The sequence below is a fragment of the Acetoanaerobium pronyense genome (assembly GCF_017874355.1).
In the GTDB taxonomy this organism is placed as follows: Bacteria; Bacillota; Clostridia; order Peptostreptococcales; family Filifactoraceae; genus Acetoanaerobium; species Acetoanaerobium pronyense.
The window spans coordinates 1-54,182 of the sequence record NZ_JAGGLI010000018.1 but is presented as its reverse complement, the minus strand read 5'-3'; the positions used below and the strand labels follow the sequence as shown (position 1 = coordinate 54,182).

At 35.6% G+C, this 54,182-nt stretch carries 53 protein-coding genes, 1 tRNA gene and 1 other annotated feature; of the genes, 48 read left to right on the top strand and 6 right to left on the bottom strand.

Features of this window, described 5'->3' with window-relative positions; all coding sequences use genetic code 11:
- Positions 1-111 precede the first annotated feature (111 nt).
- On the bottom strand, positions 112-1,374 hold the full coding sequence (locus J2Z35_RS08735) for a Glu/Leu/Phe/Val family dehydrogenase (RefSeq protein WP_209661016.1): 1,263 nt from the start codon (positions 1,372-1,374) through the stop codon (positions 112-114).
- A gap of 494 nt (positions 1,375-1,868) precedes the next feature.
- On the opposite strand from J2Z35_RS08735, the gene J2Z35_RS08730 reads away from it, so the two are divergent.
- The 11 genes from J2Z35_RS08730 (at position 1,869) to J2Z35_RS08680 (ending at position 11,123) form a co-directional block, all read left to right on the top strand.
- Positions 1,869-2,039 carry a DUF362 domain-containing protein gene (locus J2Z35_RS08730; protein ID WP_209661015.1) on the top strand — a complete coding sequence of 57 codons (171 nt, stop codon included), beginning with the start codon at positions 1,869-1,871 and terminating at the stop codon, positions 2,037-2,039.
- Positions 2,040-2,196: 157 nt separating this feature from the next.
- Entirely contained in the window at positions 2,197-3,270 is a 1,074-nt protein-coding gene (gene pyrB / locus J2Z35_RS08725; protein WP_209661014.1) for an aspartate carbamoyltransferase, read from the top strand.
- A 61-nt stretch (positions 3,271-3,331) separates the two neighbouring features.
- Positions 3,332-4,543, top strand: a complete 1,212-nt coding sequence (locus tag J2Z35_RS08720; RefSeq protein ID WP_209661013.1) for a dihydroorotase — start codon at positions 3,332-3,334, stop codon at positions 4,541-4,543.
- Positions 4,524-5,369, top strand: a complete 846-nt coding sequence (pyrF, locus tag J2Z35_RS08715) for an orotidine-5'-phosphate decarboxylase (RefSeq protein WP_245330820.1) — start codon at positions 4,524-4,526, stop codon at positions 5,367-5,369. The genes J2Z35_RS08720 and pyrF overlap by 20 nt, the downstream gene beginning before the upstream one ends.
- Complete coding sequence (locus J2Z35_RS08710) at positions 5,357-6,067, top strand: dihydroorotate dehydrogenase electron transfer subunit (RefSeq protein WP_209661012.1); 711 nt, start codon at positions 5,357-5,359, stop codon at positions 6,065-6,067. Before pyrF ends, J2Z35_RS08710 begins: the two co-directional genes overlap by 13 nt.
- On the top strand, positions 6,048-6,986 hold the full coding sequence (locus tag J2Z35_RS08705) for a dihydroorotate dehydrogenase (protein WP_408627186.1): 939 nt from the start codon (positions 6,048-6,050) through the stop codon (positions 6,984-6,986). The genes J2Z35_RS08710 and J2Z35_RS08705 overlap by 20 nt, the downstream gene beginning before the upstream one ends.
- A 1-nt stretch (position 6,987) precedes the next feature.
- Entirely contained in the window at positions 6,988-7,539 is a 552-nt protein-coding gene (gene pyrE, locus J2Z35_RS08700) for an orotate phosphoribosyltransferase (RefSeq protein ID WP_209661010.1), read from the top strand.
- A 337-nt stretch (positions 7,540-7,876) separates the two neighbouring features.
- Positions 7,877-8,395, top strand: coding sequence for a hypothetical protein (locus J2Z35_RS08695; RefSeq protein WP_209661009.1), 519 nt, complete (start codon positions 7,877-7,879; stop codon positions 8,393-8,395).
- Between the two features lie 213 nt (positions 8,396-8,608).
- Entirely contained in the window at positions 8,609-9,487 is an 879-nt protein-coding gene (locus J2Z35_RS08690) for a hypothetical protein (protein ID WP_209661008.1), read from the top strand.
- Between the two features lie 152 nt (positions 9,488-9,639).
- Positions 9,640-10,791 (top strand): M20 family metallopeptidase, encoded by a 1,152-nt coding sequence (locus J2Z35_RS08685; protein ID WP_209661007.1) that lies wholly within the window; start codon positions 9,640-9,642, stop codon positions 10,789-10,791.
- 122 nt (positions 10,792-10,913) lie between these two features.
- Positions 10,914-11,123 (top strand): heavy-metal-associated domain-containing protein, encoded by a 210-nt coding sequence (locus J2Z35_RS08680; RefSeq protein WP_209661006.1) that lies wholly within the window; start codon positions 10,914-10,916, stop codon positions 11,121-11,123.
- Positions 11,124-11,190: 67 nt separating this feature from the next.
- Here J2Z35_RS08680 and J2Z35_RS08675 read toward each other — a convergent pair whose 3' ends face one another.
- Positions 11,191-12,966 carry a 5'-nucleotidase C-terminal domain-containing protein gene (locus J2Z35_RS08675; RefSeq protein WP_209661005.1) on the bottom strand — a complete coding sequence of 592 codons (1,776 nt, stop codon included), beginning with the start codon at positions 12,964-12,966 and terminating at the stop codon, positions 11,191-11,193.
- 101 nt (positions 12,967-13,067) lie between these two features.
- Positions 13,068-14,114: a nicotinate-nucleotide--dimethylbenzimidazole phosphoribosyltransferase gene (gene cobT, locus J2Z35_RS08670; RefSeq protein WP_209661004.1), complete on the bottom strand. Its 1,047-nt coding sequence runs from the start codon at positions 14,112-14,114 to the stop codon at positions 13,068-13,070.
- Positions 14,115-14,302: 188 nt separating this feature from the next.
- Between cobT and J2Z35_RS08665 the strand changes: the two genes are divergently transcribed.
- The 4 genes from J2Z35_RS08665 (at position 14,303) to groL (ending at position 18,826) form a co-directional block, all read left to right on the top strand.
- Positions 14,303-15,184 (top strand): DNA-3-methyladenine glycosylase family protein, encoded by an 882-nt coding sequence (locus J2Z35_RS08665; RefSeq protein WP_209661003.1) that lies wholly within the window; start codon positions 14,303-14,305, stop codon positions 15,182-15,184.
- Between the two features lie 3 nt (positions 15,185-15,187).
- Entirely contained in the window at positions 15,188-16,660 is a 1,473-nt protein-coding gene (gene cls, locus J2Z35_RS08660) for a cardiolipin synthase (protein ID WP_209661002.1), read from the top strand.
- 192 nt (positions 16,661-16,852) lie between these two features.
- Positions 16,853-17,137 carry a co-chaperone GroES gene (gene groES / locus J2Z35_RS08655; RefSeq protein WP_209661001.1) on the top strand — a complete coding sequence of 95 codons (285 nt, stop codon included), beginning with the start codon at positions 16,853-16,855 and terminating at the stop codon, positions 17,135-17,137.
- A gap of 66 nt (positions 17,138-17,203) precedes the next feature.
- Complete coding sequence (gene groL / locus J2Z35_RS08650; protein WP_209661000.1) at positions 17,204-18,826, top strand: chaperonin GroEL; 1,623 nt, start codon at positions 17,204-17,206, stop codon at positions 18,824-18,826.
- Positions 18,827-19,065: 239 nt separating this feature from the next.
- Here the strand turns inward: groL and J2Z35_RS08645 are convergent, their stop codons facing one another.
- A complete protein-coding gene (locus tag J2Z35_RS08645; protein WP_209660999.1) occupies positions 19,066-19,512 on the bottom strand; it encodes a Dps family protein in 447 nt (148 codons plus the stop codon).
- 331 nt (positions 19,513-19,843) lie between these two features.
- Here J2Z35_RS08645 and J2Z35_RS08640 point away from each other — a divergent pair, with 331 nt between their 5' ends.
- From J2Z35_RS08640 to disA, 6 genes are all read left to right on the top strand, one after another.
- Positions 19,844-20,212, top strand: coding sequence for a VOC family protein (locus J2Z35_RS08640; RefSeq protein WP_209660998.1), 369 nt, complete (start codon positions 19,844-19,846; stop codon positions 20,210-20,212).
- A 104-nt stretch (positions 20,213-20,316) separates the two neighbouring features.
- Positions 20,317-20,826: a UvrB/UvrC motif-containing protein gene (locus J2Z35_RS08635; protein ID WP_209660997.1), complete on the top strand. Its 510-nt coding sequence runs from the start codon at positions 20,317-20,319 to the stop codon at positions 20,824-20,826.
- Position 20,827: 1 nt separating this feature from the next.
- Positions 20,828-21,847 (top strand): protein arginine kinase, encoded by a 1,020-nt coding sequence (locus J2Z35_RS08630; protein ID WP_209660996.1) that lies wholly within the window; start codon positions 20,828-20,830, stop codon positions 21,845-21,847.
- A gap of 17 nt (positions 21,848-21,864) precedes the next feature.
- Entirely contained in the window at positions 21,865-24,327 is a 2,463-nt protein-coding gene (locus J2Z35_RS08625) for an ATP-dependent Clp protease ATP-binding subunit (RefSeq protein WP_209660995.1), read from the top strand.
- Positions 24,328-24,391: 64 nt separating this feature from the next.
- Positions 24,392-25,756, top strand: coding sequence for a DNA repair protein RadA (radA, locus tag J2Z35_RS08620; protein ID WP_209660994.1), 1,365 nt, complete (start codon positions 24,392-24,394; stop codon positions 25,754-25,756).
- Between the two features lies 1 nt (position 25,757).
- Positions 25,758-26,831 carry a DNA integrity scanning diadenylate cyclase DisA gene (gene disA / locus J2Z35_RS08615; RefSeq protein ID WP_209660993.1) on the top strand — a complete coding sequence of 358 codons (1,074 nt, stop codon included), beginning with the start codon at positions 25,758-25,760 and terminating at the stop codon, positions 26,829-26,831.
- Positions 26,832-26,988: 157 nt separating this feature from the next.
- Here disA and J2Z35_RS08610 read toward each other — a convergent pair whose 3' ends face one another.
- A complete protein-coding gene (locus tag J2Z35_RS08610; RefSeq protein ID WP_209660992.1) occupies positions 26,989-27,375 on the bottom strand; it encodes a nucleoside triphosphate pyrophosphohydrolase family protein in 387 nt (128 codons plus the stop codon).
- A 160-nt stretch (positions 27,376-27,535) separates the two neighbouring features.
- Between J2Z35_RS08610 and J2Z35_RS08605 the strand changes: the two genes are divergently transcribed.
- On the top strand, positions 27,536-28,621 hold the full coding sequence (locus J2Z35_RS08605; RefSeq protein ID WP_209660991.1) for a PIN/TRAM domain-containing protein: 1,086 nt from the start codon (positions 27,536-27,538) through the stop codon (positions 28,619-28,621).
- 79 nt (positions 28,622-28,700) lie between these two features.
- Here J2Z35_RS08605 and J2Z35_RS08600 read toward each other — a convergent pair whose 3' ends face one another.
- Positions 28,701-29,534, bottom strand: a complete 834-nt coding sequence (locus J2Z35_RS08600) for a hypothetical protein (protein ID WP_209660990.1) — start codon at positions 29,532-29,534, stop codon at positions 28,701-28,703.
- A 221-nt stretch (positions 29,535-29,755) separates the two neighbouring features.
- Here J2Z35_RS08600 and ispD point away from each other — a divergent pair, with 221 nt between their 5' ends.
- From ispD to J2Z35_RS08470, 26 genes are all read left to right on the top strand, one after another.
- Entirely contained in the window at positions 29,756-30,460 is a 705-nt protein-coding gene (gene ispD / locus J2Z35_RS08595) for a 2-C-methyl-D-erythritol 4-phosphate cytidylyltransferase (protein WP_209660989.1), read from the top strand.
- A 43-nt stretch (positions 30,461-30,503) separates the two neighbouring features.
- Entirely contained in the window at positions 30,504-30,977 is a 474-nt protein-coding gene (ispF, locus tag J2Z35_RS08590; protein WP_209660988.1) for a 2-C-methyl-D-erythritol 2,4-cyclodiphosphate synthase, read from the top strand.
- A 96-nt stretch (positions 30,978-31,073) separates the two neighbouring features.
- Positions 31,074-32,552 carry a glutamate--tRNA ligase gene (gltX, locus tag J2Z35_RS08585; RefSeq protein WP_209660987.1) on the top strand — a complete coding sequence of 493 codons (1,479 nt, stop codon included), beginning with the start codon at positions 31,074-31,076 and terminating at the stop codon, positions 32,550-32,552.
- 80 nt (positions 32,553-32,632) lie between these two features.
- Complete coding sequence (locus J2Z35_RS08580; protein WP_209660986.1) at positions 32,633-33,652, top strand: nucleoid-associated protein; 1,020 nt, start codon at positions 32,633-32,635, stop codon at positions 33,650-33,652.
- A gap of 192 nt (positions 33,653-33,844) precedes the next feature.
- Entirely contained in the window at positions 33,845-34,753 is a 909-nt protein-coding gene (cysK, locus tag J2Z35_RS08575; RefSeq protein ID WP_209661019.1) for a cysteine synthase A, read from the top strand.
- Between the two features lie 25 nt (positions 34,754-34,778).
- A complete protein-coding gene (epsC, locus tag J2Z35_RS08570) occupies positions 34,779-35,360 on the top strand; it encodes a serine O-acetyltransferase EpsC (RefSeq protein ID WP_245330819.1) in 582 nt (193 codons plus the stop codon).
- A gap of 27 nt (positions 35,361-35,387) precedes the next feature.
- Positions 35,388-36,785 carry a cysteine--tRNA ligase gene (cysS, locus tag J2Z35_RS08565; protein WP_209660984.1) on the top strand — a complete coding sequence of 466 codons (1,398 nt, stop codon included), beginning with the start codon at positions 35,388-35,390 and terminating at the stop codon, positions 36,783-36,785.
- The gene (locus tag J2Z35_RS08560; RefSeq protein WP_330623416.1) at positions 36,767-37,162 is read left to right on the top strand and encodes a Mini-ribonuclease 3; all 396 of its coding nucleotides are present in this window, start codon (positions 36,767-36,769) and stop codon (positions 37,160-37,162) included. Before cysS ends, J2Z35_RS08560 begins: the two co-directional genes overlap by 19 nt.
- A gap of 104 nt (positions 37,163-37,266) precedes the next feature.
- Positions 37,267-37,470 (top strand) — a binding site (T-box leader).
- Between the two features lie 54 nt (positions 37,471-37,524).
- A complete protein-coding gene (gene proS, locus J2Z35_RS08555; protein ID WP_209660983.1) occupies positions 37,525-38,967 on the top strand; it encodes a proline--tRNA ligase in 1,443 nt (480 codons plus the stop codon).
- A gap of 118 nt (positions 38,968-39,085) precedes the next feature.
- Entirely contained in the window at positions 39,086-40,858 is a 1,773-nt protein-coding gene (gene prdR / locus J2Z35_RS08550; RefSeq protein WP_209660982.1) for a sigma-54 dependent transcriptional regulator PrdR, read from the top strand.
- 312 nt (positions 40,859-41,170) lie between these two features.
- Entirely contained in the window at positions 41,171-42,463 is a 1,293-nt protein-coding gene (prdC, locus tag J2Z35_RS08545; RefSeq protein WP_209660981.1) for a proline reductase-associated electron transfer protein PrdC, read from the top strand.
- A gap of 33 nt (positions 42,464-42,496) precedes the next feature.
- Entirely contained in the window at positions 42,497-44,377 is a 1,881-nt protein-coding gene (gene prdA, locus J2Z35_RS08540) for a D-proline reductase (dithiol) proprotein PrdA (protein ID WP_209660980.1), read from the top strand.
- Between the two features lie 36 nt (positions 44,378-44,413).
- Complete coding sequence (locus J2Z35_RS08535) at positions 44,414-44,671, top strand: CBO2463/CBO2479 domain-containing protein (protein WP_209660979.1); 258 nt, start codon at positions 44,414-44,416, stop codon at positions 44,669-44,671.
- Entirely contained in the window at positions 44,671-45,399 is a 729-nt protein-coding gene (gene prdB, locus J2Z35_RS08530; RefSeq protein WP_209660978.1) for a D-proline reductase (dithiol) protein PrdB, read from the top strand. Before J2Z35_RS08535 ends, prdB begins: the two co-directional genes overlap by 1 nt.
- Positions 45,400-45,470: 71 nt before the next feature.
- Entirely contained in the window at positions 45,471-46,235 is a 765-nt protein-coding gene (prdD, locus tag J2Z35_RS08525) for a proline reductase cluster protein PrdD (RefSeq protein ID WP_209660977.1), read from the top strand.
- 15 nt (positions 46,236-46,250) lie between these two features.
- Positions 46,251-46,718 (top strand): glycine/sarcosine/betaine reductase component B subunit, encoded by a 468-nt coding sequence (locus J2Z35_RS08520; protein ID WP_209660976.1) that lies wholly within the window; start codon positions 46,251-46,253, stop codon positions 46,716-46,718.
- Positions 46,718-47,725, top strand: a complete 1,008-nt coding sequence (locus tag J2Z35_RS08515; RefSeq protein ID WP_209660975.1) for a proline racemase — start codon at positions 46,718-46,720, stop codon at positions 47,723-47,725. Before J2Z35_RS08520 ends, J2Z35_RS08515 begins: the two co-directional genes overlap by 1 nt.
- 178 nt (positions 47,726-47,903) lie before the next feature.
- Positions 47,904-48,782, top strand: coding sequence for a sulfite exporter TauE/SafE family protein (locus J2Z35_RS08510; RefSeq protein WP_209660974.1), 879 nt, complete (start codon positions 47,904-47,906; stop codon positions 48,780-48,782).
- Between the two features lie 278 nt (positions 48,783-49,060).
- A complete protein-coding gene (locus J2Z35_RS08505; protein WP_209660973.1) occupies positions 49,061-49,939 on the top strand; it encodes a sulfite exporter TauE/SafE family protein in 879 nt (292 codons plus the stop codon).
- 295 nt (positions 49,940-50,234) lie between these two features.
- The gene (thyA, locus tag J2Z35_RS08500; protein ID WP_209660972.1) at positions 50,235-51,065 is read left to right on the top strand and encodes a thymidylate synthase; all 831 of its coding nucleotides are present in this window, start codon (positions 50,235-50,237) and stop codon (positions 51,063-51,065) included.
- A 15-nt stretch (positions 51,066-51,080) separates the two neighbouring features.
- Positions 51,081-51,569, top strand: a complete 489-nt coding sequence (locus tag J2Z35_RS08495) for a dihydrofolate reductase (protein WP_209660971.1) — start codon at positions 51,081-51,083, stop codon at positions 51,567-51,569.
- Positions 51,570-51,629: 60 nt separating this feature from the next.
- Positions 51,630-52,355 (top strand): 23S rRNA (guanosine(2251)-2'-O)-methyltransferase RlmB, encoded by a 726-nt coding sequence (gene rlmB, locus J2Z35_RS08490; RefSeq protein WP_209660970.1) that lies wholly within the window; start codon positions 51,630-51,632, stop codon positions 52,353-52,355.
- 31 nt (positions 52,356-52,386) lie between these two features.
- On the top strand, positions 52,387-52,917 hold the full coding sequence (locus J2Z35_RS08485; RefSeq protein ID WP_209660969.1) for an NYN domain-containing protein: 531 nt from the start codon (positions 52,387-52,389) through the stop codon (positions 52,915-52,917).
- Positions 52,918-53,017: 100 nt separating this feature from the next.
- A complete protein-coding gene (gene sigH, locus J2Z35_RS08480) occupies positions 53,018-53,668 on the top strand; it encodes an RNA polymerase sporulation sigma factor SigH (RefSeq protein ID WP_209661017.1) in 651 nt (216 codons plus the stop codon).
- A gap of 52 nt (positions 53,669-53,720) precedes the next feature.
- Positions 53,721-53,796, top strand: a tRNA-Thr gene (locus tag J2Z35_RS08475).
- 57 nt (positions 53,797-53,853) lie between these two features.
- Positions 53,854-54,182 (top strand): GTP-binding protein (locus J2Z35_RS08470; RefSeq protein WP_245330818.1); only part of this gene is annotated, 329 nt, incomplete at its 3' end.

The following is a 54,182-nucleotide window of genomic DNA, read 5'->3' as shown; positions in this document are numbered from 1 at the left end:
GGCATTAATTTGCTGCCTTTTTTTTATATTTTTTTAAGAATTAAAAAAAGCGACAAAGTCGCTTTTTAGAAAGGGGCTATTTCCCGACAGCCCCTCTTAATATGCTTTATTTTAGTACCAGCCTCTGTATTTCATAGCAACTGCTATACGCTTGATACTCATCATGTAAGCAGCAGTTCTCATGTCAACACTGTGCTCTCCCATAAGAGTCCAGATATCTTCAAAAGCTTTGTCCATAAGAACATCTTGCTTAGATTGAACTTCTTCGAAAGACCAGTTGTATCTCATAAGGTTTTGTACCCACTCGAAGTAAGAAACTGTAACTCCACCTGCATTAGCAAGTATATCAGGGATTACAAGAACTCCTTTGTTGAATAGGATTTCATCAGCTTCTGGAGTTGTAGGCCCGTTAGCTCCCTCAGAGATTATTTTAGCTTTTATATCATCTGCATTTGCAGAAGTTATTACGTTTTCTAGTGCACAAGGCATAAGGATATCAACTTCTTGAGTAAGAAGTGCATCTCTATGAAGCTCTTCAGCTCCTGCGAATCCTTTGATGCTTCCATTTTCAGCTGCATAAGCTATAGCAGCAGGAATATCAAGTCCATCTTTGTTTACAAGTGTACAGCTTGAGTCAGAAATAGCAACAACTTTTGCTCCCATTTCAGTTATGTACTTAGCTGCGAAAGATCCAACGTTTCCAAATCCTTGAACTGCAACTGTAGCAGTGTTTAGGTTCATGCCCTTTTTGCTTGCAGCAGCTCTAGCCATTATAGCAACACCGTATCCAGTAGCTTCTGTTCTAGCTAAAGATCCGAAGAAGTCAACAGGCTTTCCAGTAAGTACTCCTGGCTGGAATTGTCCAGTAGATTTTTCGATTTCGTCAACCATCCAAGCCATTATCTTTCCGTTAGTGTTTACGTCTGGAGCTGGGATATCTACTTTTTCTCCTATAAATGGAGCTAAAGCCTTAGCGAAACCTCTTGAAATTCTCTCAAGCTCTCCTTCAGAGTAATCTTTAGGATCGATGGCAAGTCCACCTTTTCCTCCGCCGTATGGAACACCTGTTACTGAGCACTTGAAAGTCATCCAAGTAGAAAGTGCTTTAACTTCGTCATAAGTAACTCCTGGGTGGAATCTAAGTCCGCCTTTGAAAGGTCCACAAGCGTTGTTGTGCTGAGAACGGAATCCTGTAAAAGTTTTGATAGTTCCGTTGTCTAATCTTACAGGGAAAGAAACCTCGATTACTCTTGCTGGAGTTTTAAGGATTTCGTAAACTGCAGGATCTGCACCAAGTTTGTCACATGCTGTTTTTACTTGTCTTTGTGCAATCTCAAATGGATTTAAAGACTCTTTAACATTTTTGTTTTCCATATTTGTTGCCCCCTAACTCATGATTTTTATATAACGTTTTCCCACTCTTGATTTTGATTATAACATAATGTCAATTTTATTGTAACTCATTTTAGAAGGAAATTGTCATAAAAAACCCAATATGAATAAAAAAGTGCAGACTGTGCAATTGACTAAATATTGTATCTAAATAAAGAGTAATATAATACTGTATACAAAGGTGAATTCTTATATAGGAAAATAAAAATGCAAGATGTGCAATGATTTCTTGCAAAGCGGGATTGGGAATTTAAAATATACATATGAGATATATAGAATAATAGAGAAAGATACATAGATATAGTATATTTATAAATTCAGACTAAAAAACTAGGGATTATTTTGGGGTTACAATCTGCTCAAAGCGTTCAAATGAGAAGGATTATCGATGATTTTTATATTTACATATTATACATCACATGATATAATCAGCTTAGATTTATACTTTATTGTTGAATATGAAGGAGGAATTGGTTATGGCATACTTAATAAATGAAAATTGCATCAGCTGTGGAGCATGTGAGCCAGAATGTCCAGTTAGCTGTATTACTGCAGGAGACGACAAATACGTTATCGATGCTTCTACATGTATAGACTGCGGAGCTTGTGCTGGAGTTTGTCCAGTAGACGCTTGCCAGCCAGAATAATTACAATACTTAAAGCGAAGCCACTAGGCTTCGTTTTTTTTACGTAAAAAAATTTGATTCACTTTTCTAATTGACAAAGACAAAATCAAGGTGTATGATGTTTGACAAAAGGTAACTCTTTTAATTTAGTCCGAGAGACTAACAAGGAGGAAATAATATGAGACATTTTATTGAGGTAAGTGATTTTTCACGCCAAGAATTAACAAATCTAATCGATGTTGCAAAGGACATTATGGAAAATCCATCTAAGTATGCAGATGCGATGAAAGGAAGACTACTTGCAACACTATTCTACGAACCATCTACAAGGACGAGATTCAGCTTTGAGGCTGCAATGCTCAGGCTAGGTGGTCAAATCATCGGTTTCTCTGAAGCCCAAAATTCATCTGTTTCCAAGGGAGAATCAATTAAAGATACTATAAGAACAATAGCCTGCTATGCAGATATTGCTGTAATGAGGCATTATCTAGAGGGGGCTCCTAAGCTTGCAAGTGCTTACTCTGATATTCCTGTAATCAATGCAGGAGATGGAGGACACCAGCATCCAACTCAAACGACAACCGACCTTTTGACTATAAGCATGGAAAAAGGAAGGCTTGATAATCTAAATATAGTACTTTGCGGAGACTTAAAAAATGGAAGAACAGTCCACTCTCTAGTAAAGGCACTCTCACAGTTTGAAAACAACACATTCTATTTTGTATCTCCTAAGGAACTAAAAATCCCAGACTATGTAAAATCCTATATAAAAGAAAGTTCTTTCTTTGAAGTTAGCTCACTTGAAGACATACTGCCAAGTGCAGATGTACTTTATATGACAAGAATTCAAAAAGAAAGATTCGAAAATCCTAAAGAGTATGACAGGCTCAAGGATTTATTTATACTAAACAAAAATAAAATGATTCTTGCAAAAAAAGACATGATAGTAATGCATCCCCTGCCAAGAGTCAACGAGATATCTGAGGATGTTGATAAGGACAAAAGAGCTGTATACTTTCCTCAGGCTAAGTATGGGATGTACGTAAGGATGGCTCTTATACTAAAACTTATGAAAGAAAAAGAGCAGTCAAAGGATGATTTCGAAGATTCAAGACACCAGCTTTACTCGACATGTGACAATAACAAATGCGTATCCAACCATGAAAAAATGGACAAGGTTGGATTTGGACTCCTAGACCCAGAAAAACATATATATACCTGCGAGTACTGCGACTCGAACTATGCAATGTAAATTAAAAAATGGGATTGGGAAGATTTTCCCTGTCCCTTTGTTTTAAATAAAGGAGAATCCCATGCTTCATATAAAAAATTGCCAAATTATAGACCAAAATGGAATACTAAATGACGAGCTTCTTATAGAAAAGGGAAAGATAAGGATGATAGGTAGTGAAAAAATAAAACACTATATCTATGATTCTATTCAAAAGCTTCAGATACCTGGTCTTGAAAATAACGAAAAACCATTAATAAAAACTATAGATGCAGAAGGTAATATAGTCATGCCATCATTTGTAGACCTTCACTTTCATATGAGAAATCCTGGGCAAAGCCATAAAGAAACACTTCTTAGCGGCAACAAAGCTGCCTTAAAAGGCGGATACACTCATGTACTTGCCATGGCGAACACAAACCCTGTAGTTGACTCTAGAGAGCTTGTAGAGGATATGCTTACTGAAAATAGAAAGCTAAACCTTATAAAACTTTTTCAAGTATCAAGCGTTACAAAAAATCTAGAAGGCAAAGAGCTAGTGGATTTCCTTAAAATTCGTGAGATGACGAGATTCTTTTCAGATGATGGGAAAAATATTGATGATCCAAAGCTTCTTGAATATGCACTCTATTATTCTAGAGACCTTGACTTTGTAATACTAAGTCACGATGAGCCTGAGACTGAAATGGTTCAAAGAAACCTAGATATTGTAAGAAAAACAAAAGGCAATTTTCACTTTTGCCATATCAGCAAAGAGCAGTCAATGAAAGAGATTATAAAGGCTAAGAAAGAAGGGTTAAATATTACTGTAGAAGTTGCCCCTCATCATATATATAAATCAGATATAGACTATAGGGTAAATCCTCCATTTGCAACTGAGTCTGATAGAAAGTTTCTAATAAAGGCTATAAAAGAAGGCTATGTAGATGCTATAGCAACTGACCACGCTCCACATACTATAGAGGATAAAGCAAATGGTGCTCCAGGGATATCTGGAATAGAGACTTCCTTTTCATTATGCCACAAGGTTTTTAAAGAAGAAGAACTTGGTATGGATAAGCTTAGCAAACTAATGTCTTATAACCCTGGAAGATTTTTAGGGCTTTCCCATAGAGAGATAAGAGCTGGAGAAGATGCAGATATAGTTATTATTAAAGAAGGAAGTTTTAACATAGATAGTAAAGATTTTGAATCGAAGGGAAAAAACACTCCTTTTGAAAATGATTCTGTAGAAGCTATAGTTACTAAAACCATAAGAAAAGGAGAACTTTTATATGATAATGGACTTAATTAAAGAAAGGGCTTTAGAAAAAAGCCCTTTTTGTGTAGGTTTAGACCTTATAATGGATCAGATTCCAACTGAAATAACAAAAGGTTTTGAGAAAAAAAGTGATATGCTCTTTGCATATGCTAAAGAAGCTATAGATATCTCAAGAGAATATGCAGCATGTTACAAGGTACAGATAGCTTGTTATGAAGCCGAAGGATTAGATGGAATGAAGGCATACAGCGACATACTTTCATATATAAGGTCCCTTGATGAGATTGTAATTGGAGACGTGAAAAGAGGAGATATAGGCTCTACTGCTGGGCTTTATGCAAAGGGACATTTTACAGGAGATTTTGAATCAGATATAGTGACTCTAAGTCCTTATATGGGAAAAGATGCGATATCTCCATATTTTAAATACTTTGAAAAAGGCAAAGGTGCTTTTGTACTTGGAAAGACATCTAATGAAGGTTCCCTTGATTTTCAAGACCTTAGGATAGGAAATGAAACCCTTTATGAAAGGGTACTAAACAAAATCAAAGAATGGTCAAAAGAACTTGATGTACAGTCTGAGTATTCTCCAATCGGAGCAGTAGTAGGTGTAAACGAAGCAAAGGAGCTAAAGAGGCTTAAAGAAACGACAAAAGGCATATATCTTCTTATACCAGGATATGGAGCCCAAGGTGCATCCATAGAGGATATAAGGGAGCTAATATATGAAAATAAAAATGGAGTTGTAAACGTATCTAGAGGATATACAGCAGGGCTTTCTGATTCTAGTGATTTTAGAAAAGAGCTTAAAGAAAGAGCTCAAAGACTTTCAAAGGAGCTTATAGGATGTATAAAATAGCCTTTAATAAAAAAATCGGGATTGATTTTTATATCATGAGAATAGAAGGAAATTTTGAGGGAAGTCCAGGACAGTTTTATATGCTTAGGTCAGAAGATAGCTTTATGACACTTAGTAGACCTATCAGCATCTATGATATAGGAGATAATTATATAGAGTTTATGTACAAAACTGTAGGCAAAGGAACCCAGTATTTCTCGAAGATGCAAAGAGGTGACAGCATCACCCTTTATGGCCCATATGGAAATGGATTCCCTGTAGACGAGTATATAGACAAAAAAGTTGCTCTCGTTGGGGGAGGTATGGGGATAGCCCCACTTATGTATCTTGCCAAAAAGTTAAATAATCCTGATATCTATCTTGGTATGAGAAAGGAAGCTATGAGTCCTGAGCAGATGAGAGAGATAGGAGAAAGCTACAGCAGATATGGAGCTACATACTTTAATATAGGAAATGATATGACAGAAAAAATAGATTTAAGTAAATATGATGCAGTAATGACATGCGGTCCTGAAATACTTATGAAAAAAGTAAAGAACTTGAATAAAAACACCTATGTGTCCCTTGAAAAGCATATGGGCTGCGCAGTTGGAGCATGTCTTTCCTGCACCTGTGATGTAAATGGAAAGAGAGTAAGGGTATGCAAGGAAGGGCCTGTGTTTAGAGGAAGTGAGGTGGATTTTAAAGATGAAGATTAATGCTTTTGGAATAGATTTTAAAAATCCTGTAATTGCTGCCTCGGGAACCTTTGGCTTTGGAAATGAATATAAAGACTACTATGACCCTTCAATCCTTGGAGGTATAAGCACAAAAGGACTTACCTTAGAAAGCAGAGCTGGAAACAAGGGGATTAGGATAGCAGAAACATCAGGTGGAGTCATGAACTCTATAGGACTAGAAAATCCAGGAGTAGAGTATTTTTTAAATCAAGGAATAGAAGAAATGAATGATATAGAGTCAGTAATCCTTGGTAATCTTGGAGGTTCAAGCCTTGATACATATATTGAAGGAGCTAGACTGATAGAAGAGCATAATAAAAAAGTTGAAAAAGCAGAAAAAAATTCAAAAAAAATAGATATTATCGAGCTAAATATATCATGCCCTAATGTAAAAGAAGGGGGAATTGCCTTTGGTATTACATGCGAAGGTGCAGAAAAGGTGGTTAGAGAGGTTAGAAAAGTAGTAAGCTGTCCTCTTGTTGTGAAGCTTTCACCAAATGCAGAAAATATAAGCAGAATTGCGGCTACCTGTGAATTTGAAGGAGCTGACGGGATATCCCTTATAAACACTGTATCTGCCCTTAAGATTGATATAAGGAAAAGAAAGCCAGTATTTAACAATATATATGCAGGTCTCTCAGGTCCAGCTATAAAGCCTATAGCACTAAAGATGGTAAGGGATGTATCAAAGACTGTAAGCGTTCCAGTGATTGGAATGGGCGGAATAGTAACTTACGAAGATGCAATAGAATTTATAATGGCAGGAGCCCACCTTATTCAGTTTGGTACGGCATCATTTATGAACCCATATGCAGGAAGAGACATAATAGACGGTATAAAGAGGTTTATGGAAGAGGAAAATATTAAAAATTTAGATGAAATAAGGGGGATAATATAAGATGATAGAAATACTAAAAGAAACAGATGCACTATTAGAGGGACATTTTCTTCTTTCTTCAGGAAAGCATTCAAATAGATACGTACAATGTGCCAAGGTACTGAGATATCCAGATAAGGCAGAAAAAATACTAAAGCCAGTTGCAGAGAAGCTAAAAGAAATGGACATAGATGTACTTGTAGGCCCGGCAATGGGAGGCATAATAGTTGCCTATGAGCTAGGGAGGCAGTTAGGCCTTGAAGCTATATTTACAGAGAGAGTGGACAATATAATGGCTCTTAGAAGAGGGTTTGAGATAAAAGAAGGGTCAAAGGTAGTAATCTGTGAGGATGTAGTAACCACTGGAAAATCATCGATGGAGGTAAAAGAACTTCTTGAATCTATGGGTGCAAAGGTACTAGCAATAGCCTCAATAATAGATAGGACATCTTCAAAGCTAGAGCTAGATGTAATAAGCTCATTAAGAGTGGATATAGATACATATGACAAGGAAGACTGCCCACTTTGTGAAAGTGGAATAGAAGTCGTAAAACCTGGTAGCAGAAAATTCTAAAAAGACTAAGGCATGTACTTGCGGGTACGTGCTTTTTTTATTGCCTTATATATCTAAAACAAGTATATAAAATTGAATTCATAGAAAATTCACTATTCTTCTAATGTACCGATAGATAAAAAGTGTTAAACTTGTATATGGGGGGATGAGATTGAGTAGATAGGTGGATTAACTTAGAGGGTAAAGGGGCAGAAGTGCCTTATTTTTTAAACACTAAATTTTTATAACTTATATAATGTTAGCTCTCGAAATTCTGGGATATAAACGTTATATGAAATTGGGCACAGATAATACTTAATTCTTAGGTTGGATTAACACTGTTTAGTGGAGGTTTAAATTGAGTAAATATCTTTTTGATACTGAAACAATTGAAAAGGATTTGGTTATATTACTTAGCATAATTTCTTCGAGTAAATATAATCACCAATTGCTAAATAAGTTTGTAGATAAAGATTTGTTAACGATTCATTTCACGGAGGGCTTTATAATACAAGAAAAATTAATCTCAACATCAATAAATCTAAGGATGATTGATGATAAATTTAAGGAGAAAGATAAGAAAATCAGGTTACCTTATGAGATCGTCGGTAATTTTTTTATTAATAATAGACAATACAAATTGGATTTACGAGAAGCGTGTAATAAAGTAATTCATGGAAAAAAATTTGTTCCTAAAGTAGAACCCAAAAAAGAAATTCAGCGTTTTCAATACTACTTACCAATTATAAATCTGGAAGGTTTTCATGGGAGTAATTATTGGACAGTAGAACTTGAAATTGAGAAGTACGTATGTAATGGATTATCTCTTATCAAACAATATGATGAGGATTGGGACATATCAGCAAGACAAGAATAAGATATAAATTATTTTTTGTAGTTTAGCTAGAAGCATAACTTTAGATAACAGGGTATTCCCACAGTGGTGTAAGAACAAAGTCGAAGAGCAAGTTCAGAACATCACTCTTCTAATTTAGTAAGTGTAACGTCAAGGCAGCCTATACATGAGGTATAGTTCGAAGGTGTCGAGAATGGTAGAAACATTATATGACATAAAAACAAGGAGGTGCAGATGTCACAAGCAATAGTAAGAATTCTTAGCGGTGTTTCGTACAACTATAAATCATTAAATAATTATTTTGAAAGCGAAGAATTAGAGAGATATGGATGTAGATTTATTAAGAGAACTGATAAATTAGTGCAAGGGTGGAATGATAATTTACACTCCGAATGGATTGTGAGAAATTATCTAGCATGTAAAATGATATTAGCTTCAACTTTATTTTGTAATTCCTTAGAATATTCAATAGAGAAAAATGTAATGATAACGGAATCATATTTAATATATTATACTTTGCTTTCTGCTTGCAGAGCTTTAGTTCTTACATCGCCAGAAACTCTATGGAATAATGGGCAAATAGTAACGATGTCTCATAGTAAAATTATAAAAAATACTTCTAATATCCTTAAAAGCATTAGTAGTGAAGAAGGTGAAAGAATTATTAAGTTTATAACACTGGCAAAGGATAATAGAGAACTTTTCTCATATGCATTTCCATCTAATGGTAAAAATAATCAAATTTCAAAAATTGATTTAATAGAATTAGAAGAAATAACACGATGTTTGCTTGAATTAGCTCAATTTAATAGTGAACGATTGGAGAAAAGTTTTTTTAAAGCTGATTTAAAGGAAGAATATAAAATAAAAGAAGAATATTTTTTTAAGGTTGTTGAGTACAAATATGGTGGTCGCAACTTTGTCGATAGGGAAGATTATTATAGATTAGGTTATATTACTAGAAAACAACCATTTCCACTTAACCTTTGGCTAACATTTTCAGAAGGTATGGTAGAAGATTTTTTTAGCTCGTGGTGGATTGAGGAATGTAATGATGAGTCAGATTTATTTAATCCAGATTTTAATATACGAGTCTTATTTGATTTACCTTAGGTGTATGTATATTTGTTTGTCGTATAACGACGTGGTTTCACTCCAACTATAAAACGATAGGGTACTTGGGTCGTGAATACGGAAAAGTTTTGAGAAAGAAATTTGGGTATAATATTTAAAATCGTATAAAAAACATAGAGGGAGAGATTTGTATGAAAGATAAGATTATAGCTAAGTTAAACAAAATCATGCCGGAGCTTCTGGAGATAAATAGAAAGCTTTATGAGAATCCAGAGCTTGGATATGAAGAGTTTGAGTCTTCAAAGCTACTTATAGAGTTCCTTAAAAATCAGGGATTTAATGTAGAGGAAAAATACCTTGGTATAGAGACTGCTTTTAGAGCCGAATACGGCCCTGAAGGGGGAATGAAAATAGGATATCTTTGTGAATATGATGCACTTCCAGAGATAGGTCATGGGTGTGGCCACAACTCGATTGCAGCTATGGGAGTAGGAGCAGCTACTTCCCTCAAAGAATGTGCGGATGATCTTAATCTAAGAATTGTTGTATATGGTACTCCTGCGGAAGAGACAAGTGGTGCCAAAGTTGAGATGGTAGAAAAGGGAGCGTTTGATGATTTATTTTGCGCCATGATGTGCCATCCTACTGCACTTATGGCAAAGAGCGGTACTTCCTCTGCCCTTGAAGCTATACAGTTTGATTTTCATGGACAGACAGCTCATGCAGCAGCAGAGCCACATATGGGAAGAAATGCCCTAGAAGGACTTATCCATCTATTTAATCTTACATTTTCTTTAAGAGCAAGGCTTAAAAAAGATGCAAATATAGCTGGAATAATATCTGAAGGAGGACTTGCGGCAAACATAATACCTGAGCATGCCCAGGGGAAGTTTTATCTTAGGGCAGCAAAAAAAGAGTATCTTGATTTTGTGAAAGAGGAGGTAGTAAAGTGTGCTGAGGCTGCGGCTCTTGCTACAGGTACTACATTTGAAATGAAAAACTACGAAGCCTCATATCAGGATATGAGAACCAATGAAGTACTGTCAGAAAAGTTTTCTGACAATATAGAGTATATAGGACTTGAAAGACCACATTTGACTAGAGATATGACAGGGTCTATAGATATGGGAAATGTAAGTCACAGGGTTCCATCTATTCATCCGTGGATAGGTTTTGGAGATGAGAGTCTCAATCCACACACTAGAGCCTTTGCAGCTGCAACTCTTTCAGAAAAAGGAAAGAATGTAATATATACAGGAAGTGCTGCTATGGCTCTTACTGGATATGATGTTGCCATGGATAGTGAACTTAGAGAAAAAATACTAAAAGAGTTTAAGGGTTAGTAGTTTTAATTTATAACTTAAAAAATATTTTATATTTAGAATACATCGCAATATCTAGATAAATAGAAAATGATATGATATAATATATTCAAAACACCCCCATGGGGTATAGGAGGATTATTATGAAAAAAACTTTATCGGTATCAGGGATGACTTGCCATAAATGTGAAGCTCATGTAAAAATGGCTCTTGAAGATGTTGAAAATGTAGAATCTGTAGAGGTTGATTTAAAGGGTGGAAAGGCAGTAGTATCAATGAAAGAAGAAGTGTCTGACTCTACCTTAAAAAGTGCAGTTGAGGAATTTGGATATCAGGTGACTGAAATCAACTAGTAAATTTTAAACAATTAAAAAGAACTACGGTATATTAGAAAAATATACCGTAGTTCTTTTTTTCATATTAGTTTGAAGGAACTTTTAGTACTTGCCCTGCTTTAATTTCACTCATAGTTGAAACTATTTCAGGGTTTAAAACAATTATATACTGCCAAGGTTGTTCAAGCTGATTTGCAATTTCAAATATTGTAGAATCTTCAGCTACCACATAATTTACAGTTGACGGAGCAACATATGGTCTTGAAGGAAGAGTTGGAGCAGGTGTAACAACCGGCTCTTCAACTTCTGGTTGTGTAGCTTCTACATCATTGAAAGTGATTCTAGGAGTCATAGTTCCCTGTACTTGTCCAAGAGACTGGATATAGTTTATAAGAACTTCATCCATTGCAGCAAATTCATTTACAACTGGTTGATCTTTAAACATAACATAACCATCTCCACCAGCAGCCATAAAGTCATTTGTTACAACTAGGTATTCTCTGTCCATATCTATAGGAGAAGAGCCTACCATAACGTCAGTTACTCTTGAGCCTGCAGGAAGATTAGGTGCGATATTGTAAGTCAATCCTGACACGTGAGAGAATGCTCCAAGCTGATCAGGATATCCAGCGGATCCTACTTCAAGAGCTGCAACTATATCAGAACCTTTTATGTTTTTAGTTACAAGGTAGTTTCCAAATGGGAATGAAGTAACTATATGGTTTTTAGTGATTTCTCCAGCCGGGATTGAAGCTCTGATTCCACCACCGTTAGTTATTGCTATTTCAGCTCCTGAAGCTGATTTCATAGAATCTGTAAGAAGCTGTCCCAGATTACTTTCTCCAGTTCTTACATTTTCTCTTGCCCCATCAAGTTCTACAGCTGAGCTTCCTATTACCTGATTTAATACTTCTTGAACATCTGCTTCTATATCTGTAAGAAGAGCTAGAACTTCTCCATCTTGCTCTATATCTAAAGCGTCAGCAGCTTTAATCAGCATTGCAGTTTTTTCAGTAACGGCTCCGTCTTGAAGTTTTACAGTTACAACTCCAAAGGCTTTGTCATATTCCCCTCTGCTTACTACAAGGGTATCATTTATCATAAGACCCTCTTCAAGAGTAGTGTGACTGTGACCATCTACTAGGACATCTATTCCATCTACTGCATTAATTACGATATCGCTTGTATAATCTCCTTCATAAAGTCCAAGATGAGATAGAGCTATGATTACGTCTACTCCTTCAGCTTTTAGGGCTTCAACTGAGCTTCTAGCTCCTTCGACTATATCAGTAAATCTAACGGATTCAACGTTTGTTGGGTTTGTTTTCCAAGCTGTTTCTGGAGTTGCAAGTCCGAATATACCAACCTTGAAGCCTTCCATTTCTTTTATTATATAAGGTTCAAATACTAAATTTCCAGAAGTGTCAGCTACGTTTGCAGCGATTACTGGAAAGTTCATCATTCTTTCAAGTTCCTTAAGTCTATCAAAACCATAGTTAAAATCATGGTTTCCAGGAACAAATGCATCGATTTCCATAAGGTTTAAAAGTCTTACGATACTTTCTCCCTGACTCAAGGTAGCTATAGGTTGACCATGAATGGTATCACCTGCATCTAGAAGAAGTACGTTAGGATTTGATTTTAAAAGTTCATTTCTATAAGTAGTAATTCTGTCAAAACCCACTCCTGTAAGATTACCATCGTTATCCATTGATGAGCGAACTCTGGCATGTGTGTCATTGATGTGAACTATTACAAGCTCATTATTCTCTTGTGCAAAAATAAGTGAACTGTTTGCAAATGCCACAGACATTACCAAAATCATTGCTAAAACTAATGATTTGATTCTCTTGTTTACCATAATATCCTCCTTTAATAATATAAATATTTTGTTCAATCTTATTATAGGCTTATCACAGGAGGTTTAAACAAATATTATTAAAAATTCAGTTTTTTTGGTTTTTAAACAGAAAAACCTGCTTCTTCAAATGTAGACATATTATTGTATGCAAAATTTGCAGCTTCGATTATATTAAAGCAAAGTGCAGCTCCAGAGCCTTCGCCAAGTCTCATGTCCATCTGTAGCATTGGCTCAAGTCCAAGAAGGGAAAAGGCCTTATTTGAAGCTGGCTCTGCGGAAAAATGAGAAGGTATCATATACTCTTTAGATTTAGGATTTAATTTTATTGCTAAAATTGCAGAGCTGTATGAAATAAAGCCATCAAGGACCACAGGGATTTTTCTTGATGAACAGCATAATATTGCCCCTACCATAGCGCCTATTTCAAATCCTCCAACCTTGCTAAGCACATCTATCGGGTCATTGATGTCTGGCTTATTGAGATTTATTGCATTTTCTATTACTTTAGCCTTTTTTATTACTCCTTCAGAGTTGAGTCCTGCACCTATTCCTGTCACTTCAATAGGCTCATAGCTCCCCATTACAGATATTATTGCACTTGTAGGAGTGGTGTTTGCGATTCCCATTTCTCCGATTCCAATCACTTTGTATCCAGCGTCTATAAGCTTTGAAGTCTCTTCAATTCCTATCTCTATGGATTTGATAGCTTCTTCTCTTGACATAGCGGGCCCCTTAGCCATATTTGAAGTACCTTGTCTTATCTTTCTGTTGGTTACACCTTCAAGCTCTTTATCGTACTTGATTCCCACATCGACACCGTAGATGTCTGCTCCTGCAAATCTTGCAAGAGCCCCAACTCCTGTGATTCCCTTTACGAAGTTTGGGATTTGGATTCTTGTGATTTCTTGAGGATGAGGAGCTACTCCTTCTTCATAGACTCCGTGATCAGCTGCAAAAGCGATTACTGCTTTTTTTGAAGTATCAAAAAGGTACTCTCCATATATACCAGCGAGTCTTATAGTTATATCTTCTAGTTTTCCAAGACTGCCTAAGGGTTTAATAAGGATGTCTTGTCTTTGCTTTGCTTTTTCCATAGCCTCTTTATCAAGGTCTGTAATAGAGTTTATAGTGGTTTCAAAAATAGTCATATGTATGTTCCTTTCTTTCTATTAATATAGTTTAAGCCGACTTGTTAATTTTATCACTCTTTGTATATATTATACATCATTATAAATTAATTTTTTCATTTGTTTATTTAATCCATAAAGGTTAGTTTATACTCTAAAATGGGTAGTATACAGAGGAGAAAATTTCAATTGGAACTGGAGCTGAAAATATGAAAATTTATTCTGAAAAAAATAGGGTTATTATAGATGGAGCAAAGGATTTTGTACCTAAGCATATATTTGAATGTGGGCAGTGTTTTAGATGGGATTTAGAAGATGATGGCTCCTATACAGGTGTTGCTATGAACAGAGTCCTCAATGTTAAAGGTGAGGGAGATACTATAATATTTGATAATACAACCTTAGAGGAATATGAAAAAATATGGAAGCATTATTTTGATATGGAAAAGGACTATTCCCTTATCAAAGAAAAGCTATCCATGATGGATGAATACTTAGATGAATCTGTAAAATTTGGACATGGTATTAGGATTTTAAGACAGGATACATTTGAGACTGTAATTTCATTTATAATATCTGCAAGAAATGCAATACCAATGATTAAAAGAAGTATAAAATATCTTTCTAATGAACTGGGAGAGCCTCTTGGAGAATATAGAGGTAAAGAGTACTATAGTTTTCCTTCTCCGAAAGCCCTTTCTTCTGCAAAGGAAGAGCTTCTTATTAATTCCAAGGTAGCATTTAGAAGAGGGTATATAGTGGATACAAGCTATATTCAACATTCTCATCAAGTTGACCTCTACAACCTGAAAAATCTTCCCACAGATATGGCGAGAAGAGATCTTATGGCCCTTCCTGGAATTGGCCCTAAGGTATCTGATTGTATTCTTTTATTTGGACTAGGAAAATATGATGTATTTCCAGTAGATGTATGGGTTAAAAGAGTAATGGAAGAATTTTACCTTGAGGAAGAAGTAAAGGATTTGAAAAAAATAAGAGAATATGCAATTGATAAATTTCAGGACATGTCTGGCTTTGCCCAGCAGTATCTTTTTTATTATGCAAGGGAGAAAGGAATAGGGAGGAAATAATTTATGGATTTGACCATATTTTTTTTCATGACCACAGTTTTGTCTGCAATAGTATCTCTTACTATTTTCTTTGAAAATAGAGATCCAGCAAAGACAGTAAGTTGGCTTTTGGTTATGGTCTTTCTTCCAGGTATAGGATTTTTCATTTACTTATTATTTGGAGAAAATCTTAGAAAAGGAAAAATAAAAAAGACCAAGGCTAAAGTTGCTCAGTATCTAATGTCTAGTGATATCAAAGGTATGGTAAGTCTTCAAAGGCTTACTATGCACCAAAAATATGCCCTAAAAGAAGATCTTGTATTTAGTAATAGAAAACATGCAATAAAGAAAAAAGTAATGCAGCTTATACTAAACTCTGAGAGGGCACCCTTTACACTTAATAATGACGTAAAGATATTTACAGAGGGTGTTGAAAAATTCAATGAAATGATGAAAGATATAGAAAATGCAAAAGACTATGTTCATCTAGAATACTTTATTGTAAAGGATTCGGAAATAGGAAGAAGACTCAGAGAGCTTCTCATAAAAAAAGCTAAAGAAGGGGTAAAAATAAGATTTCTCTATGATGATATAGGAAGCTTTAGGCTTTTTTTTCATAGAGATTTTTTACAGGGCTTAAAAGATGCGGGTGTAGAGGTAAGACCTTTTATTCAGGCTCATTTCCCATATTTTCATAGAAAGTTCAATTATAGGAATCATAGAAAGATTTGTATTATAGATGGGGAAATAGGATATCTTGGAGGGCTCAATATCGGAGATGAATATGTCCACAAAAATCCAAAATTTGGCTTTTGGAGAGACACCCATCTGAGGATAGAGGGCGAAAGCGTATATATGCTCCAGATAATATTTTTGATTGATTATCATATAGGTTCTGACAAAAAGGTTATTGGAGAGAGACTTTTTCCGCCAATAAAATACAAAGGGGATTCCATAATTCAAATAGTATCATCAGGGCCTGACAACCAGTATGAGAGTATATACAACGCCTATTTTTCATCTATATCCCAAGCGAGAAAAACTGTATATATTCAGACTCCATACTTTATTCCAGATGATGCACTTCTTACAGCCTTAAAGACTGCGATATTGTCTGGAGTGGATGTAAGGATTATGTTCCCTTCTTTTCCGGATCACAAAATGGTATACCATGCTTCTCTTTCTTATCTTGAAGAGATTTTAAAAATAGGAGGAAGGGTTTTTCTTTATGAAAAGGGCTTTATTCACTCAAAGACCATACTCATAGACAGTGAGATTGCATCTGTAGGGACTGCAAACATGGATATAAGAAGTTTTATGATTAATTTTGAAGTAAATGCATTTATATATGATACTATGACTATTAAAAAACTCTATAATATCTTTGATATGGATATGAAGGATTCTAGAGAACTTTTTTATGATGAAATAATTAAAAAGCCTCTTCGTACTAGATTTATGGAGTCCCTTGCTAGACTATTTTCACCTATACTTTAGTGTCTTCGTCTAATAGGGTTATTATCTCGAAATAAAAATTGAGGATGGAATTTTGAAAAAAATTTCAAAAAAATACTTGAAAAAAATTCTATTTTTGTATAACATATTAAATGTAGTTAGCACTCAATTAAAGAGAGTGCTAACATTAAACTAAAATTTATAAAATTAAAATATTATTAGGAGGGCTACTTTATGAAAATTAGACCACTTGGAGACAGGGTAGTAATTAAGATGATGGAAGCGGAAGAAAAAACTAAAAGCGGAATAGTACTGCCAGGAAGCGCTAAGGAAAGTCCACAAATGGCCGAGGTTATAGAAGTTGGTCCAGGAGGAATGGTTGAAGGCAAGGAAGTAAAAATGGAGATCAAAACTGGAGATAAGGTAATATTCTCTAAATATGCAGGAACAGAAGTAAAACTTGATGGACAAGAATATACTATATTAAAGCAAAGTGACATTCTTGCTGTAGTAGAATAATTTACAGCTTAACTTCGAGGAATTTAAAATATTAAAAATTATTTTATAATACAGGAGGAAAAATAAATGGCTAAGGAAATTAGATTTTCAGAAGATGCTAGAAAAGCTTTAGAGATTGGTGTTAATAAGCTTGCAGATACAGTAAAGGTTACACTTGGACCTAAGGGAAGAAATGTAATTTTAGATAAAAAATTTGGTACTCCTCTTATAACTAATGACGGAGTTACAATAGCTAAAGAAATAGAGCTAGAAGATAAATATGAAAATATGGGAGCACAGCTTGTTAAAGAGGTTGCTACTAAGACAAATGATGTTGCAGGAGATGGAACTACTACAGCTACTCTTTTAGCTCAAGCTATAATAAGAGAAGGACTAAAAAACGTAGCTGCTGGATCAAATCCTATACTTCTTAGAAAAGGAATTCAAAAAGCTGTAGAAACTGCAGTTGAAGGACTTCAAAACAACTCAAGAAAAATTGAAAACAAAGAGGAAATAGCTCAGGTTGCTGCTATATCAGCAGGAGATGAAGAAATAGGTAGACTAATCGCTGAGGCTATGGAAAAAGTAGGAAATGATGGAGTAATAGCTATAGAAGAATCTAAGACTATGGGAACTGTACTTGAAGTAGTTGAAGGTATGCAGTTTGATAGAGGATATGTATCTCCTTACATGGTAAGTGATGTAGACAAGATGGAAGCTACCCTAAATGACCCATATATACTTATTACAGATAAGAAAATAAACAATATCCAAGAAATACTTCCTGTGCTTGAGCAAATAGTACAACAAGGGAAAAAACTCCTTATAATAGCAGAAGACATAGAAGGAGAAGCTCTTGCAACTCTAGTTGTAAATAAGCTTAGAGGAACATTTGAAGTTGTTGCTGTTAAGGCTCCAGGCTTTGGAGACAGAAGAAAAGCAATGCTTGAAGATATAGCTATACTTACAGGAGGTACTGTAATTTCTGAAGAAATAGGTCTTGACCTTAAAGAAGCTACAGTTGATATGCTAGGAAGAGCTGGAACTGTAAAAGTATCTAAAGAAAATACTACAATAGTAAATGGTGCTGGAGAAGAGCAAGCTATTAAAGATAGAGTAAGTCAAATAAGAAGACAAATCGAAGAAACATCTTCTGATTTTGACAAAGAAAAACTTCAAGAAAGACTAGCAAAGCTTGCAGGCGGGGTTGCTGTGATAGAGGTTGGAGCGGCTACAGAAACTGAGCTTAAAGAAAGAAAACTAAGAATGGAAGATGCTCTAAACGCTACAAGAGCTGCAGTTGAAGAAGGTATAGTTCCAGGAGGAGGATCTGCACTTGTTGGAGTTATGGGCGAGGTTGAAGCTCTTCTTGAAGGAAGTACAGGAGAAATGAAGACAGGAATTCAAATCGTTCTTAAAGCTCTTCAAGAGCCACTAAAGCAGATTGCTATAAACGCAGGCCTTGAGGGAGCAGTAATAGTAGAAAACGTTAGAAAGGGAGATAAGTACCACGGCTTTGATGCTCTTAACGAGACATATGTAAATATGATTGAAGCTGGAATTATAGACCCTACAAAGGTGACAAGATCAGCACTTCAAAATGCTGCATCTGTTGCAGCTACATTCCTTACTACAGAGGCTGCTGTAGTAGATGTAGAATCAGATGAGCCACAAATGCCAATGGGCGGCGGAATGCCAGGAATGATGTAATATAAGAAAAAGATAAGCTAGTTTAAATAATCTAGTTACAAAAGGGGGTCTTTTAAAGTCAAATGACTTTGAGACCTCCTTATTGCAAATTAAAGAAGATTTATATAGGATTCATCAAAATTAAATCTTTAAGGAATTGAAGGTTGGCAATAAAAAAAGCTGCAAAATTAAATTTGCAGCTTTTAAATGATTTACGTTAAAACAACTTGTGAAGTATTATATTCATTTGGGTTTTGATATTATTCTGCTAGGTAAGCTCTTAACATCCAAGCTGATTTTTCATATTGAGCTAAAGAGCCTGTAAGCATATCTGCAGTTACTGGGTCGTCATTTTCTTCAGCTATTTCGATACCCTCTTTAAGAGTTTGCATTATATATTCAAAATCCTTTAGTACAGATTTTGCAATTTCATCACCCTTGATGCTTTTGCTTTCAACTTCTTTTATTTTTGAGTTTTCAAGATAGTCAGCCATTTTTGCAAGAGGACGCTCTCCTATCATAAGGATTCTTTCTGCAACAGCATCAAGCTCCTCTGCTACATTATCATAAAGACCCTCAAGGGTTGCGTGAAGCTGGTAGAAGCTTCTTCCTTCTACGTTCCAATGGAAATTGTGAAGCTTTGTATACAGCACATGAAGATCTGAAAGATATGTGTTAAGGTGTTTTACTAGGTTTTTGTTAGCCATTACTAATTCCTCCTTGAATTTAATTTGTTTGAATTGTTTTAAATTGTAATGATTACAACTTTGAATCTATTACAATTATACCATAAACTCTTAATTTGTAAACACATTAAATATATTTTTATAAAGTTTTTACAAATAGAGCAATATTTTATTCACAATATAAGTTTTACCCGAATAGAAAAAAATCAAACAGAAATCATAAGCAAGAATTGTAAAATTTGCTTGGATAGCAATAAACAATCTGCTTTATTAACAGAACCTTTTATGAATTATATTTTAGAAGAAGGGTATTAATAAAAGGCTTAATATATTATTAACTAGGAGGCTCACTATGGAATTTAGATTTGTTCATAATAATATAAATGTTTTTGATTTAAAGAAAAGCTTGGAATTTTATGAAAAGGCATTAAACCTTAAAGAAGTAAGAAGGTATGAGCCTGAAGACAAGAGCTTTATACTCTCATATCTAGGAGATGGTGAGTCTAGGCATCAGCTTGAGCTTACATGGCTTAGAGACTGGGACAGACCATATAATCTTGGAGACAATGAATTTCATATCGCCTTTAGTGTGGATGACTTTGAGGCAGCATATAATCATCACAAGGAAATGGGATGCATAGTCTTTGAGAATAAAAAAATGGGAATATATTTCATAGCGGATCCAGACAACTACTGGATTGAAATACTTCCTAAAAAATAAACCATGATACTCAATCTAGGAACTTACTTTAAAGGCTAGATTATTATGACGAGAAATAAGGCATGGTGCAAATCATGTCTTTTTATAATGAAGGGAGGCTCTTCATGCTTTGTCAAGTTTGCAAAAAGAATCCTGCAACTATCCATTATAAGGAGCTGGTTGGAGGGATTATAAAGGATATGGATATATGCAGTGAGTGTGCCAAAGGAAAGAAAAATATTCCCTTAGATGTAAACATAAATATGCCAATATCCATACAGGATTTGTTTTCAAGTCTTATGGAGATGGACATTGAAGACCATTTTTCCAAGCAATCTGAAAAAACTTGCCCGGGATGCGGCTCAACCTATAGTAGATTCAAAACTACAGGAAGAGTGGGGTGTCATATTTGCTATGAAGCCTTTAAAGACAACCTTTATCCTCTTATTAGGAGAATACAGGGAAGGGTGGACCATCAAGGAAAAATACCATCAAATGCATCAGAGGAATTAAAGATAAAAAAAGAAGTAAATTCCCTCAAGGCACAGCTTAGAGAAGCTATAGAAAAAGAAGATTTTGAATCAGCTGCAGAGCTTAGAGATAAGATAAGGCTACTTGAAAAAGAGGTGAATTAATATGGAAAGACCTACAAATGAAGAAATAAGTAGGGTAGTAGTAAGCTCAAGGGTAAGGCTTGCTAGAAATCTTAAAGACTATCCTTTTCCAAATAAAATTGATGAACATCAGGCAAGTGAGCTTGTGGATAGAGTAGTAAGGACAGTTAAAGAAGGAAACACTGTTTTAAAGGACAACCTTACTCCTGTGATTATAAAAAATAAAAGCATGCTTGAAAAGGAAGTTCTTTTAGAAAAGCATTTAATAAGCAAAGAGCTATTAAATGAAAATAACGGAGCTGCTCTTATTCAAGAAGACGAAACAATATCTATAATGATAAATGAAGAGGACCACCTTAGGATACAGGTGCTTATGAAGGGGCTTAGCCTTTTACAGGCCTATGACCTATGCGATAAGGTGGATGATGTCCTTGAAGAACGATTAAAATACGCTTTTTCAGAGAATCTAGGATATCTTACAGCCTGCCCTACAAATATAGGAACTGGACTTAGAGCATCTGTAATGCTTCACCTTCCAGCTCTTGTAGAGCTTGGATATATGGGAGGAATCCTTGAAAGTGCAGGACAGATAGGCCTTGCAGTAAGAGGTCTTTATGGAGAAGGAACGAAATCTATTGGATCCTTGTTTCAGATATCCAATCAGCTCACACTTGGAAGAAAAGAAGAAGAAATAGTAGGAAATATAATTGGAATCTCCAAACAAATAGTTGAAAGGGAGCTTGAGGCTGAAAAAATCCTTAGAAAAAGAATGGGACTTTTTTTAGATGATAGGATTTCAAGATCTCTTGGAATTCTTCGGTTTTCAAAAGTAATGGGAACTGAAGAAGCTATGAATCATCTTTCAAATATAAAGATTGGTATAGGAATTGGGATTGTAAAAGGTATAGAAAATAGCGAAGTAGATAATCTTATGATAAAGGTCCAGCCTGCGAATCAGGCTATGATAGCAAAAGAGGCTAAAAGGGACGATAAAAGAGCAGATTATTTAAGGGAAGCATTTAAAAACGTTGATATAAACTGATAAAGGAGGATGTTTGTATGTTTGAAAATTTTACAGAAAGGGCAAAAAAATCTTTAGATTTGGCGGCAGCTGAGGCTAGTAAGCTAGGGCATACCTTTGTGGGAAGTGAGCATATCCTTCTAGGGCTTATAGCAGAGGGGGGCGGAATCGCCTATCAGGTGCTTTACAAATTTGGAATTACAATAGAAGACCTTAGAAGGGAAATCATAGAGATAGATGGTATGGGGAATGCCCCATCTCAGGTCATGGGCTTTACTCCAAGAACTAAGAGGATATTTGAGCTAAGCCTTATGGAAGCAAAAAATTTGGGACATAACTATGTGGGTACAGAGCATATGCTTTTGGGTCTTATTAGAGAGCAAGAAGGGATAGGGGCAAGGCTTCTTCTTGAAAAAGGGATTGATATAAATCTAGTAGGCAGAGAAATAATTTCTATGCTTGCGGGAGGTCAAAATCAAGGTAAAGATCAGGCTCAGAGTCAATACCAAAGTAAGCCTCAGGGTTCAAAAGGTACCCCTACAATAGATATGTACGGTACAGATCTCACCTATGAAGCCTCACAAAACAGCCTAGACCCAGTAATTGGTAGAGATAAAGAAGTTGATAGGATAATACAGATACTCTCAAGAAGAACTAAAAACAATCCTGTTCTAATAGGGGACCCAGGGGTAGGAAAGACTGCCATAATAGAAGGTCTTGCTCAAAAGGTAGTAGCAGGAGATGTTCCTGAAATGCTGAGAAACAAAAGAATAGTGGCACTTGAAATGGGCTCAATACTAGCAGGAGCAAAATATAGAGGAGAGTTTGAGGAAAGAATAAAGAAAATAATAGAGGAGCTAAAAGAAGAAAAATCTGTGATTCTCTTTATTGATGAAATACACAATCTAGCGGGAGCTGGTGGATCAGAGGGTGCTATAGATGCATCAAATATCATGAAGCCGTCCCTTGCAAGAGGAGAAATACAGGTGATTGGGGCAACAACAATAGATGAATACAAGAAAAAAATAGAAAAAGATGCTGCTCTTGAAAGAAGGTTCCAAACTGTAATGGTGGATGAGCCATCTGTAGAAGATGCTATAAAAATACTTCATGGACTCAGAGATAGATATGAAGCTCACCACAAGGTAAAGATTACAGATGAAGCAATAAAAGCAGCGGCAGAGCTTTCACATAGATATATTGCAGATAGATTTCTTCCAGATAAGGCTATAGACCTTATAGATGAAGCTGCATCAAAGGTCAGACTTAGAAAATATACAGCTCCTGATTCTATAAAAATCCTTGAAGAAAAGCTCTCGAGATTATCTATAGAAAAGGAAGAGGCTATATCTAATCAAGATTTTGAAAAGGCTGCAAAAATTAGAGATGAAGAAAAAAATAGCAAGGAAGAGCTTGAAGCCACGAAAAAAGAGTGGTCCAAAAAAGCAAATACAAGTTCAGGGGTAGTAGAAGAAGATGATATAGCGGATATAGTTTCTTCATGGACATCTGTGCCTGTCACTAGACTTAAAATGGAGGAAAGTGAAAAGCTTCTTAATCTCGAAGAGACTCTGCACAATAGAGTGATAGGTCAGGAAGAGGCGGTATCAGCAGTCTCAAGGGCTATAAGAAGAGCAAGAACAGGTCTTAAAGATCCAAAGAGACCAATAGGTTCATTTATATTCCTTGGACCTACAGGAGTTGGAAAGACAGAGCTTTCAAAGGCACTTGCAGAGTCGATGTTTGGAGATGATGATGCAATAATTAGAATAGATATGAGTGAGTATATGGAAAAGCACTCAGTATCAAAGCTTATAGGATCACCTCCAGGATATGTAGGTTATGATGAGGGTGGACAGCTTACAGATAAGATAAGAAGACATCCATATAGCGTAGTTCTTTTAGATGAAATAGAAAAGGCACATCCCGATGTATTTAATATGCTTCTTCAAATCCTAGATGATGGACGACTCACAGATGCCAAAGGAAGAACAGTGGACTTTAAAAATACTGTAATAATAATGACCTCAAATGTAGGGGCATCTACTATTAAAAAGCAAAACACCTTTGGATTTGGCATGGCCATAGAAAAAGATAAGCAGGAGCAGGACGAATACAAAAGAATGAAAGAGGGAGTAATGACAGAGCTTAAAAAGAATTTTAAGCCTGAATTTTTAAACAGAATTGACGATATAATAGTGTTCCACTCCCTTACTCAAAAGGATATTGAAAAGATAGTTCATCTTATGACAAAGAGTCTGGAAAAAAGACTATTAGAAAGAGGCATTACAATAAGTCTAGATGAACAGGCCATGAAAATCATAACTCAGGAGGGATATGACCTAGAGTTTGGAGCTAGACCTCTAAAACGTGCTATCCAAAAACTCCTAGAAGACCCAATAGCTGAAATGATGCTAAGAGGAGATATAAAGGAAGAGCAGAGCCTTGTAATAACAGGGGATGGAGAAAAATTAAAAATAGAGTCCAAAGTTAGGTCTTAAGCAATTGGTCTTCATATTATTCAGTGTTATAATGAGGTATGACGAATTTTAAGGTAGTGATAAAATGGCTAAATTGAAGACAAAATATATATGCCAGCAATGCGGATATGAATCTCCAAAATGGTGGGGAATATGTCCAGAATGTAAAGCTGGTGGTTCTATGGTTGAAGAAGTATATGCTCCCAAGGAAGAGGCTAGAGCTAAAAAAGGGAGCTCTCATATAATGCAGTCCATCTCTCTTAAAGAAGTAAAGGGAAGTAAAGAAACAAGATTCTCAACTATGATAGGAGAGTTTAACAGAGTACTAGGGGGCGGAGTCGTAAAAGGCTCCCTAGTTCTTATTGGAGGAGATCCAGGAATAGGAAAATCCACCCTTCTTTTACAACTTGCAAGAAATATTTCCAAAGAAAAAAAAGTACTCTATGTCTCAGGAGAAGAGTCTAAAGACCAGATAAAACTAAGGGCAAAAAGACTTTTTGACGAGGAAATGGATGTCCTTGTCATGGCTGAAACCAGCATGGAAATCATAGAAAATGAAATACTTTCTGTAATGCCTGACCTTGTCATCATTGACTCCATACAAACCATGGCAACAGCTGAGATAACTTCTCTTCCGGGGAGTGTATCTCAGGTAAGAGAATGTACAGGAAGGCTTATGAAAATAGCTAAAAACAATTCAATATCATGTTTTTTGGTAGGCCATGTGACTAAAGAAGGAGCAATTGCTGGGCCAAGAGTCCTTGAGCATCTTGTAGATACTGTACTTTATTTTGAAGGAGAAAGATACAATACCTATAGAATGATAAGGGCGGTAAAAAACAGATTTGGCTCCACAAATGAGCTTGGAGTGTTTGAAATGACGGACAAGGGCTTAGAGGAGGTAGACAATCCATCTAAGACACTCCTTTCAGAAAGCAGTGCAGGAGCTCCAGGAACTGCAATAGTCTGCACGATGGAAGGAACAAGGCCTATGCTTGTAGAGATTCAGGCTCTTGTAGCTCCTACTACATTTGCTGTTCCAAGACGGACTGCCACAGGGCTTGATTATAATAGACTCAACATGCTTCTTGCTGTGCTTGAAAGAAGAGCAGGACTTAGGATACAAAGTCATGATGTCTATGTCAACCTCACAGGGGGAATCAAGATATATGAACCTTCTTTGGACCTTGGTATAGTTTGCGCAGTAGCTTCAAGCTTTTCAAATAGAGAAGTAAAAGCAAATATAGCATTTTTTGGAGAAGTAGGACTTACAGGGGAAATAAGGTCAGTAGGCTTTGGAGAAAAACGGGTTAATGAAGCAAAAAAGCTGGGATTTACTGAAATAATAATGCCCTCTTCGATGGCTAAGGATTTAAAAGATATCAAGGATATAAAAATTACAGGGGTAAAAAATATAAGAGAAGCTTTGACAGCTGGGTTTGGAGGGTAATATGGCAAATGTTTTTTGGGAAAATAAAGAAAATATTGGAGCTCTAAAAATGCTTTCTCCGGGAACCCCTCTTAGAGAGGGACTTGAAAATGTACTGAGGGCAAAGACAGGTGCTCTTATAGTAATAGGAGATAGTGAGGATGTGCTTGATATAGTGGATGGAGGGTTTAATCTAAACTCCGAATTTTCTCCTGCCTATCTTTATGAGCTTGCGAAGATGGACGGAAGTATAATACTCTCAACTGATGCTAAAAAAATACTCTATGCCAATGCTCAGCTTCTTCCAGATTCATCTATTGTCACAAAGGAGACTGGAACAAGACATAGGACAGCTGAGAGAGTTGCTAGACAAACAGGGAAGATGGTAATATCTATATCTCAAAGAAGACATATCATCACTCTTTATAAAGGCTCGGAAAAGTATATAATAGAAGACACATCCAAGATTCTTACAAAGGCTAACCAGGCTGTTCAGACCCTTGAAAAGTATAAGATTGTTTTGGATCAGTTTCTTACGAATCTATCGGCACTGGAGTTTGAAGAACTTGTAACCTTATATGATGTAGTAATGGTGGTTCAAAAGATAGAGATGCTTATGAGGGTAGTAAACGAGCTTGAAAGATATATTATTGAGCTTGGAAATGAAGGTAGACTCGTAAAAATGCAGATGGATGAGCTGATGGGCTCTGTAAAGGATGAGTATAAATATATTTTCAAGGACTATATAAACAGTAAAGCTGAGTATAAAGAATTTAAGGAAGAAATAAAAGATCTTACAACTGAGGATTTGCTGGATAATGTGAGCATTGCTAAGCTTCTTGGGTATACAGGAACCCAGGCATCTCTTGATGAAAGTGTATACTCCAAAGGATATAGAATACTTCATAAGATACAAAGACTCCCTTCCAATGTCATTGAAAATCTTACAGATACTTTCACCTCTTTAAGCTCTATAACTAATGCGAGCATACAAGAGCTTGATGATGTAGAGGGTATAGGAGAGATAAGGGCAAGACATATCAAAAATGGAATCAGACGTATTAAAGAACAGATGCTTTTAGATAGACATATATAAATGTACTAAAAAAGTCTTCCTTGATTCAATATAGGAAGACTTTAAAGTCATAAAAATACACTCATTTACCTACAAAATTCCACAATTTTGTAAGTGATTTGTAAAGCAAAGTCAATGCTTTTGATGTAGAATGTTAAAAGGGTGCTTTATAGATAATTTAAAAGAGGCTGAATTTTCCTAGGGTTTCTATTTCATTATACTTTTTCTTTAGGATTTCATCAGTACTTAACTCTAGATTATTGCAAAGAGCTGCGATATAAAACATATGATCTCCGATTTCTTCTACTATCTTTTCTTCGCAGGTATGGCATAATCTGCCTTCTATATGATTTTTCATATATTTGCTAAGATCAGAGTAGTTGATATTTTCCGGCATATCTTGTTTAAATGCATTTATTTTGATACATCCGCATTCAGTAACAGCTTTAGCTATTGCCCTGTTAATCTTTCCATCGGTTTCATGGAGTTTGCTTGTAATATCTAAAATACTTTTATGTCTTATTAGTACATCGTCGACTTTTTTAGTAAATTCCTTGAGCTCCATTTTGTTACCTCCTTTTGGGCTTTTAAACCTTTATAGGTTTATTATACTTAAATATTTGCAATAAGGTCAACATATTAAGAAGTATTCATTAAATTAAAGATATCTTAAGGGTTAGCCCTATGATATATATTGATAAAAAAATAGAAAGGTAGGTGAAATTATGATTAAAAAGACTCTAAGAATAATACTTTCTTTGGTTGGAATTACCCTTGGGGCAGCATTTTATATTTATCTTGAAAGAATAATTCCTCAAAGAGTTCCAGAACTACTTGTATGGCGAATTGCTGCAGCCGCAATAATATCCCTTTTATTCGGACTTATATTTTATATGATTTCTCCATTCATTATGAAAATTGGCCAAAAGGTTGCTGCAAGAATTGAAAGAGAAGTGTCATCCATCCCGCCTATGGAGATACTTACCGCGAGCTTCGGACTTATAATAGGTCTTATAATAGCTTATTTTATTAGCGGGCTTGTAATAAACATTCCACTTGTTGGTACTGCGATTTCTACCCTTATATATATCTTCTTTGGATATATAGGAATCAATATTGCAACTAAAAGAAAGGATGATTTTGCTAATCTTATCAATGTAGTAAAGCATGTTACACCAAAGGAAAAGCAGACATCGGAGCCAAAGGAAGGGTTTTCTATACCTCCTAAGATTCTAGATACTAGTGTAATTATTGATGGAAGGATAGCTGATATTACTCAAAGTGGATTTCTCGAAGGAGAACTTATAGTTCCGACCTTTGTACTTGAAGAACTAAGACATATAGCTGATTCTTCAGATGATCTCAAAAGGGTAAGAGGAAGACGAGGACTTGATATACTAAATATGATGCAAAAAGAACTCAAGCTAAATGTTCAGATATCAGAGCAGGATTTTGATGATATATCAGAGGTTGATATGAAGCTTCTTAAACTTGCGCAGACTATGAATGGTCATGTAATAACAAATGACTACAATCTCAACAAGGTTGCTCAGTTTCAAGGGGTAAAAGTGCTTAATATTAATGAACTTGCAAATGCAATAAAACCTATAGTAATACCTGGAGAAGAAATGAACGTTACTATAGTAAAAGAGGGGAAAGAGCATAATCAAGGGATAGCATACCTTGATGACGGGACAATGATAGTAGTTGAAGGAGCTAGAAAGCTTATAGGTCAAAACTTCAATGTTTTAGTTACATCAGTGCTTCAAACCGCTGCGGGAAGAATGATTTTTGCAAAGCTAAAAAATTAAATAAAAAGATTTTGAGATGAAATACAAATACCTCCGCAGAGAGACTAATTTTAATTAGACTTTCTATGGAGGTATTTTATTAATAAGAACCTTTGATTTTATTTTTTACTTCACTAAGAAATGGAAGGGAAACCCCCATCATTGCAAACCAAAGATGGCTTGTCTCTCGAATAAATCCATAATTGATAGCAAGGGCCAAAGCAAACAACAAGGTGACTACTCCACTTGCCTTTACTCTTTTGGGACTAAGAAAATAAAGATTGTTGTCTGAGGTTGAAAGAAGCTTCTTAAAAAAAGAAAGTCTAAAAGCAAAAAGGGTGGATATTGTTGAAACTGCAAGTATACTCATAAAATCAACCTCTACAGGAACAATCGTGTATATATTTACAAAAGACATTAAAGCAAGGAGCATCAAAAGGATAGATACTATAAGTGTAGCTCCGTTTTTTACTCCTTTTAAACGAAAATCAAGGAAAAGAAATATACTTCCAAAAAGAGGGAAAAGAAAGCTATAAAAAAGATATAGATATACAGAGAACAAGAATATTACTAAAAGGTCAAATACAGTTAGAGGCTTTCCTACTGATTTTGAAAGTATTCTAAGGAGAAAAAGCAAATACACCATAGGGAGAATCATAAATTCATTTTGTATAAAAAAAACAAAGAAAAGGGGAACTAGCCCATAAAAAGCTGCTCTTTTTCCATCTGGGTCTAGCTCCCTTGCCAAAGCCCAGCAAAGAAATAAAGCAATCCCCTTTGTAAATCCAAGGGAAATTCCTTCAAATATATTTAAGCCTTCATATACTCCAAGAAAAGTAAAGAAAATTCCTGTAATTACAGTTAGTATAATTATAGTTAGATTGGTCTTATCCTTTAAAGTAAGAGGCCTTACAAGAGCGCTTTTTATCTCCATAACAAACCACCTTTCAATTTGAGCTCAGTTAACTTATACCCATATTTTCCTTTAGGGAAAAAATAAAAGCAAGACATAAGTGGTTACAAACGATATTGATATCATTTTAATCTTATAATAAGTTTGTAAATAGAATATGTTTTGAAAATCGGGTATAATATGAGTATTAAAAGAGAATTAGACTTATTATATAAAGTACGAAGTGAAATGGAGATGTAAAAATGGTTAGTGCGGTAGTTGTGGCAGCAGGGAAGGGTACGAGAATGAAGGCTGATATCAACAAACAGTACCTTGAGCTTTCAGAAAAACCAATAGTTTACTGGACTATAGAAAGATTTATGCAAAATCAATATATAGATGAAGTAATTGCTGTAATAGTGAAGGAAGAAGAAGGTTTATTCGAAGAAAAAGTAGCTTCCTTTTTATCTAATACAAAACCACTGAAAATAGCGTATGGAGGGTTAGAGCGTAAGGATTCTGTTCAAAATGGACTCTCTATGACAGATGATGATTGTGAGATTGTAATCATACATGATGGAGTAAGACCTTTTTTTACGAAGGAAGATGTAGAAAATGTTATAGAAGGAGCTAAAACTTGGGATGGGTGCATAGTAGGGGTACCTGTAAAAGATACTATCAAGGTTTTAGGAGAAGACTTTATTGTTGAAAATACTCCAAGGAGAAATACTTTATTTGCAGTTCATACGCCTCAGGCCTTTAGAAAAGAAAGGCTTATAAAGGCATACAAAGAGTGCGAGAAAAAGCCCTATGAACAAATACCGACAGATGATGCATCTGTTGTGGAAATCACAGGAGGGAAGGTAAAAGCTGTACTTGGATCGTATAGTAATATAAAGATTACCACTCCTGAGGATTTAGCTCTCGCAAGTCAAATAATGAAGGATTATCTTGATATAAAAAAATAATATGCTAAGGTGAAATAAAATTTCTAGTATAGGAGATGATAAGGTGAGAATAGGAATAGGATATGACGTTCATAGACTTGTAAAGGGCAGAAAACTCATAATAGGTGGAATAGAGATTCCTTACGAATTAGGACTTGACGGACATTCTGATGCCGATGTACTCCTTCATGCGATTATGGATAGTGTTCTGGGCGCTCTTGCCCTAGGGGACATAGGGAAATTTTTCCCAGATACAGACCAAAATTTCAAAGATATAGACAGCAAAATACTTATGAAGGAAGTAGCCAAATATGTTGATGAAATGGGATATAAAATTTCAAATATAGATAGTGTTATTATAGCCCAAAAACCTAAGATGGCTCCCCATATTGACCAGATGAGGGAAATTGTTGCTTCAATATTTAAAGTGGATATCAGAGATATTGGAATAAAGGCTACAACAACTGAAAAGCTAGGGTTTGAAGGAAGAGAGGAAGGGATAAGCGCTCAATCTGTAGCCCTTCTTGTAAAAAAATAAATTTTAAAGCCCTTTAGCATCTAAAGGGCTTTGTAAGAAAAGCCAGAAAATGATATAATAAGAAATTGTTTAAATTAGTAAACGGGAGGGTTTTTTATGAGCGTTAGAGTTAGGTTTGCACCATCACCCACAGGTTTTGTACATATAGGAAGCTTAAGAACGGCTTTATATAATTTTCTTTATGCAAAAAAAATGCAGGGAAACTATGTTTTAAGAGTAGAGGATACTGATAGAACAAGGCTTGTAGAGGGAGCCCTCGAGGGTATGTTAAGAGCTATGGATTGGGCATCTGTAAACCATGACGAGGGAGTTGTCCTAGAGGATGGAAAGGTTGCTCAAATAGGAGAGTTTGGTCCTTATATACAATCAGAAAGACTTGAAATATATAGCAGCTATATAAATACTCTTTTAGATAAAGGGGATGCTTATCACTGTTTTTGCACTAAAGAAAGACTTGAAAGAGTGAGAGAAGAGCAAAAACAGGCTGGCCTTGACCCAAAATATGATGGTCATTGCAGGGAACTTTCCCTTGAAGAGCTTCAAGACAAGCTAGATAGAGGAGAAAATCACGTAATAAGAATGAAGCTTCCAGAAAATAAAAACATTTCATTTGATGATGTAGTAAGAGGAAAAGTATCTATACATACATCTGATATGGACGATCAGGTTCTTATAAAGGCAGATGGCTTTCCAACCTATCACTTTGCTGTAGTTGTAGACGATCATCTAATGAACATAACTCATGTAATAAGAGGGGAAGAGTGGCTTACGTCAACGCCTAAGCACGTCCTTCTTTACAAGATGTTCGGCTGGGAAGCTCCTACATTTGTACACCTTCCAAATATACTAAACAGTGAAAGAAAAAAGCTTTCTAAAAGACAGGGAGATGTAGCTGTTGAGGATTTTAAAAACAAGGGATATCTTCCAGAGGCTCTTGTTAACTATATAGCTCTAGTTGGTTGGTCTCCAGAAGACAACAAAGAAATATTTTCTATGGATGAGCTTATAGAAGCTTTTTCTCTAGAGAGAGTTTCTAAAAGCGGAGGGGTATTCGATACTGCAAAGCTAAACTGGGTAAACAGTCATTATATTAAAGAGACTGATACAGATAGACTCATAGATATAGCAACTCCATTTATAATAAAAGAAAAGCTTATGTCTAAAGAAGAAATAGAAAACAGTAGAGAATGGCTAAAGATGGCTATGGATACTGTAAAAGACAGACTGGATTACCTTGCTCAATTCCCATCTGAAATAAAGATGTTCTTTAGTGATAAGGTAGATTATGTAGAGGAAGAAGCTAAAGAGTTTATGAAGCTTGAGCATATGAAGGAACTTGCAGAAGCTCTAAAGGCTAAGATTTCTGCTAAAGATGAAATTACTCCAGATTTTGTATCTTCGATGTTTAAAGAAATACAAAAGGAAAAGGGAATTAAAGGTAAAAACCTTTTTATGGGAACTAGAGTAATTATTACTGGCCAAAATCATGGTCCTGATATACCTATGGTCCTTACCCTTTTAGGAAAAGAAAAAGTTCTTAGTAGAATAGACTATATGATTTCTAATCATATCTAACAATCAAATATTAAACTTAAAAATTCCCATCACCTCTATATAGGTATGGGAATTTCAATTTAAAATAAAAGGAGAGACTTATGTTTGAGATAGGAAAATTAGAGTTTTTAAAGGCTGTAATTCATGTGCTAAATGTGGAAAATGACACTCCTCTTTGCTCTACCTTTGAGGTTGATCAAGAGGATAGCCTTACCTTTGGATTTATTGAAGCGGGATTAAACTCAATACTTGCATCAAAAGATATGAAGTGGGGAAGGTTTTCGGAAGCGGATAGTGTAGTTAAAGCCTCATGCAATATATTATCTGAAAATCTATCTGCTTTTATGGATATGACAAAAGAGATTTCATACGACCTTTTTAAGTTAATGAAAGAAAATCCATCTATGCCTTCTGGGGATTTGCTTTGCGTACTTTTTCTTATGGATGATGTACCTTATCTTGGGGTCATGAAGTACAACTACAAGACATTTCTTACAAGAAAGGTGGAAGCTATAAGGGATGGACAAAGCATATCAATAGTGAGAGATTCTTCCCTCTTTGCAACAAACAGACACAAAGCGGATGAAGGATTTGTGGTTCACCTTATGCATATGGATATTGCCCTTCTTGATAAAAAATACGAAATAAACGGAGACAAGGTCAACTACCTTAAGGAAAACTTTATTAAATGCGAAAGTGGAAACTCGGAGAAGGAAAAGCTGGATATTTTTAATAAGGTTACAAAAAACATAGAGGATAAGTATATAGGGGAGGACCTAGAAAAAAAAGCAAAGATAAAAAAAGCAGTTTACGATGCAGTGATGGAAGATGGTGCCCTTCAAGTAGAAAAGGTAGTCGAAAAAGCTTTTGAAGAAAATGATGAAGTGAGACATATATATAAAGAGGCTCTTTCTAAAGCAGGAATAGCAGATGAGGAGATAGAGGTTACTGAAAGCTCTTTAAAGAGAAAATATGAGATGCAAAAGATTACCACAGAGACTGGAATAGAGATAAAAATCCCAGTGGATTATTATGGAGATGATACAAAGCTGGAGTTTGTATCAAATGGAGATGGTAGTGTATCAATTGTAATAAAAAACGTTGGAAGTCTTCAAAGCTAAAAGGAAAACAAGTCTAAATTCAAGTAATATATATCAACATTTAAAGAAAAATGGATATATAGTTTATCTAATATATATTAAAAAGGTATATATTGATTGACAAAACTGTGCCAATTAATATATTATAAATCCATACTATTCCTAGTGGAATACTATGGATTTAAATTTTAATAAAATTAGGAGGGAAAGATGATGTTGTTTAATAGTATAACTGAAACTATAGGAAAAACTCCTGTGGTAAGACTCCAAAATCAGAGTGAAAATATTGCGGATATATATGTGAAACTTGAATTTTTCAATCCAGGAGGTTCTGTAAAAGACAGAATTGCCTTAAATATGATAGAGAAAATGGAAAAAGACGGAAGTCTGAAAAAAGGAAATATAATTGTAGAGCCTACAAGCGGAAATACAGGTATAGGGATAGCTATGATAGGAAGCGCTAAAGGCTATAAAGTGATTCTTGCTATGCCTGATACTATGAGTATGGAAAGAAGACAGCTTCTAAAGGCATATGGAGCAGAGCTTGTCCTTACTGATGGAACAAAGGGTATGAAGGGTGCAATAGAAAAAGCTAAGGAACTTTCGGAAAAAGATGGATACACTATGCTTTCCCAATTTGAAAATTGCTACAATGTAGATGCTCATATAGAAAATACCTCTCTGGAAATACTTGCAGATATAAATGATTTAAATGCTTTTGTTGCAGGAGTTGGAACTGGAGGAACTGTAACAGGTGTTGGAAAGGTATTTAAGGAAAAAAACCTTGATATTGAAATCATTGCAGTAGAGCCAGAAGATTCTCCAGTACTTTCAGGAGGACAGCCAGGACCACATAAAATACAAGGTATAGGAGCAGGTTTTGTGCCTTCTATAATGAACCTTGATTATGTTGATTCTATAGAAAAAATCACTCTTGATCAGGCTCTTGAAGGAGCTAGGCTTTTAGCAAAAGCAGAGGGGATTCTTCTTGGAATATCAGGAGGAGCTGCATTTGATGCTGCCCTTAGAACTGCAAAAAGATTAGGAAAAGGGAAAAAGGTACTTTTTATAGCTCCTGATAATGGAGAGAGATATCTGAGTACTATGCTTTATCAAGACTAATATAGACCTTATGGAGGGGAAGAGGATGAGTGAGATGTCCATAGAAAAAACAAAAAAAAGTAAAGGTATATTTTCAAGTATTAGAGAGCTTGTAGATTCTGTAAGGGAAAAAGACCCTGCAGCTGGCAGCTTCATAAGTATACTTATAAACTACCCAGGCATACACGCAATAGCCTTCCATAAGGTTTCTCATTTTCTTTATACTAAAAAGAGATTTTTTCTTGCAAGATTCATATCCCAAGTGGGAAGATTTTTTACTGGAATAGAAATCCACCCTGGAGCAAAAATTGGTAAAAGACTTTTTATAGATCATGGAATGGGTATAGTAATAGGTGAAACTGCAGAAATAGGAGATGATGTAACTATATTTCATCAAGTTACTCTTGGCGGAACAGGAAAAGACAAAGGAAAAAGACATCCAACTGTCAAAAATAATGTTATAATATCTGCAGGTGTAAAAGTCTTAGGACCAATTACTATAGGTGAAAACTCTAAAATAGGTGCTAATGCAGTAGTTCTTAAGGATATCCCGGATAATTCGACTGCTGTAGGAATACCTGCCAAGCTGGTTAAACTAGATGGGAAAAGAGTTGAGATAGAACTATAAAAAATGCTCGAAAAGGGAGTGGATGCTATGAAACTATACAATACGCTTACCAGAAAAAAAGAAGAATTTATTCCTCTTGAGGAGAATAAGATTAAGATGTATGTTTGCGGACCTACGGTTTATAATTTTTTTCATATTGGAAATGCAAGGCCGTTTATAGTTTTTGATGCCTTTAGAAACTATATGGAGTATAGAGGCTATGAAGTGAACTATGTCCAAAACTTTACTGATGTAGATGATAAAATCATAAGAAAAGCAAATGAAGAAGGTATATCTCCTTTTGATGTTGCAGATAGATATATTGAAGAGTATTTTAAGGATGCAGATGCCCTTGGAATCAAGAGAGCTAGTGTGCATCCAAGGGTTACAGACAATATAAAAGAAATAATAGCCTTTATAGAAGAACTTATTTCAAAAGAATATGCATACGAAAAAGACAATGATGTTTATTTTGACACTAAAAAATTCAAAGAGTATGGAAAACTTTCTAAGCAAAAGCTAGAAGAGCTAAACCTAGGTGCGAGAATAGATGTGGATGAGCATAAAAAAAATCCAATGGACTTTGCTCTTTGGAAGGGAAAAAAAGAAGGAGAAATAGGCTGGCCTTCTCCTTGGGGCGAAGGTAGACCTGGATGGCATATAGAATGCTCTGTAATGAGTAAAAGGTACCTTGGAGAGACTATAGATATTCATGCAGGAGGACAAGATCTTGTATTCCCACATCATGAAAATGAAATAGCTCAGAGTGAAGCTTGCTCAGGAAAGCAATTTTCAAACTACTGGATTCATAATGGATATATCAACGTAGATAATGAAAAAATGAGCAAATCATTAGGAAACTTTTTTACAGTAAGGGAAATCTTAGAAGAGATTGACCCTAGGGTGGTAAGATTCTTTATGCTTTCTGCTCACTACAGAAATCCTGTAAACTTCAGCAAAGAAATGCTTCTTCAGTCAAAATCAGCAATGGAGAGAATACTAAACTCTAAGGAAAAGCTAATGTTTTTATCAAGTCACGCACAGGGACTTCTTACTGAAGGCGAAAAATTATTGATAAATGAACTTTATGGCTTTAAAGATAAATTTATAAATGCTATGGATGATGACATAAATACAGCGGATGCAATAAGTGCAATATTTGAAGTCGCTAGGTTTGCAAATACTACAGTTTCAGACTCATCTTCAAAGGAATGGGTTGAAATGAATCTATCCCTTTTAAATGAACTTACAGGAGTCCTTAATATTGCCAATATCTCAGAGGGAGAAGATATATCCCAGGAGGTTGAAAAGCTTATAGAGGAAAGAAAGGCTGCAAAAAAAGACAAGGACTTTGCAAAAGCAGATGATATAAGAGAAAAACTAAAAAATATGGGCATAGAAATAGAAGATACAAGGCAGGGAACTAAGTGGAAACGAATCAATTAGGATCTTTAACTCTTGCTTTTATGGGAGATGCAATATACGAAATAAAGGTAAGGGAAATGGTAATCAAGAGAAATCCTGCCCTTAAAGTCAATGAGCTACACAAAGAAACTATAAAATACGTTAAAGCCTCTGCCCAGGCAAAGGCGGTGCTTGGTCTCTTTGAAGAAGGGTATATCAGAGAAGATGATTGGAATATAGTGAAAAGAGGGCGTAATCAAGTCTCTTCTATACCAAAAAATGCCAAGGTTTCTGACTATAGATATGCCACTGGATTTGAAGCACTTATAGGACATCTTTATTTTAATGAAGAGCATGAAAAGATGGATACCCTTATATCAAGAGGTATGAGAATTATAGAGGAAGCTGTAAGAAACTAAAAATAAAGAGTTATATAGAGCTTGAAATCACAAATTATCTATTATTTTAAAATCCTCTTGACAAGAAGAGGGGTTATATAATAATATTGATAGCAAACAATCTAGAAATTGCTATGAGAGGAATTACTAAGTTTGATGATGCCTTACAGAGAGTGAAGTCCACCGGCTGAAAGACTTCTTGGCTATATTTGAACCGAACCTATCCTTGAGCATCTGGTAAAAAGCCAGACGTTGGGAGCGTTATATCCTTTTGAGGGAGTGCATATTTTGCGCTAATTAGAGTGGTACCGCGAGCCTTCGTCTCTAAATATAGAGATGAGGGCTTTTTTGTATTTAAAAATAGAATTTATGGAGGAAAAAAGATGGCGAAGAAACAGGAATTCGTAAAAGAAATTACTAAGATGGAAGATGATTTTCCACAGTGGTATACAGATGTAATAATGAAAACAGACATGGTGGATTATTCTCCTGTAAAGGGATTCATGGTTATAAAGCCTTATGGATATGCGATATGGGAAAATATTCAAAGCTTCCTTGATAGAAGATTTAAAGAAACAGGTCACCAAAACTGCTACTTCCCACTGCTTATTCCTGAGAGTCTTTTAAATAAAGAAAAAGAGCATGTGGAAGGTTTTGCTCCTGAGGTTGCATGGGTAACTCATGGAGGTAGCGAGAAGCTAGCTGAAAGACTTTGCGTAAGACCTACATCAGAGACGATAATCTGCTCTATGTATTCAAAGTGGCTTACATCATATAGAGAGCTTCCTTACCTATACAATCAGTGGTGCTCTGTAGTAAGATGGGAAAAATCAACAAGACCTTTCCTTAGAACATCTGAGTTTTTATGGCAAGAAGGACATACACTTCACGAAACAGCTGAAGAGGCTCAAGCTGAAACTCTTCAAATGCTTAGTATATACAAGGAAATGGCTGAAGATTTACTTGCTATTCCTATGGTTGATGGTAGAAAATCTGATAGAGAAAGATTTGCAGGAGCTGAATCAACATACACTATAGAAGCTCTTATGCATGATGGAAAAGCTCTTCAATCTGGAACATCTCACAACCTTGCACAACATTTTACTAAGGCCTTTGATATAACCTTCCAAGGAAGAAGTGGAGAGCTTGAATATCCTCATCACACATCATGGGGAGTATCAACTAGACTTATAGGTGGGATTATAATGGTTCATGGAGATAATAGAGGTCTTGTTCTTCCTCCAAGAGTTGCACCTATTCAGGTTGTAATAATACCTATAGCTCAAAATAAAGAAGGGGTTCTTGATAAAGCGTATGAAATCAAAAAAGAACTTGAAGCTAAAGGAATAAGAGTAAAGCTGGATGACGATACTAACTATTCTCCAGGGTGGAAGTTCAATCAGTATGAAATGAAGGGGGTTCCTCTAAGACTTGAAATAGGACCTAGAGACATAGAGCAAAATATTGCAATGATAGCAAGAAGAGATGACCTTTCAAAAGAATCCTACTCTTTGGATAATCTAGGAGAAAGTATATCAGCCCTTCTTGATACAGTTCATAATGATATGCTTAGAAGAGCTACTGAATATAGAGATGAAAAAACATTTACATTCAAGGATTATGAAGAATTCAAAGTCAAAATGAAAGAGTCACCAGGCTTTGCAAAGGGAATGTGGTGTGGAGAAGAAGAGTGTGAGGCTAAGGTTAAGGATGAAACAGGAGTTACTATAAGATGCATACCTTTCAACCAAGAAAACCTTGGAGATACTTGCCACTTCTGCCAAAAGCCTGCAAAACATATGATATATGCAGCTAAAGCTTATTAATTTTAAGATAAGGAGAGGTTGAAAAAAAAATCACTTCGGGTTATATTGTTCTTAAGATAAGGAAATTTAAGAGATAATCTTAAAATTTATATCCGTATTTTGAGAAGGATGGGATTCGATGTTCTTAAATAAGATAGAATATTTTACAGTAAAAGATATAATGAGCAGGGAGTTTGATTTTATAGATGAAAATGCTACTATAAATGAAGCTATACTTGCCATGAGTAAAATAAATGCTGGAGATATATTCATAAAAGGTGAGGGTGGCATTCCAAAAGGAATAGTCACCCTCAATGACGTTGTAAATATAATAAGAGATGATTCTTGTGAAAATATAAAAGAAAAGTTTCTTCTTAAAAATATTTCTGATATCCCAAAGGACCTTATAGTTATAGATATGGCAGAAAGTGCTATCAAGGCAAGAAATATAATGAAAGAAAGATCTATAGGAAGACTTCCTGTAATAAATGAAGGAAAAATGGTGGGAGTAGTAAGAACCATAGATATACTAAACAAGGTTTATTCGAAAATCGATGAAACCAAAGAGGCTTATGAATTTGTATTTGACAACCTTCATGAGGCAGTTTGTGTTGTAGACAAGGAAGGAATCATATCTCTTTGGGGCGGAAGAGCAGAAAAGCTTTATGGAGTGAGCAAAGAGGAGGCTGTGGGAAAAAAGCTAAAAGAGCTTTTTCCAAAGGCACTTCTTCTTGATGTTCTTAAGACTGGTAAGGCGGCTGAAAATGCTATTCATAGTCCAAGAGAAAATACATACATAAATATAAGTGCTATGCCCCTTATTGTAAAGGAAAAGCTAATAGGGGCGGTGTCTACAGATAGAGATATATCTGAGGTAATGAATCTATCTATGGAGCTTGAGCTTACAAAGGAAAAGCTCGACTATCTTCAAACAGAAGTTAGCAGGATGAATGAAGACAAATTTTCCTTTGGAAACATCCTAGGGAAAAGCTTGATTATGAAAAATACAGTGGATATTGCAGCTCAGGTTGCAGCTACAACGAGTAGCGTACTTATAAGTGGTGAAAGTGGAACTGGAAAGGAAGTATTTGCAAGGGCAATCCATCAGGCTAGTGGCAGGAGTGGACCTTTTGTAGCTATAAACTGTAGTGCAATACCAGACAACCTCTTTGAGAGTGAGATGTTCGGTTATGAAGGTGGAGCATTTACAGGAGCCCTGAGCAAAGGAAAAGTAGGTAAGGTAGAGCTTGCCAATAAAGGAACTATTTTTTTAGATGAGATAGGAGATATGCCTCTTTATATGCAGGCAAAGCTTCTTAGAGTGCTTCAGGAGAGACAGGTAAGCAGGGTAGGGGGAGAAAAGGCTGTAGATGTAGATATAAGGGTGATATCTGCAACCCACAGGAATCTAAAAGATATGGTAAGAACTGGAGCTTTTAGAGAAGATCTTTATTATAGACTCAATGTTGTAAACCTAAAGCTTCCTAGCCTAAACGAGAGATCAGAAGATATACCTATGTTTGTTAAATATTTTATGGAGGATTTTTGTAGTGAAAATCATATTAATCTTCCTAATATACGCCCCGAAGTATATCAAAAGCTTATGGGATATGAATGGCCTGGAAATATAAGAGAGCTTAAAAACACTGTCGAGCACCTAGTGGTATTTTCTAAAAATGGAGAGGTGACCATGGAAAGTCTCCCGCCTCATCTACTATCTAGGGTTAAGTCTATTGTAAAATCAGAGAGTTACGATTTGCAGGAAAGAGTAAAATCCATTGAAATAGAAACAATTCATAAAGCTATGGAGCTTTCAGGAGGGAATAAACTCAAGGCGGCGAAGGTCCTGAATATTCCAAGAAGTACCCTTTATTACAAGATAAAGTTCTATGATTTAGTGGAATATATGTAATGTGTCAGTCCGTTGACATATGTCTAAAATCTGACACTTAGGGAGGTTAAGTAATTAAAATGAGGTTATTGTTATGATATAAGCTTAACAATTATGAGAAAATGGAAAATACAGGGAAATAAGTGTCGAATCATTGACACTTATTTTTTTGTTGCTTTTCTATAAGTTATTACTATAAAATCAATTTAAAAAATCTATATTAGGTTTTTGAATGGGTTTGAGGTTTTTTGAAAAAATAAAAAATCAAAAAACATTTTTTGGCACGGAGGTTGCTTATTATACTTCTGAAAGAATGTTTAAGGAGGTGAAAAGATGAAAATTACATTACCTTTAAAGCAACATGTAGGAGCTCCTTGTAAAGCGATAGTAAAAGAAGGAGACTCTGTGAAAAAAGGAGAGCTTATAGCCGTACCTGAAGGGCTTGGAGCTAATCTTCACAGCAGTGTTTACGGTATGGTTGAGGCTGTAACTGAAAACGCTATTATAATACTAGCGGATGAAGTTCAAAGTGATGAGTATATCAAGATAAAAGATACTTCTTCTAATCTTGAAGCCATTAAAGAAGCTGGTATTGTAGGTTCTGGAGGAGCTGGGTTTCCAACTCATATAAAGCTAGGAGCAGACCTTACAGGAGGATATGTTATAGCTAATGGTGCTGAGTGTGAGCCTATACTTATTCACAATGTAAAGCTTATGGAAGAAAATCCTGAGATAGTAGTTAGGGGTCTTAAGTATATAAAAGAGATTACTAACGCTTCAAAAGGTTACATAACCCTTAAGCCTAAAAACAAAAAAGCTGTCAAAGCTCTAAAGGCAATATGCCAAATGGAGCCTGATATAGAAGTAAAGCTTCTTCCTGATATGTATCCTGCAGGAGATGAAAGAGTTATTATAAGAGAGGTATTAGGTATAGAACTAGAGGTAGGAAAGCTTCCAACTGAGGCTAATGCCGTGATACAAAACGTAGAAACTCTAAAGCATATAGTTAATGCAATAGAAAACAGAAAACCTTATATAACTAAAGATATAACTGTAGCAGGAAGAGTAAAAGATGCAAGCAAAGGTAAAGCCTTTATGGATGTGCCACTTGGAGAGCCTGTGAAAAAATACATAGATCTTTGTGGTGGGTATATCAAGCCTTATGGAGAAATAGTTCTAGGAGGACCGTATACTGGAAAAGGCGGAGATGAAAATTCTCCTGTTACCAAAACCCTTGGTGGAGCACTTGTAGCTATGCCATTCCCACAAGAAGTAAGAAAAGTAGGGATACTAGCTTGTGAATGTGGAGCAGAGGAAGAAAGATTAAAAGAAATAGCAAAGGCTATGGGGGCAGAGGTCATAGCTGAGGAAAAATGTAAGAGGATGGTAGAAGTTAATGGAAGATTTCGCTGTGATATGCCAGGGGTTTGTCCAGGGCAAGCAGAGAAAGTTCTTTCTATGAAGAAAAAAGGTATTCAAGTACTTCTTACAGGGACTTGCGGAGACTGAACTAACACCGTGATGAACGTAGCTCCTAGGTTAGGAGTTCCAACTTATCATAGTACAGATCATGTACTTAGAGCCTCCGGAAAAAAACTAGTAAGAAGAACAGAAGAAAATAAATAATTTATAAAAGAAAAAGAATAGGAGGCGATTTGATTGTCAATTACTTTAGAAACTGCAAAAGAGCATGAAAACGACCTAGCTGTCGTTTGTTGCAGAACAGAAGAGGGAACTGAAATAGGACCAAGTAATCTTGAAGATCCTGCTATATTTGCCGATCTTGAAGATTCAGGACTTTTAACAATACCTGCAAACTGCTTAAAAATAGGAGAGGTGCTAGGAGCTAAGCTTGTAAAGACTATAGACTCACTTACTCCACTTACGCCAGACATGCTAGAAGGAGTGAAATCTATAGCTTCTGAAGAAGCTCCTGTAGCTGAAGAAGAAACTAAAGAAGTAGCAAGTGCACCTGTTCAGCCTCAGGCTGCTCCACAAGTGACTACTGCTGGATCATTTGTAAAGATACATATTGGAGAAGGGAAAGATATCAATCTTGAAATTCCTCTTTCTCTAGTAGGCGGAGTACAGGCTACTAATCAAGTGGCACAGGAAGTAGCGCCAGTTGTAGCTGCAAACTCAGTAGCTCCTTCTGTGCAAGAGACTGAAATACCTGCAAAGGCTGTTAGAAGTCTTTCGAAAAAACATTATAAAATTGACAAGGTAGAGCTTTCTGATGAAACTAAAATCGAAGGAACTACACTTTATATAAGAAAAGACGTATGCGGTGATGCTGTAAACGTAAGCAAACTTGTAACAGATATAAAACTTGAGATAGTTACTCCTGAAGATTATGGAAAGTACAGCGAAACAATAATGGATGTACAGCCTATAGCTACTAAAGAAGGAGAAGGTAAGCTAGGAACTGGTGTTACTAGAACTATTGACGGTGCGATAATAGTAGTTACAGGAACTGATGAAAATGGAGTTCAAATAGGGGAATTTGGTTCTTCTGAAGGCGAGCTTGAAGCAAACATCATGTGGGGAAGACCTGGTGCTCCTGACAAAGGAGAAATCCTAATCAAGACTCAGGTTACTATAAAAGCTGGAACAAATATGGAAAGACCAGGACCTCTTGCAGCTCATAAGGCTACAGACTATATAACTCAAGAAATAAGAGAAGCTCTTAAGAAGCTTGACGATTCTCTTGTAGTTGAAACTGAGGAATTAACACAGTACAGAAGACCTGGAAAGAAAAAAGTTGTAATAGTAAAAGAGATAATGGGACAAGGAGCTATGCATGACAACCTTATCCTTCCTGTTGAACCAGTTGGAATAATAGGAGCTAAGCCAAACGTTGACCTAGGAAACGTTCCAGTGGTACTTTCTCCACTTGAAGTGCTTGATGGCGGAATACATGCACTTACTTGCATAGGACCTGCATCTAAAGAAAATTCTAGACATTACTGGAGAGAGCCTCTTGTAATGGAAGTAATGAATGATGAAGAACTTGATCTTGCTGGAGTAGTGTTTGTTGGATCTCCTCAGGTAAACTCTGAAAAGTTCTATGTTTCTGAAAGACTGGGAATGCTTATTGAAGCTATGGATGTAGATGGAGCTTTCATAACAACTGAAGGATTCGGAAACAATCATATAGACTTTGCAAGCCACCATGAGCAAGTAGGTATGAGAGGTATTGCAGTGGTTGGTATGTCATTCTGCGCTGAGCAGGGAGCACTTGTTGTTGGAAACAAATACATGAAATACATGGTTGATCACAATAAATCAGCACAAGGTATAGAAAACGAAATTCTTTCAAACAATACTCTTTGTAAGGAAGATGCTGTAAGAGCAATAGCCCTTATCAAAGCTGCAATAGCTGGAGAAGAAGTTAAGGCTCCTGAAAGAAAATACAATCCAAATGTAAAAGAAAGCAATGTTGAGCTTATAGAAGAACAAACAGGAAAAGAAATCGACCTTGTTGTTAATGAAAAAGTTCTTCCGATGAGCAAAAAGAGAAAAGAAATTTACGAAGCATAAAATAAATCTATTTAGCTTCTATGAAAAGGTGATTATATGAAATATGGAGATAAAATAATATATATCGAAGGCGTAATTGTTGAAGCTGATGATTGCTCCATATCTGTTGATTTAAAAGGGAGACTTGGATTTTTCAAGGTTCCGAAAAGAATGGTAATAACAGACTATCCCATAGAAGTAGGTCAGGAAATAGGATTCAATATGAGTTTTATTGAAGTTCTAGGGGAAGAGGTCAATGAAAAATATCTTAGTAACATAAAGAAAAGAAATCAAAATATAAAGGAGGTAGATTAATGTCTAAGTTAACAGTAGTTAAAGGACTGCAATCGGAGATATTTGTACCGATTACACCGCCACCGGTATGGACTCCGGTAACAAAAGAATTAAAAGACATGACTGTTGCCCTAGTTACAGCGGCAGGAGTTCACCTTAAATCAGATAAGAGATTCAATCTAGCAGGAGATTTCAGTTTTAGAATAGTTCCTGGAGATGCTCCTTCTTCTGAACTTATGGTATCACATGGAGGGTACGATAATGCAGATGTAAACAAGGACGTAAACTGCATGTTCCCTATAGATCCTATGAGAGAGCTTGTAAAAGAAGGATTTATAAAAGCTTTAGCACCTATAAACGTAGGTTTCATGGGTGGTGGAGGAGACCAGAGAAAATTCACAGAAGAAACTGGTCCAGAAATTGCAAGACAGCTTAAAGAAGCTGGCGTTGATGCTGTGCTTCTAACAGCTGGCTGAGGTACGTGTCACCGTTCTGCTGTAATAGTACAGAGAGCGATAGAGGAATCGGGGATTCCTACAATAATAATTGCTGCACTACCACCAGTTGTAAGACAAAACGGAACTCCAAGAGCGGTTGCGCCACTTGTGCCAATGGGCGCAAATGCGGGAGAGCCAAATAATCCAGAAATGCAAAAGGCTATAGCTAAGGAATCTTTAAAGCAACTTATTGAAATACCAAGTGCTGGAAAGATAGTTCCACTTCCTTTTGAGTATGTAGCTAAGGTTTAATTTTAGTATAAAATATAATACCTAGCCCCCTTTCTTTGGCGGGCTAGGTATAAAAGTATGAAGGTGATGACGTGAAGAAGGATGAGATTATCCTTAGAAAGCTTGTTATAAAGAGTTTTCATATAAATGAAGTAAAGGAAAGTGAAAAAGTTTCTTTAGAAAACAGCTGCCTAAGTTTTTCTTTATCTAAAATTGACAAAATAATCACAAAATATCAATCTATAAAGGATATAAAAATAAAAGTTATAAAGCCGTACGAACATGAAATTTGGACTAACAGTATAATGGATATAATTCCTATATCCACAAAGGTTCTTGGGAAATTAGGTGAAGGGATAACACATACCCTTACTGGTGTCTATGTTATGCTTACTGGAGTTGATGAAGAAGGGGTTCAGGTAGCTGAATTTGGATCTTCTGAAGGGATACTAAAAAATCAGATTGTAAAGGGAAGAGCTGGAACTCCTTGTGAAAAAGATTTTATTATATCCTTTGATATAACCCTTTATCAAGGAAAAGGTATACAAAGAGAAGCTATAATAGAGTGCCATAAGGCTTGTGACGAGTTTATCCAAGTACTTAGAGATGTACTTAAAAAGATGGATGGAAGAAGTAGTACTGAAAAACATCAATTTTATGACAAGATAAGAGTAGGTAAAAAAAGAGTTGCAATAATAAAACAGATTGCAGGTCAAGGTGCTATGTATGATAACCAAATACTGCCGAATGAACCATCTGGTTTTTCTGGGGGCAGAAGCATTATAGATATGGGCAATGTTCCTATTATACTTTCTCCTAACGAGTATAGAGACGGAGCTATAAGAGCTATGACTTAGAAGGGAGGGTTTCATATGGGTATAGGACCATCTACAAAAGAAACTTCACTACACCACTTTAGAGATCCTCTTCTTGATGTAGTGTCAAATGACGAAGATATAGACTTGCTTGGAGTGATTTTGGTTGGCACCCCACAGGGTAATGAGGAAAAGGATTTCGTAGGGAAAAGAACCGCAGTATGGCTTGAATCAATGAGAGCAGATGGAACAATAATATCTGTTGACGGATGGGGAAATAGCCATGTAGATTATGCAAATACTATAGAAGAAATAGGTAAAAGAAATATCCCGGTTGTAGGACTTAGTTTTGTAGGAACTCAGGCTAACTTTGTTGTCAAAAATCAATATATGGATACTATTGTGGATTTTAATAAATCTGAGGAAGGGATTGAAACTCAGGTTGTTGGAGAAAATACAGTAACATATTTAGACTCCAAAAAAGCACTGGCTATGTTGAAACTTAAAATGAAAGGAGCAAAATAATGATTTTTTCAAAAGGAATTCACGCTATAGATTCCCACACTATGGGGGAGCCTACAAGAGTTGTCATAGGAGGAATACCTCAAATATCAGGTCAAACTATGGCTGATAAAAAGAAATACCTTGAAGATAATCTGGATTATGTAAGAACTGCTCTTATGCATGAACCAAGGGGTCATAATGATATGTTTGGTTCCATAATAACAAGCTCTAACGCAGAAGGTGCTGACTTTGGGATTATATTTATGGATGGCGGAGGATACTTAAACATGTGCGGGCACGGATCTATAGGAGCTGCTACTGTTGCTGTGGAAACAGGAATGGTAGAGGTGAAGGAGCCGTTTACTGAAATAAAAATGGAGTCTCCGGCTGGAATCATAAGTGCAAATGCAAAAGTAGAAAATGGAAAAGTTAAAGAAGTATCTATAGTTAATGTTCCTTCCTTCCTTTTCAAAAAAGACGTGGAGATTGAGGTTCCTTCTTTAGGGAAGAAGGTAAAATTAGATATAGCTTTTGGAGGAAGTTTCTTTGCTATAGTTCATGCATCTGAGCTTGGAGTAAAAGTAGAAACTTCTCAATCAGATATACTTAAAAAGCTCGGACTTGAAATAAGAGATATTGTGAATAATGAAGTGAAAGTAAAACATCCTGAAAAATCTCATATTAATACTGTGGATCTTGTTGAAATATATGATGAACCTACGCATCCTGAAGCTACATACAAAAATGTTGTTGTGTTTGGGCAAGGACAGCTTGACCGTTCTCCTTGTGGAACTGGAACAAGTGCAAAAATGGCTACCCTAGCTGCTAAGGGAGAGCTTTCTAAGGAAGATTTATTTGTATATGAGAGCATTACAGGTACGTTGTTTAAAGGAAGAATTTTAGAAGAAATTAAAGTCGGTGAATTTGATGCAATAGTTCCTGAAATTACAGGAAGTGCTTATATAACAGGATTTAATCATTTTGTTATAGATCCTGAAGATCCACTTAAGTATGGATTTACTGTTTAATGGAAACAAATTATTGATTTTAAATTAACAATAAAGTAAAATGGTAATATAACTAAAAGTTAATTTATATTTAAAACAAATATTAACTTTTGGGGATGCAATTATATATTCATTAATAGGTGATTAGGGTTTGTGATTTATGAATTTTAATTACCTACAAATTTAAAGGAGGTCTATTATGATTACAGGAATACTTGGTGTACTTGGACTTATGACTGCTTGGTTTGGTGTTGCTTTTGCAAAGGATTTATCTGAAAACAAAGCTGCTATGGAAACTGAAACTAATTTTGTGACTTCGGGACTTATTGGATTCACTACAAACTTTTTTGATACACTTGGAATAGGGAGTTTTGCTCCTACAACAGCTCTTCTTAGAGCTTTTAAGCAAATACAGGATAGAGTACTTCCGGGAACATTAAATGTTTCTTGTACTCCGCCGGTTGTTGCTCAAGCATTTATATTTATTACTGCTATAGAAGTTGAACCTATAACCCTTATTAGTATGCTTGCTTCTGCAACTCTTGGAGCTTGGCTTGGAGCTGGTATAGTTGCAGGACTTCCTGAAAAGAAGATTCAAATGGGTATGGCTGTAGCTTTATTTATTGCTGCTTTCCTAATGCTTTCTGGTCAAATGGGCTGGATGCCAGGTGGAGGAGATGCTATAGGTCTTACTGGAGGGAAACTTATAATTGCTATAGTTGGTAACTTTATACTTGGAGCTCTTATGACGCTTGGAATTGGACTTTATGCACCGTCTATGGTTCTTGTTTATCTTCTTGGTATGAGTCCTGCGGTTGCATTCCCAATAATGATGGGATCTTGTGCATTCCTAATGCCAGTTGCATCTGTTAAATTTGTTAAAGAAGGAGCATACAATAGAAAAGCTTCTCTTGCTATAGCTGCTTTTGGTCTTGTTGGAGTATTTATAGCTGCTTATATAGTTAAATCTCTTCCGCTAGATATACTTAGATGGCTAGTTATAGGGGTAATAACATATACTTCAGTAACTATGTTTAAATCAGCTACTAAGTCAGAAGATTCATCTAAGGCTGCTTAATAAAGCATCGATTAGTAAAACGGGATTGTAAATCAATCTCGTTTTTTTTCGTCCTTTTGTTATGTTTTATACAAATAAAAGGGCTAGATTTTTATGAAAGTGATTTTTTTAGATAAAAAAATAAAATTATAATAATTACAAACTGTATATCTGGTGATATACTAGAAAACATTATTCAAGCTTTGAAAATTCACGTTTTATTTTTGTCAAAGAAGAAAAAAGAGCTGGAATAATGGAAATCATTTTTTTATAAAGGCAATTTAAGGAGATGCATAACTATGATTAGTTTGATTTTAGGTGTTTTAGGACTTATGGTTTCATGGATGGGATTTATCTTTTTTAAAGATGTAGCTACCAACAAAGAGGTTTTAGAAGAAGGTACAAATATGCCTTTAGTAGGAGCTGCAGGGTTTACGGCTAACTTTTTTGATACTTTAGGGATAGGAAGTTTTGCTCCTCTTACAGCTTTTTTTAAGGCTTTTAAGCAGGTTGAAGATAGAAAAATACCAGGTACGTTAAATGTTTCTTGTACTATTCCTATAGCGGTTCAGGCATTTGCATTTATGACTGTAATTGATGTAGAAATTATAACACTCGTATCTATGCTTATTGCGGCTACAGTGGGAGCGTTTTTGGGGGCCGGGATAGTTTCGAGACTTCCTGAAAGAAAGATACAGTTAGGAATGGCTATAGCTCTTTTAGCCACTGCATTTTTGATGTTTGCTGGAGTGGTTGGATGGATGCCGGGCGGTGGAGATGCAATAGGTCTTACAGGGGTAAGTCTTCTTATTGCGATTATAGGAAATTTTATTCTTGGTGCACTTATGACATTAGGGATAGGGCTTTATGCTCCTTGCATGGCTCTTGTTTACTTCTTAGGACTTTCTCCAGCTGTAGCATTTCCTATAATGATGGGCTCTTGTGCGTTTTTGATGCCAGTTGCATCGGTTAAATTTATCAAAGAGGAATCTTATAACAGAAAGGCTTCTATAATTATAGCTCTATGTGGAATAGTTGGGGTATTGATTGCAGCTTATATAGTAAAATCTCTGCCTATAGATATCCTTAGATGGCTTGTGATAGTTGTAATAACATATACTTCATTTACTATGTTTAAATCGTCTATGAATGGAAAGGCTCAACTGGCAGATTATTAAAGGTTAAAAAGCTGTGGAAAATTTTAAATTTCCATAGCTTTTTTTGAATAAAAACCTTTCTCTTTAAAATCCTTAATCAAGCAAATATATTAATTAAGGATTTAAAGACATATTTTTACAAAACCGATAAGAGATTATAATTTGATTTGAAACATAGCTTAGATTGCAATATGTATTGCCATGGTTTAATATATTATAGAATGGTATATAAAATTTAATGTGGAAGATATAATTTAAAAATTAGGTTAAATATAGATTTTATTAAAAATAAATGAAATGTGAAAGGAAGATTAATTTGAGTAAAGCGGATAAGATTTTCATTGATATGTGCAGAGATATTTTAGAAAATGGATCATCTTCAGAGGGCGAAGTTGTAAGAACTAAATGGGAAGATGGAGAGACTGCTCATACAATAAAGAAGTTTGGAGTAGTAAATCGCTATGACCTTTCAAAGGAGTTTCCTATCCTTACGTTAAGGCCTACAAATTTGAAGGCTGCTATAGATGAGCTTTTATGGATATGGCAAAAGAAATCAAACAATGTAAAGGACTTAAATAGCAAGATATGGAATAGCTGGACAGACGAAGAGGGAACTATAGGAACTGCCTATGGTTATCAGCTTGGGATTAAGCACAAGTACAAAGAAGGAGAGTTTGACCAAGTAGATAGAGTGCTATATGACCTGAAGAATAATCCATACAGCAGAAGAATCATGACAAACATCTACAATCATCAAGACCTGCATACTATGAATTTATACCCTTGTGCATATAGTATGACTTTTAATGTTACAGGAAATAAACTAAATGCAATACTAAACCAGAGGTCTCAAGATATACTGGTTGCAAATAACTGGAATGTAGCTCAGTATGCTATTCTTGTGCATATGATGGCTCAAGTTAGCGATTTAGAGGTTGGAGAGTTTGTTCATGTAATTGCGGATGCTCATATATATGATAGACATATACCTTTAGTTGAGGAGCTTATCAAAAGAGAATCATATCCTGCTCCGAAGCTTATTATTAACCCTAAGGTTAAAGATTTTTATGATTTCAAGGTGGAAGACTTCACCCTTGAAAATTATGAAAGTGGGGAGCAGATAAAGAGAATTCCAGTTGCTATATAGGGGGAAGTATAGATTATGAAAGCTATTGTGGCAGTAGATTTAAACTGGGGGATTGGATGCGCAGGGGAGCTCCTTGAGGTGATTCCAGAGGATATGAAGTTTTTCAAAGAAAAAACCATTGGAAAAGTTCTTATCATGGGAAGGGGAACCTTTGACTCTTTGCCTGGGAGAGCTCCACTGAAAGATAGATTAAATATTGTTTTAAGCAAGGATTATTCATTTGAAGATAGTAGACTAACTGTATGTCGCTCTTTGGATGAAGTATTTGAAAATATAAAGGGTTATGATACAAAGGATATATATGTAATTGGAGGGCAGTCGGTATTTACACAGTTTATGCCATACTGCACTGAAGCATATGTTACTAAAATTCATAAGACCTACTCTGCTGATAAATATTTTCCAAATTTATATAAAGAAGATAGCTGGGAACTTGTATCTGAAAGTGAGATTAAGGAATTTAAAAGTGTAGAGTACAATTTTTTAAAGTATAGAAAAAAATAAATATGTAGAGCCCTCAATCAAGATAGGGGATTTTAAAATACTGATATAGCAGGTGATGAAATGATAATTTCTGGAAGAAATCCAGTAATAGAGGCTTTAGGAAGCGATAGAAATATTGATGTGATATATATCAAGGCTAAAGAAAAAGAAGGCTCTATAAAAAAAATAATTGCAATAGCGAAAGAAAAGAAGATAATAATCAAGGAAGTTGATAGAAAAAAACTTGACGAGCTTGCTGAAGGGTCTGCTCATCAAGGGGTAGTGGCTATAGCTTCTGAATATAAATATTATGAGCTTGAAGATGTGCTTGAGGATATAAAAAATAAGGGAGAGGCTCCATTTTTTGTAATTCTTGATGAAATAGAAGATCCTCATAACCTTGGGGCAATAATAAGAAGTGCAGAAGGTGCAGGAGTTCATGGAGTTATTATACCTAAAAGAAGATCTGCCACTATAACTCAGGTAGTGGAAAAAGCGTCTGCGGGAGCAGTATCTTATATGCCTGTAATCAAGGTTACGAATTTAGCTTTGACTATAGATAAGCTAAAGGATGAAGGACTTTGGATATACGGTCTTGATATGGATGGAGCTCCTTATCATAATCAAGATATGAAGGGTAGCGTGGCTTTAATAATAGGGAATGAAGGCAAGGGTATTTCTAGGCTTTTGAAGGAGAAGTGTGATTATAAGGTATCTATTCCTATGAAGGGAAAGGTTGGGTCCTTAAATGCTTCTGTTGCTGCTTCGATAGTTATATATGAAGCCCTAAGACAAAGAGGTCTCTAATGAAGAAAGAGGCTAAAGAAGGTAGATTAAGTTGAAAAAAAGATATAGGGATTATTTGATTGTTGACGGTTATAATGTAATAAACTCATGGCCCAAGCTCAAGGAGCTATCTAAAACTGATTTAGAAGCTTCTAGAGAGGAGCTAAATACCATACTTTCAGAATATGCATCTTTTCGGGGTATATATACAATAATAGTTTACGATGCATATAGAATAAAATCATCGGACCAAAGAGAAACTGAGATTGGGAATCTAAAGGTTGTTTACACAAAGGAAAAGCAGACTGCAGATGCTTATATAGAAAAATTAATAGCTCAATTCGGGCCGAAAAAACATCTCAATATAAGTGTAGCTACTGATGACATGGCTGAGCAGCAAATGATTCTTGGCAAGGGAGGATCTAGGATATCCACTAGAGAGCTCCTAATTGAAGTGGAAAATTCCAGGGTAAAGATAGGAAAGAAAACTCAAAATACAAATGTTTCGAAAAATACCCTTGATTCTATCATAGACAAGGAAACTTGGGAAAAGCTAGAGAAAATAAGGAAGAATTCGCAATAAACTTGAATAAAAGAGCTTTTTTAGCGTATAATAAAAAGGTGATGTCCTGATGGTTGCTAGTCTATGGGGGGGAATTATGGATTTTTTTGAACAGCAAAAGATGTTTTCTTTAAAGGAAAAAGAAAAAAAGACTTATGATTTCCAAGAAGATGAAGTTGATGATGATATAGTATTCAAGGCAAAAGATGGGGATGAAGAGAGCCTTGATAAAATCATGAGAAAATACAAAAACTTTGTCAGGTCAAAAGCCAAGTCTTATTTTATAGTTGGTGCTGACAAAGAAGACCTTCTTCAAGAGGGTATGATTGGGCTTTATAAAGCTGTCAGGGACTATGATTATGAAAAGACCTGCTCTTTTAAGGTGTTTGCAGATCTTTGCGTTACAAGGCAAATCATTACCGCTGTAAAGACGGCAACAAGGCAAAAACATATACCTCTTAACTCTTATATATCCTTAAATAAGCCTGTATACGATGAAGAATCCGAGAGGACTCTTATGGATCTTATTGCTAATTCTGTGATTAGTGACCCTGAGCAGCTTGTTATAAGTCAGGAGGAAATGAAGGTTATTGGAGCTAAGATGAAAGAAATGCTAAGCCCATTTGAATCAAGGGTTTTAGGGCTCTATTTAAAAGGATATAGCTATCAGCAGATTTCCTGCAAAATTGAAAAGCACGTAAAGAGTGTAGATAATGCTCTTCAAAGAATTAAGAGGAAGTTTGAAAAGTTTTTGGAAGAAAGGGATATCTAGAGTTTTTTTCTTGATTTTTAGAAATAAACATAGTAAAATATCCATTGTAAGTGCTCACGTGGCTCAGTAGGTAGAGCGTCGCCTTGGTAAGGCGGAGGTCGGCGGTTCAAGTCCGCTCGTGAGCTCCATTTAATTTAAAGTCCAGGAAACACTAGGCTCAGTTTACTAAGAGGAGGAAAAGGAAAATGGCAAAAGCTAAATTTGAAAGAAATAAGCCGCACGTTAATATTGGAACAATAGGACACGTTGACCACGGTAAAACAACACTAACAGCAGCAATCACAAAAACACTTCACGACAGATACGGATTCGGAGAAGCAGTAGACTTTGCAAACATAGATAAGGCACCAGAAGAAAGAGAAAGAGGAATCACAATCTCAACAGCACACGTTGAGTATGAGACTCCAAACAGACACTACGCACACGTTGACTGCCCAGGCCATGCTGACTACGTTAAGAACATGATCACAGGAGCAGCTCAGATGGATGGAGCTATCCTAGTTTGTTCAGCAGC

Excerpts from the sequence above, each read along its gene's own strand:
- J2Z35_RS08735 (WP_209661016.1), bottom strand. The coding sequence starts at position 1,374 with ATGGAAAACAAAAATGTTAAAGAGTCTTTAAATCCATTTGAGATTGCA.
- J2Z35_RS08730 (WP_209661015.1), top strand. The coding sequence starts at position 1,869 with ATGGCATACTTAATAAATGAAAATTGCATCAGCTGTGGAGCATGTGAG.
- pyrB (WP_209661014.1), top strand. The coding sequence starts at position 2,197 with ATGAGACATTTTATTGAGGTAAGTGATTTTTCACGCCAAGAATTAACA.
- J2Z35_RS08720 (WP_209661013.1), top strand. The coding sequence starts at position 3,332 with ATGCTTCATATAAAAAATTGCCAAATTATAGACCAAAATGGAATACTA.
- pyrF (WP_245330820.1), top strand. The coding sequence starts at position 4,524 with ATGATAATGGACTTAATTAAAGAAAGGGCTTTAGAAAAAAGCCCTTTT.
- J2Z35_RS08710 (WP_209661012.1), top strand. The coding sequence starts at position 5,357 with ATGTATAAAATAGCCTTTAATAAAAAAATCGGGATTGATTTTTATATC.
- pyrE (WP_209661010.1), top strand. The coding sequence starts at position 6,988 with ATGATAGAAATACTAAAAGAAACAGATGCACTATTAGAGGGACATTTT.
- J2Z35_RS08690 (WP_209661008.1), top strand. The coding sequence starts at position 8,609 with ATGTCACAAGCAATAGTAAGAATTCTTAGCGGTGTTTCGTACAACTAT.
- J2Z35_RS08685 (WP_209661007.1), top strand. The coding sequence starts at position 9,640 with ATGAAAGATAAGATTATAGCTAAGTTAAACAAAATCATGCCGGAGCTT.
- J2Z35_RS08680 (WP_209661006.1), top strand. The coding sequence starts at position 10,914 with ATGAAAAAAACTTTATCGGTATCAGGGATGACTTGCCATAAATGTGAA.
- J2Z35_RS08675 (WP_209661005.1), bottom strand. The coding sequence starts at position 12,966 with ATGGTAAACAAGAGAATCAAATCATTAGTTTTAGCAATGATTTTGGTA.
- cobT (WP_209661004.1), bottom strand. The coding sequence starts at position 14,114 with ATGACTATTTTTGAAACCACTATAAACTCTATTACAGACCTTGATAAA.
- J2Z35_RS08665 (WP_209661003.1), top strand. The coding sequence starts at position 14,303 with ATGAAAATTTATTCTGAAAAAAATAGGGTTATTATAGATGGAGCAAAG.
- cls (WP_209661002.1), top strand. The coding sequence starts at position 15,188 with ATGGATTTGACCATATTTTTTTTCATGACCACAGTTTTGTCTGCAATA.
- groES (WP_209661001.1), top strand. The coding sequence starts at position 16,853 with ATGAAAATTAGACCACTTGGAGACAGGGTAGTAATTAAGATGATGGAA.
- groL (WP_209661000.1), top strand. The coding sequence starts at position 17,204 with ATGGCTAAGGAAATTAGATTTTCAGAAGATGCTAGAAAAGCTTTAGAG.
- J2Z35_RS08645 (WP_209660999.1), bottom strand. The coding sequence starts at position 19,512 with ATGGCTAACAAAAACCTAGTAAAACACCTTAACACATATCTTTCAGAT.
- J2Z35_RS08640 (WP_209660998.1), top strand. The coding sequence starts at position 19,844 with ATGGAATTTAGATTTGTTCATAATAATATAAATGTTTTTGATTTAAAG.
- J2Z35_RS08635 (WP_209660997.1), top strand. The coding sequence starts at position 20,317 with ATGCTTTGTCAAGTTTGCAAAAAGAATCCTGCAACTATCCATTATAAG.
- J2Z35_RS08630 (WP_209660996.1), top strand. The coding sequence starts at position 20,828 with ATGGAAAGACCTACAAATGAAGAAATAAGTAGGGTAGTAGTAAGCTCA.
- J2Z35_RS08625 (WP_209660995.1), top strand. The coding sequence starts at position 21,865 with ATGTTTGAAAATTTTACAGAAAGGGCAAAAAAATCTTTAGATTTGGCG.
- radA (WP_209660994.1), top strand. The coding sequence starts at position 24,392 with ATGGCTAAATTGAAGACAAAATATATATGCCAGCAATGCGGATATGAA.
- disA (WP_209660993.1), top strand. The coding sequence starts at position 25,758 with ATGGCAAATGTTTTTTGGGAAAATAAAGAAAATATTGGAGCTCTAAAA.
- J2Z35_RS08610 (WP_209660992.1), bottom strand. The coding sequence starts at position 27,375 with ATGGAGCTCAAGGAATTTACTAAAAAAGTCGACGATGTACTAATAAGA.
- J2Z35_RS08605 (WP_209660991.1), top strand. The coding sequence starts at position 27,536 with ATGATTAAAAAGACTCTAAGAATAATACTTTCTTTGGTTGGAATTACC.
- J2Z35_RS08600 (WP_209660990.1), bottom strand. The coding sequence starts at position 29,534 with ATGGAGATAAAAAGCGCTCTTGTAAGGCCTCTTACTTTAAAGGATAAG.
- ispD (WP_209660989.1), top strand. The coding sequence starts at position 29,756 with ATGGTTAGTGCGGTAGTTGTGGCAGCAGGGAAGGGTACGAGAATGAAG.
- gltX (WP_209660987.1), top strand. The coding sequence starts at position 31,074 with ATGAGCGTTAGAGTTAGGTTTGCACCATCACCCACAGGTTTTGTACAT.
- J2Z35_RS08580 (WP_209660986.1), top strand. The coding sequence starts at position 32,633 with ATGTTTGAGATAGGAAAATTAGAGTTTTTAAAGGCTGTAATTCATGTG.
- cysK (WP_209661019.1), top strand. The coding sequence starts at position 33,845 with ATGTTGTTTAATAGTATAACTGAAACTATAGGAAAAACTCCTGTGGTA.
- epsC (WP_245330819.1), top strand. The coding sequence starts at position 34,779 with ATGAGTGAGATGTCCATAGAAAAAACAAAAAAAAGTAAAGGTATATTT.
- cysS (WP_209660984.1), top strand. The coding sequence starts at position 35,388 with ATGAAACTATACAATACGCTTACCAGAAAAAAAGAAGAATTTATTCCT.
- proS (WP_209660983.1), top strand. The coding sequence starts at position 37,525 with ATGGCGAAGAAACAGGAATTCGTAAAAGAAATTACTAAGATGGAAGAT.
- prdR (WP_209660982.1), top strand. The coding sequence starts at position 39,086 with ATGTTCTTAAATAAGATAGAATATTTTACAGTAAAAGATATAATGAGC.
- J2Z35_RS08535 (WP_209660979.1), top strand. The coding sequence starts at position 44,414 with ATGAAATATGGAGATAAAATAATATATATCGAAGGCGTAATTGTTGAA.
- J2Z35_RS08520 (WP_209660976.1), top strand. The coding sequence starts at position 46,251 with ATGGGTATAGGACCATCTACAAAAGAAACTTCACTACACCACTTTAGA.
- J2Z35_RS08515 (WP_209660975.1), top strand. The coding sequence starts at position 46,718 with ATGATTTTTTCAAAAGGAATTCACGCTATAGATTCCCACACTATGGGG.
- J2Z35_RS08510 (WP_209660974.1), top strand. The coding sequence starts at position 47,904 with ATGATTACAGGAATACTTGGTGTACTTGGACTTATGACTGCTTGGTTT.
- J2Z35_RS08505 (WP_209660973.1), top strand. The coding sequence starts at position 49,061 with ATGATTAGTTTGATTTTAGGTGTTTTAGGACTTATGGTTTCATGGATG.
- J2Z35_RS08495 (WP_209660971.1), top strand. The coding sequence starts at position 51,081 with ATGAAAGCTATTGTGGCAGTAGATTTAAACTGGGGGATTGGATGCGCA.
- rlmB (WP_209660970.1), top strand. The coding sequence starts at position 51,630 with ATGATAATTTCTGGAAGAAATCCAGTAATAGAGGCTTTAGGAAGCGAT.
- sigH (WP_209661017.1), top strand. The coding sequence starts at position 53,018 with ATGTTTTCTTTAAAGGAAAAAGAAAAAAAGACTTATGATTTCCAAGAA.